The sequence below is a fragment of the Hominenteromicrobium sp. genome (assembly GCF_046974225.1).
GTDB classification, from domain to species: domain Bacteria; phylum Bacillota; class Clostridia; order Oscillospirales; family Acutalibacteraceae; genus Hominenteromicrobium; species Hominenteromicrobium mulieris.
On the sequence record NZ_JBKWAE010000001.1, the window covers coordinates 1 to 57,671 of the forward strand.

Genomic DNA, 57,671 nt, shown 5'->3' on the forward strand with positions numbered 1-57,671 from the left:
GAATCCGCTGCCGGACGGCACCGTGCTCACCTTTGCGCTGGCGGGCAACCAGAACTGCGGCAAGACGACGCTGTTCAACCAGCTCACCGGCTCCAACCAGCACGTCGGAAATTTCCCGGGCGTGACGGTCGACCGCAAGGACGGTATGATCCGCGGCCGCAAGAACACGCTCGTGACCGACCTTCCGGGCATTTATTCCATGTCCCCATACTCCAGCGAGGAGATCGTGACACGGAACTTCGTATTAAATGAGCACCCGAAGGGCATTATCAATATCGTCGATGCGACGAATATTGAGCGAAACCTGTATCTGACGATGCAGCTGATGGAGCTCGATGTGCCGATGGTGCTCGCCCTGAACATGATGGATGAGGTGCGCGACAATGGCGGCTCCGTGCTTGTCAATGAGATGGAGAAGCTGCTCGGCATCCCGGTCATCCCGATTTCCGCAGCGAAAAATGAGGGTATCGGAGAGCTGATCGAGCATGCATTGCATGTGGCAAAGTATCAGGAAAAGCCGGGACGGCAGGACTTCTGTGACGCGGAGGATCATGGCGGAGCGGTACACCGCTGCCTGCACGGAATCATGCACCTGATCGAGGACCATGCAGAAAAGGCAGGGATCCCGGTGCGGTTCGCGGCGGCGAAGCTCGCGGAGGGCGACCACCTCATACTGGATCAGCTCGGGCTGGATGAAAATGAAAAGGAGACGCTGGAGCATATCATCGTACAGATGGAAGCAGAGCGCGGGCTCGACCGTGCCGCAGCCATTGCGGATATGCGGTTTACCTTTATCGAAAAGATCTGTTCTGAGACGGTCGTGAAGCCGCACGAGAGCAAAGAGCATCTGCGCAGCGTGCGCATGGACCGGATTCTCACCGGAAAGTACACGGCGATCCCGTGCTTCATCGCGATCATGGCGGCTGTCTTTTTCCTGACGTTCAACGTGATCGGAGCAGCGCTGCAGACACTTCTGGAGCTGGGCATCGGCTATCTGACGGACGTGGTGGATCACCTCTTTACCGTATGGAACGTCAATGAGACGCTCCATTCCCTTGTGATTGACGCCGTATTCAACGGTGTTGGCAGTGTCCTGAGCTTCCTGCCGGTCATCGTGACCCTGTTTTTCTTCCTCTCTTTGCTGGAGGACAGCGGATACATGGCGCGCGTGGCGTTTGTGATGGATAAGTTATTGCGCAAAATCGGACTTTCCGGCCGCAGTGTGGTGCCGATGCTCATCGGCTTCGGCTGCACCGTTCCGGGTGTGATGGCGAGCCGCACGCTGCCTTCCGAGCGCGACCGTAAAATGACGATTCTGCTCACGCCGTTTATGAGTTGCTCCGCAAAGCTGCCGATTTACAGCTTTTTTGCGGCGGCGTTTTTCCCGGGCAAGGGTGCACTTGTGATGGTCATTTTGTATTTCACCGGCATTTTGGTCGGTATTTTGATGGCTTTGCTCATGCGCGGCACGATGTTTAAGGGTGAGGCCGTACCGTTTGTGATGGAGCTGCCGAACTACCGCGTGCCGGGCGCGAAAAACGTGGCACAGCTTTTGTGGGAAAAGGCGAAGGACTTTTTACAGCGCGCTTTTACGGTCATTTTTGTTGCGACCATCATCATTTGGTTCCTGCAAACGTTTGACCTGCGCTTTAACATCGTTTCCGATTCCAAAGACAGCATTTTGGCGGTCGTCGCCGGGTGGATTGCACCGATTTTTGCGCCGCTCGGCTTTGGCGACTGGCGCGTCTCTACGGCGCTCATCACGGGCTTTATGGCAAAGGAAAGCGTGGTGTCTACCTTGACGGTGCTGTTCGGTTCCTCCACGGCGCTTACAACGCTGCTGACGCCGCTTTCCGCCGTAAGCCTGCTTGTGTTCTGCCTGCTGTACACGCCGTGTGTGGCGGCCATTGCGTCCGTAAAGCGCGAGCTTGGCGGCAAATGGGCGGCAGGTGTCGTCATCGGTCAGTGCGTCATCGCGTGGCTGATGGCGGGGCTTGTGTACGGCATGGGGTCGCTGTTTATATGATGGATAAGCTGAACATAGGCACGGTTCTTGTGTTCCTTTTGCTCGTCATAGCGGTGTTTTTTGCTGTGCGGGCAATTCAAAAAGGAAAGACCGGCGGCTGCGGCGGGGACTGCACCCACTGCGCCGGCTCTTGCGCAAAGCCGGAACAGAAAAACAAAGCATAAAAAGAACAGAGCATAAAAAAATCTCCTGCTTCCCGAAAGAGGCAGGAGATTTCGTTATCTTAACTTATTCGTCTTCTTCGGAGACGCCGTGCTCGTGTGCTTCGTCGGCATCCTTGATCTCGCCCACGATGGGGGTGGGGTCGATGCCGCGGCGGCGGTAGTAATCGGAGACCGCAGCCTTAATGGCCTGCTCGGCCAGAACGGAGCAGTGAATCTTGATGGCCGGAAGACCGTCCAGCGCTTCCATGACTGCCTTGTTCGTCAGTTTCAGAGCTTCCGGGATCGTCTTGCCTTTTACAAGATCGGTCGCCATGCTGCTTGTCGCGATGGCCGCGCCGCAGCCGAAGGTCATGAACTTTACGTCTGTGATGACGTCGTTATCGACCTTGATGTACATGCGCATGATGTCGCCGCACTTCGGGTTGCCGACTTCACCGACACCGTCTGCATCTTTGATTTCGCCAACGTTGTGCGGGTTGGAGAAGTGTTCCATTACTTTTGCACTGTATGCCATATCGTTTCATTTCCTTTCGTACATTCGTACCGGATTATTTTAAAATTAAGAGATTGTGCGGCCGTGGATGATCGCATCCCACAGCGGACTCATGGCGCGCAGACGGTCGATGATCTTCGGGAGCACCTCGATGATGTAATCGGCGTCGCTCTCGTCGTTCACGTCGCTGAAGCTGAGACGCAGGGAACCGTGGGCAACCTCGTGCTTAAGGCCGATGGCAAGCAGCACATGGCTCGGGTCGAGAGAACCGCTGGTGCAGGCGCTGCCGGAAGAAGCGCAGACACCCTTAAGGTCGAGCATCAGCAGCATGGATTCGCCCTCAACGCCTTCGAAGGAGAAGTTCACGTTGCCCGGCAGACGGTGGTAGCGGTCGCCGTTTAAATGACTGCGGTCAATCTTTGAAAGCTCCGTGATGAGCTTATCCTGCATGCGGCGCAGCTTTGCGTTCTTTTCGTCCATCGTATTGATGGCGTTCTCGAGCGCAACGCTGAGGCCGACAATGCTTGCAACGTTTTCGGTGCCGGCGCGGCGGCCGCGCTCCTGTGCACCGCCATCGATGAGGTTCGGCAGGATGATGCCCTTCTTGATATACAGCACGCCGACGCCCTTCGGGCCGTGGAACTTGTGGCCGCTGAGGGACAGCATGTCAATGTTCTGCTCTTTTACGTTGATCGGCACATTGCCGACAGCCTGTACGGCGTCGGTATGGAACCAAACGCCATGCTTTTTGCAGATTTCACCAATCTCCGGGATGGGCTGGATGGTGCCGATCTCGTTATTGGCATACATGATGGTGACAAGGCCGGTCTTATCGGTGATGGCGGCCTCGAGCTCTTCCGGGACGACGATGCCGTTTTCATGCACGTCGAGGTACGTGACCTCAAAGCCCTCTTTTTCGAGCGCTGCGCAGGTGTGCAGCACCGCGTGGTGCTCAAACTTGCTTGTGATGATGTGGTTTTTGCCCTTTTTCAGCATCTTGTGCGCTGCGCCCTTAATGGCCCAGTTGTCACTTTCGCTGCCGCAGCTTGTGAAGTAGATCTCATTCGGCTCTGCACCGAGACATTTTGCTACTTTTGCACGTGCTTCCTCAAGCGGCTTTTTTGCAGCCGTGCCGAGCGCATACAGGCTTGACGGGTTGCCGTAGCATTCGGTGTAGTACGGCAGCATAGCCTCAAGCACCGCAGGGGAGACGGCAGTGGTAGCGGCGTTGTCCGCATAGATGATCTTCTTGCCGTTGTTTTCCATAGCTTTATCAGTACCTTTCGGATAGTGTTTTTTGTGAGGGAACAGAAAACGCATTTGGGGTCGATCGGTCGGGATACGCATATTCTTTCCTCAGCGAGATAAATATACACCAAATTGGTATACTTTTCAATAGGGAAATTCCAGAAAGTCAAAATTTTTCTGAAAAAGCAGGAAATAAAGGCCCCGAACGAGAGTTTTCCGTACAAAATGGAAGAAAACGGCGGCCGTTTTTTGAAAACCGGCGTACAGAACACAAAAAATCGGGAGAATATGGGAATAGAACCTCTGCGGTGTGCCCAAACTCCGTACAGAGCGAAACGGCACGCGGCTTGACAGCACGGGGAGAATAGCGTAAAATAGAATTATCTTTTTGTGTGCGGGTATTTTTCGCATGCGTGAACGGCTGACACTTTGCACGTAAACGGTACGTGTAACGGATAATGAAAAAAACGCTGCGGTGTTTTGATTTACATGTGTTGAACGGAAAAAACAGAAGAAAGAAAAGCAGAAGGCGGCGCGGACTTGCGTGCGTTTTATTCTGCTCATGCCGAAAGGCGACACTGCGTAGAGCATCGGTTGGTGCTTTTGTATACCTTATTCTTGCGTGAATTGCGACAGTGCGCCTGTGTTATTTGAAAGGAAGGTCAATTTGGCAGAAAAAAGAATCAGAAAAATGACGAAATTAACGTCGCTCGGCGACGCGCCTGCAAAGCAGCAGGACCAGCCCCTCAGCGGTGCAGGGGAAAGCTTCATCGGCAAGATTTCCGGCCCCATCGAAAAGCCGGTGAGACGCCAGAAAACGCGCAGAACGGAAAACGCGCAGGTAAAAGAAGAAGCGGCACAGCAAACCGTGAGCGAAACAAAAGAGACGAAGCCGAAGCGCACGCGTACCGCGCAAAACACGGACGCACACAAAAAGACGACGAAAACGGTAAAATCGGCCCCAAACGGTGAAAAAGCACCCGCTAAGACAACAAAAAGTACGCAGACGAAAAATAACAAGGGCAGGGGCAGGCGCACAAAGCAGAAGCCCTCTGTGCGCGCGTATTTCCTCGGCGGCTTAAATGAGATCGGCAAGAACGTCACGCGGATTGAGTGCGACCACGACATGGTTATCGTGGACTGCGGCCTTGCCTTCCCGGACGAAGAAATGCCCGGCATCGACGCGGTTATTCCGGATTTCACATTTGTAGAGAAAAACAAGGACCGCATCCGCGGTATTGTCATCACGCACGGTCATGAGGACCACATCGGTTCCCTGCCGTATTTGCTCAAAAAGATCAATGTGCCGGTGTATGGCACGGCGCTGACGGTGGCGCTGATTGCGAATAAGCTCAAGGAGCACAACCTCGGCTATGTGAAGCTGAACGTCACAACGGCGGGCTCGCACATTCAGCTCGGCTGCTTCGACGTGGAGCTTATCCACGTAAACCACTCCATTTCCGACGCTGTGGGTCTTGCGCTGCACACCCCTGCGGGCGTCATTGTCCACACGGGCGACTTTAAGATCGATTTCACCCCCACGCAGGGCGGCATGATCGACCTTGCGCGCTTTGCGCAGCTCGGTCAGGAGGGCGTTTTGCTGCTGATGGCGGACTCTACGAACGCAGAGCGCCCCGGCTACACACAGACGGAGCAGAAGGTGAACGCGACGTTTGACGCGCTCTTTGCCCGCGCGGAAGCGAATAAAAAGCGGCTCATCATCGCGACGTTTGCGTCGAACATCAGCCGCGTGCAGCAGATTATCAACTGCGCGGAAAAGTACGGCAGAAAAGTGGCACTTTCCGGCAGAAGCATGGTGAACGTCATGTCCATTGCGAGCGAGCTCGGTTATCTCAAAGTACCGGACGGTCTGCTCATCGACCTCAACATGATCTCCCGTTACACGAAGGAGCAGATTGTGCTCATCACGACGGGCAGCCAAGGCGAGCCGATGTCTGCGCTTACCCGCATGGCGTTTGCCGACCACCGTCAGGTCGCGGTCGGTGAGGACGACATGATCATCATTTCCGCGCGCCCCATTCCGGGCAACGAAAAGATGGTCGGCACCGTTGTAGATGAGCTTTTGAAGCGCGGCTGCGATGTGGTGTACGAATCCATGTACGAGGTGCACGTTTCCGGCCACGCGTGTCAGGAAGAGCTGAAGCTTATTCAGGCGCTGACGAAGCCGAAGTACTTCATCCCGGTGCACGGCGAGCAGAAGCACCTGCGCAAGCATGCGGGCGTGGCCGTCAGCATGGGCATGCCGCCGGAGAACATTTTCATCGGCGATGTCGGCAGCGTGGTGGAGATTCATGAAGACTACATGAAACAGCTGCCCGATGTACAGGCGGGCGCGGTTATGGTGGACGGCCTCGGCGTGGGCGACGTCGGCAGCATTGTGCTGCGCGATAGAAAGCACCTTGCGGAGGACGGTCTCATCATTGCGGTGTGCACGATTGAGGCAGGCTCCGGCAGAGTTGTTTCCGGTCCGGATATCGTATCCCGTGGATTTGTGTATGTGCGCGAGAGCGAGGCGCTGATGGACGAGGCGAGACGGCTTGTCAACAGCACGATTGAGCAGTGCGCGGACGAAAACGTGCGCGAGTGGAGCGCCATTAAGCTGCGCGTGCGCGACAATCTTTCCAGACTGTTATATAACCGCACAAAGCGCAGCCCGATGATCCTGCCGATCATCATGGAAGTTTAAATTCAGTTTAAGTTAGATTAGTTTCTTGGGGGTTCCCCTCAGAAGGAGAGACGGGAAATGAACAAGCGACGCATCTGGGCGACCTCGCCGGTCTATTATGTTATGGCAGCGGTCATGTTCATTATGGCGTGCTTCAGCTATACGCAGAATAAAATTCTGTTTGCGGTGGAGATCACGGTTTCCGGCCTGTGTTTGGCAGCGGTTATCATGACCGACCTGCATTACCGCGTGCATGTGTACACGGCGCTCAGAGCTGCGAGAAAGGTGCTTTCCGCCGACGAACAGCGCAACCTCGGGCAGTTTGCGCTGCCCCTTGCGGTGCTGGGCTCGGCGGGCGACATCGTCTGGACGAACGAGCGCTTTCAGGATTTATTCACCGAGAACGGCGAAGGCTGCGGCGATAACATTGCGGCGTACATTTACCCGAAGACTTTGCGTCAGATTTTATCCGAAAACGGAACCTCCGTTTCCTACGGCGACCGCGAGTTTACGGCCTACGGCCTGCGCACCGAAAGCGGCAGTGTGCTTTACTTTGTGGACGACACGTATTATAAGCGGATTCAGCGCGATTATCACGAAAAGCGCACGGTCATTGCGGTTATCTCGTTTGATAACCGCGAGGAGCTGACGCGCGATGCCTCCGGCAGTGAGGATTCCCGCATCACGTCCGAGGTGGAATCCGTCCTGCGCAGCTGGGCGATCGACACCATGGAGGGCTTTCTGCGCCGCATGACGAACGGGCGTTATATGCTCATCACGGACGACCAGCACATTGAAGAAGCCAAAACGAAGCGCTTTGCCGTTTTGGACAGCGTGCGCGCCGTGAAGGGTGAGAATAACATGTCTGCCACGATCTCCATCGGCATCGGCCGCGCGGGCGTAACGGCGACGGAAAGCGAACTGCATGCCCGTCAGGCACTGGAAATGGCGCTCGGCCGCGGCGGCGACCAGGTGGCCATCTACCAGCAGGACGGTACATACGAGTTCTTCGGCGGCCTCTCCAAGGGTGTTGAAAAGCGCGACAAGGTGCGCACGCGCGTTATTGCCGCGACGCTTTCCGACCACATTAAATCGAGCGACCATATTTTCATCATGGGGCACACGAACTCCGACCTTGACGCCGTGGGCGCGGCGGTCGGCATGTGGGCGGCTGTGACGAAAGGCCTTGACCGCCGTGCGAGCATTGTGATCGACAAGGGCCGCTCTATGGCGACGACGCTTATCAACGCGTTTGAGCACCAGCCGGAGTATGAAAACATGTTCATCACCCCGCAGGAGGCGCTCGACCGCTGCACGCAGCGCTCGCTTCTCATTGTGGTGGACACACATTCCACCTCGTTTGTGGAGAGCCAAGAAGTTTTAAAGGCCATTCCGCGTGTGGTCGTCATCGACCACCACCGCATGATGGTGACGCACATTGAAAACGCGATCATCTTTTACCATGAGCCGTACGCCAGCTCGGCTTCCGAAATGGTGGCGGAGCTCGTGCAGTATATCAACAGCTCCGCGCTCAATAAAAAAGAAGCGACGGCGCTGCTTTCCGGCATTATGCTGGACACAAAAAACTTCGTTTTGAAGACGGGCGTGCGCACATTTGAAGCTTCCGCCTACTTAAAGCGCCGCGGCGCCGACACGGTGGAAGTGAAGAAGATGTTTGCAAATTCGCTCGATACCTATAAAGAGCGCTCTCAGCTTGTGGCAGGTGCAGAGGTTTACAAGGGTTGCGCCATTGCGTGCTCCAACTGGGAATTCCCGAATGTGCGCATTGCGGCGGCGCAGGCGGCGGACGAGCTGCTGTCCATTCAGGGCGTGCGCGCGTCGTTCGTCATTTTCCGCGTGGGCAATGAGATTGCCATTTCGGCACGAAGCCTCGGCGACGTGAACGTGCAGATTTTGCTGGAGGAATTCGGCGGCGGCGGTCACCTCAACATGGCGGGCGCGCAGATTAAAAACAGCACCACGAACGATGTGCGCAAGGCACTCATCCGCGTGCTGGACGAAAAGCTTTCCGAAGCGACGAAAAAGAATAACTAATGCGGCAAAGCGGCGCGAAGCCGTTTGACTGCTTTAGCGATAGATTTAAACGATAGGAGATACGACCATGAAAGTTGTACTTTTAGCAGATGTAAAAGGTGTAGGCAAAAAAGGCGAGCTCATCAATGCAGCAGAAGGCTACGCACGCAATTTCCTGCTGCCGCGCAAGCTTGCAAAGGAAGCGAACGCACAGGTGATGAACGAGCTGAAAAACGCCGAGGCCTCCAAGGCATATAAAGTGAAAACCGAGACCGAAGAAGCGCAGCGTATTGCGGAAGCTTTGAAGGACAAGACCGTCCGTATCACCGCAAAGGCGGGCCAGGGCGGCAGACTGTTCGGCTCCGTCACCGCAAAGGAGATTGCGCAGGAGATTAAAAAGCAGTACGGCTTCGACATCGACAAGCGCAAGATCCACCTCGACACCGACATCAAGGCGTTCGGCGGCTATCACATTGAGGTGAAGCTCTATAACGGCATCACCGCGAAGCTGGCGGTATCGGTGACCGAAGCACAGTAAAAGCCTGATGCACTTAATGCGCAGCATTAAATTTTGCAATGACTAAAAGTCGTTTACGATCAGAAAATCGTTTTCACTTTGAAGTAATTTCACTCAAAAAAGGGTGGTAAAAATGCCGGAAGATAATTTTCAACTGAATACGCCGGCACTGCCCGGAACGGTGATGCCGTTCAGCGCAGAGGCCGAGCAGGCGGTGCTGGGCGCGGTGTTGCTGGAGCCCGACTGTCTCTCGACCGTGGCGGAAATGCTGCCGCGCGCGGACTATTTTTATCAGGTCAATAACCGCACGATTTACAGCGCGATGCTCGATATGTTCACGGCAGGCCAGCCGGTGGACCTCGTCACGCTGTTGGAGCACCTGCGCGAAGAGGAAAACTTCGATGAGGGCAGCGGAAAGGTGTATCTGATGCAGCTTGCGCAGCTTGTGCCGAGCGTCTCGAATGTGGAGCGTTACTGCACCATTGTGCGTGACCGTTACGATTTGCGTATGCTCATTCAGGCGGCGCGCGGCATTTTGGATGACGCCATGGAGGACACCGGCGAAACCTCGCTCCTCTTGGATTCCGCCGAGCAGCGCATTTTTGACATCCGCCAGGGCAAGGCGTTAAAGGGGCTTGAGCGCCTGAACGAAGTGCTGTTTGAGACGTTTGAACGCCTTGACCGCTTGAATTCGCCGGATAAAGACCTGTACCGCGGCATCCCTACGGGTATCCGCGAGCTGGATAACACGATCACGGGCCTGAACCGCTCCGACCTTGTCATCATCGGCGCACGACCCGGCATGGGCAAAACGAGCTTTGCGCTGAACATTGCGCGCCATGCCGCCATCACGGCGGGCAAGCGCGTGGCGTTTTTCTCGCTGGAAATGAGCAAGGAGCAGCTCGCTTCCCGTATCATTTCCACGGAGGCACTCGTCGGCGGCACAAAGCTGCGCACGGGTGACTTGACGGAGGGCGAATGGACGCGCCTTGTGGAGGCGGGCGATATTCTCTCTAAGGCTGATTTGTACCTCGATGATTCCCCGGGCATTACGGTGCCGGAGATGAAAGCAAAGGTACGTCGTTTAAAAAATGTTGATCTTGTCATCATCGACTACTTACAGCTGATGAACAGTGCAAAGCGCATTGATAACCGCGTGCAGGAAATTTCCGAGATCACGCGAAGCCTCAAGATCATGGCGAAAGAGCTGAATATCCCGGTTGTGACATTGGCGCAGCTTGCCCGTGCGGGTGAAAAACGGCAGGAGCACCGTCCTGTACTTTCTGACCTGCGAGATTCCGGCTCCATCGAGCAGGATGCCGACATCGTGCTGTTCCTATACCGAGACGCATACTACGCGAACGAAAAGGCTTCGCCCGAAGACGTGGACAAAAACAGCGCCGAGGTCATCGTGGCAAAAAACCGTCACGGCGATCTGCGCAGCGTGCCGCTGCACTGGCAGGGTGAGTTCATGCGCTTTACATCGCAGGAAGTTGTGCGTCATGAAAACTGAGGACATTCTCGCCCGCGTGCGGTATGATCTGCCGGAGACGGGAAAAATTGTCGTGGGGCTTTCCGGCGGGGCGGATTCCGTGCTGCTGACGTATTTGCTTGCACAAAAGTACGGCGCGGAGCGTTTGCTTGCGGTGCATGTGCACCATGGTATTCGGGGGGCGGAAGCCGACCGCGACGCGGAATTTGTGCAGGACTACTGTAAAGCACTTGAACTTCACTGCAAGGTGATTTATAAGGATATTCCCGCGCTTGCGGCCGTAAGCGGCGAGGGCGTGGAGGAATGCGCGCGGCGCGTGCGCTACGCGTGCTTTGCGGAGGAAGCAAGGGAAAGCGGGTGCATCGCCACGGCGCACAACGCCGACGATAATGCCGAAACGCTGCTTTTGAACCTGACGCGCGGCATGGGGCCGCACGGTGCAGGGGGCATTCCGCCGCGGCGCGGCAGAATTTATCGCCCGATTTTGAACATTTCCCGCGCAGAGGTGGAACATCTTTGTAAAGTATATCGACTTGACTATGTGACAGATTCCACGAATTTGACGGTGGACTACACGCGCAATAAGCTGCGCCACAGCGTGCTGCCGGTGCTGAAGAATGTAAACCCGCAGATGACGCAGGCGACGTCTCGCTTTGCGGAGAGCATGCGGTTGCAGAATGAATTTGTGTTTTCGTGCGCGAATGAATTGCTCTGTAAAGCGAAAACGCCTTACGGGTATGACTTGAAAGCTTTGCGGACCGCACACGAGGCGGTGCTGCGCGCGGCGCTGGAACTGCTGTTATCGTCTTACGGGCGGCTCTCTTATGAGCACATTTGCAGGGCGGCGGGCTGCGTTTTCATGGGCGGCAGCCTCTCTTTGCCGGGGGACATCGTGCTGGAGGCGAAGCAGGACACGCTCACGGTGCGAAAAAACCGGGAGCTAATAGACCGGAATGTGTTTTCTGTTCCGCTGAGAGCGGGCGAAAACGTGCTTCCGAACGGGAAAACGCTGTTTGTGGAGAAAAAAATTCCCGAAAAAGAAGAAATCAACCGGAAAGTTCATAATTTGTTATTCCAAAACTTTTCGGATTGTGATAAAATTACGAATGTTCCGAGAGTACGGACGCGGCGCGCGGGCGATGTTTTCAGACCCGCAGGGCGCGGCGTGACGAAATCGGTCAAAAAAATCCTGAATGAACTGCGCATTCCGGCGGCGGCGCGCGACCGTTTGCTGCTGCTTGAAAAAGACGGTGAGATCATCTGGATCGAAGCGGTCGGCGCGGCGGAGGGCTATGCGGCAAAGCCGAATTTCCCGGCACTGGAGCTTACGGTGACGGACACGGCAGGCATAACCCGCATATAAAGCGGAAAGAATTTTGAGGAAAGGGTCATCCGAATGGAAAACACAATGTTAAACGATATCAAGGAAGTTTTGTACAGCGAAGCGTACATCGACAGCATGGTCAAGCGCGTGGGCGCGGAAATTTCCCACGATTACGCCGATAAAAACCTGCTGCTTGTCAGCGTTTTGAAGGGTTCTGTCGTCTTTATGGCAGACCTTATGCGCGCCATTACGATTCCGGCCCGCATCGATTTCATGTGCGTTTCGAGCTACGGCTCCGGCACGAAGACCTCCGGCGTTGTCAAGATCATCAAGGACCTCGACATCAACCTGAAGGGCTATGATATCGTGATTGTTGAGGATATTCTCGACAGTGGCAAGACGCTGCACTACCTTGTAAACCTTTTGAAAAGCCGCGAGCCGAACAGCATTGAGATCTGCACGCTGTTCGATAAGCCGGAGCGCCGCGAGGTGGAGGTCTACGCAAAATACAAGGGCTGCGATATTCCCGATGCGTTCATCGTGGGCTACGGTCTCGATTTTGATGAGAAGTACAGAAACCTGCCGTTTGTCGGCGTTTTGAAACCTGAAGTCTACGGTGAAGTCTAAGCTTCCGTTTTGATAAAAAAGTTTCTGTTTCTATTTAAGGATACACTTTGTATCCAATTTGATTTCCGGGAGGTCGGAACTTGAACAGCAACAACAAAAAAATCATTCGCAATCTTTTGATCTACCTCGGCATTCCGATTTTGCTCGTCGTGCTGCTTTTGCTTCTGTTTGACCGCGGGGCAGACCAGACGGGGCTGAAATACTCCGATGTACTGTCTTACTTTGAAGACGGCAAGGTGAGCGCATACTCGCTGAACCTGGGCACGGGCGAGATGAAGCTGACCGTGACAGAGGACAGCAGCAAAAAGGAATCCGTTGTGCGCTACACGGTGCCGAACGTGAACCTGTTCTACAACGACGTTTCGGACTACATCAAGTCGTATAACGAGGAACATCCGAATAACCGCATGACGCAGGATGTCATCCGCCCGGCGGAGACGAGCTGGCTTGTCAGCCTCATTCCGACGTTACTGATGATCGCGCTGCTTGTGGCGTTCTGGGTATTCATGATGAAGCGCATGGGCGGCGGCGGAGCCGGAAACCAGATGAATTTCGGCAAAGCGAAAGTCAAGCAAATAAACGACGAAAAGCGCCGCACGACGTTTGCGGACGTGGCGGGCGCGGACGAAGAAAAGGAAGAGCTGCGCGAAATTGTGGAGTTCTTAAAACGTCCGAATAAGTATAACGAGCTCGGTGCGCGCATCCCGAAGGGCGTGCTGCTCGTTGGCCCTCCGGGCACCGGTAAAACGCTTTTGGCGCGCGCCGTTGCAGGCGAGGCCGGCGTGCCGTTCTTCTCCATTTCGGGTTCCGACTTCGTGGAGATGTTCGTCGGCGTCGGTGCATCGCGTGTGCGTGATCTGTTCGACAAAGCCAAGAAAAACCACCCGTGCATCATCTTCATTGATGAGATCGATGCCGTGGGCCGCCAGCGCGGTGCGGGTCTCGGCGGCGGCCACGACGAACGTGAGCAGACGCTGAACCAGCTGCTCGTTGAGATGGACGGCTTCGGCGCGAACGAGGGTGTCATCATGATTGCGGCAACGAACCGCCCGGATATTCTGGACCCGGCTTTGATGCGTCCCGGCCGTTTCGACCGCCAGGTGATGGTGGGCTACCCGGATGTGCGCGGCAGAGAGGATATTCTGCGCGTACATGCAAAGGGCAAGCCGCTTGCACCGGATGTTGACCTTTCTACCATTGCAAAATCCACCGCCGGCTTTACCGGTGCAGACCTTGAGAACCTCTTAAACGAAGCGGCGCTGCTTGCGGCCCGCAAGGACCACAAGTCCATCACGATGGAGGAAATCGAGGAAGCGACGATCAAGGTCGTTGTCGGCACCGAAAAGAAGAGCCGCGTGATGACAAACAAAGAGAAGAAGCTGACCGCGTACCACGAGGCAGGACACGCCATTGCGACGTACTTCTGCGATTCGCAGGACCCGGTGCACCAGATTTCCATCATCCCGCGCGGCATGGCAGGCGGCTACACGATGCACCTGCCGACGGAGGATAAGTCCTACCAGAGCCGCAACGAGATGCGCGAGGAGCTCATCGTGCTGCTGGGCGGCCGTGTGGCGGAAGCCTTGGTGCTTGACGATATTTCCACGGGCGCATCGAACGACATTGAGCGTGCCACGAAGATCGTCCGCGCGATGGTCACAAAGTACGGCATGAGCGACCGTCTTGGTCCGATCACGTACGGTGCGGACAGCAGCAATCCGTTCCTCGGCAAGGAGATGGGTCATGTCTCGAACTATTCCGAGGAGACCGCCGCGGAGATTGACGAGGAGATTAAGTCCATCATCTGCGACGCGTACGATAAGACGAAGAAGGTGCTCTCCGAACACATTGACCTGCTGCACCGTTTGGCGGGTGTGCTGTTTGAGCGCGAAAAGCTGGACGCCGACGAGTTCCTTGACGTGATGAACGGCAAGCTGCTGCCGAGCGCACAGACTGCCGCTGCGGGCATCATCCCGGCAGAAGCGGCAGCGCCGGAAACGACAGAGCTGCCGACCGAAGCGCAAACGGAACCGGAAGCGAACACGAACGAATAAATTTTTAACGAAAGGGAATGTGCTCATTTGCATTCCCTTTACGTTTGTTTATGGGCAATCCCGTGCGGGTGTTATTTTGCCCGCTTGAGGAAAGGAACATGGTGAATGGCTAAAAAGCAAACCTACGGCAACGACAGCATCAAAAGTCTGAAGGGCGCGGACCGTGTACGTCTGCGTCCGGCGGTCATATTCGGCTCAGACGGTCTCGACGGCTGCGAGCACGCGATTTTCGAGATCCTCTCGAACTCCATTGATGAGGCGCGCCAGGGCTACGGCAAGGAGATCACCGTTACGCGCTATGCCGACCATTCCGTTGAGGTGGAAGACCACGGCCGCGGCATCCCGGTGGATTACAACAAGCGCGAAGAGCGCTACAACTGGGAGCTTGTGTTCTGCGAGATGTATGCGGGCGGCAAGTATAACAACAATGACGGCGGCAACTACGATTACGCGCTGGGCCTGAATGGTCTCGGTCTATGCGCTACGCAGTATGCCTCCGAATACATGGACGCGGATATTCGCTACGACGGCTTCCGCTACACGCTGCACTTTGAGCACGGTGAGAACATAGGCGGACTCAATAAGGAGCCTTACGGCAAGAAGGTCACGGGCTCGCGCATTCGCTGGAAGCCGGATATCAAGGTGTTTACGGACATTGACGTGCCGGCGGACTATTACACGGATATCATCAAGCGGCAGGCCATCGTCAACGCGGGCGTGAAGTTTATTTTAAAAAATGAAGTTTCGCCGCGCAAATTCGAGACGACGGAATTCTGCTACGAAAACGGCATTTTAGATCATGTGCGCGAGCTGGTGGGCGAAGATGCGCTGACCTCCGTGCAGTTCTGGCAGTCCGAAAAGCGCGTGCGCGACCGCGAAGACCTGCCGCTTTACAATGTGAAGATCAACGCTGCGGTGGCATTTTCCAACCGCGTGCATTTGACGGAATACTACCACAACTCGAGCTGGCTGGAATACGGCGGCGCACCGGACAAGGCCGTGCAGAACGCGTTCGTGTACCAGATCGACGCGTATTTGAAGCAGAACGGCAAGTATAATAAATCCGAAAGCAAAATTAAATTTCAGGACGTGGAGGATTGCCTTGTTATCGTCATGTCCTCGTTCTCCACGATGACCTCCTATGAGAACCAGACAAAGAAGGCCATCAACAACAAGGGTATTCAGGAAGCGATGGTGGAGATGCTCCGCCATAATCTCGAAATTTATTTCATCGAAAACCCCATTGAGGCGGAGAAAATCGGCGCACAGGTGCTTATCAACAAGCGCTCCCGCGAGGACGCCGAAAAAACGCGCCTCAACTTAAAGGGCAAGCTGACGGCCAAAATGGATATCACGGGGCGCGTGGCGAAGTTTGTGGACTGCCGCAGCAAGGATGTTTCCGAGCGTGAGATTTTTATCGTGGAGGGCGATTCCGCTCTCGGTGCGGTCAAACAGGCGCGCGACCCGAACTATCAGGCCGTGATGCCGATCCGCGGTAAAATTCTGAACTGCCTGAAAGCGGATTACGACAAGATTTTCAAAAGTGAGATCATCACCGATCTCATTAAGATGCTCGGCTGCGGCGTGCAGGTAAAGTCGAAGGCGAACAAGTCCATTGCGTCGTTCGACATCAACGCGCTGCGCTGGAGCAAGATCATCCTGTGCACCGATGCCGACGTGGACGGCTTCCAGATCCGCACGCTGCTGTTGACGATGCTGTACCGTTTGACGCCGCAGCTCATCGAAGAGCACAAGGTGTTCATTGCGGAATCGCCGCTTTATGAAATTACGGCGAAGGACAAGACGTATTTTGCGTATAACGAGCGCGAAAAGGACGAGTTTTTGACGCAGCTTGAGGGCCAGAAGTTTACGATTCAGCGCTCGAAAGGTCTGGGTGAAAACGACCCGGACATGATGAACCTGACGACGATGAACCCGAAAACGCGCAGGTTGATTCAGGTGAAGCCCGGCGATGCCGAAAGGACGGCGCAGATGTTTGATATCTTGCTGGGCGATAATCTTACGGGCCGTAAGGACTACATTGCGACCCACGGCAGCGAGTACCTCGATGACCTCGATATTTCTTAAAGCTCTGACGAAAGGAAGCGTAAAGCATGGCAAGAAAAAAACAGCCGAAAAGAGAAAATACGCCGAAGATGCAGGGCTTTATTGCGGGCGCGGGTGAAATTCAGGCGCAGGACATCAACGACACGCTGCGGCAGAACTACATGCCGTATGCGATGAGCGTTATTATGTCCCGTGCCATCCCGGAGATTGACGGCTTTAAGCCCTCGCACAGAAAGCTTCTCTATACGATGTACAAAATGAACCTGCTCGGCTCGGCGCGCACGAAAAGCGCGAACATCGTCGGTCAGACGATGAAGCTGAACCCGCATGGCGACAGTGCGATTTACGACACGATGGTGCGTCTTTCCCGCGGCTACGAGGCGCTTTTGCACCCCTATGTAGACTCTAAGGGCAACTTCGGTAAGTTTTATTCCCGTGACATGGCGTGGGCGGCTTCCCGTTACACGGAAGCGCGCCTTGACCCCATCTGCCGCGAGCTGTTCCGCGATATCGACAAGGACACCGTGGATTTTGTCGACAATTACGACAGTACGATGAAAGAGCCAACGCTGCTGCCGGCGGCGTTCCCCTCGGTGCTCGTCAACGCAAACACGGGCATTGCGGTTGGCATGGCGTCGTCCATTTGCCCGTTTAATCTCGCCGAAGTGTGCACCACGGCGGCGGAGCTCATCCGTGACCCGAAGCACGACATTTTTACGACGATGCAGGCGCCGGACTTCCCGGGCGGCGGGCAGATTATTTTCGACCGCGCGGCGATGGAGCAAATCTACAAAACAGGCCGCGGCAGCATCAAGGTGCGCTCGCGCTACACGTATGATAAATCCGCAAACTGCATCGATATTACCCAGATTCCACCGACAACGACCATTGAAGCCATTGTGGAAAAGATCATCGACCTTGTGAAGCAGGGCAAGGTGAAAGAAATCACCGACATTCGAGACGAGACGGGTCTGGACGGACTCAAGATCACGATCGACTTGAAGCGCGGCGCAGACCCCGATAAGCTGATGCAGCGGTTGTTCCGCATGACGACGCTGGAGGACAGCTTCTCTTGCAATTTTAACGTGCTCATCGCGGGTATTCCGCGTGTGCTGGGTGTGCGTGAGCTCTTTGAGGAGTGGACGGCGTTCAGAATGGAATGTGTCCGCCGCAGAACGCACTACGACCTCACGAAGAAGAAAGAGAAGCTGCATCTGCTCTACGGCCTCAAGGCAATCTTACTCGACATCGATAAAGCCGTGCGCATTGTGCGTGAGACCGAGGAAGAAAGCGAAGTTGTGCCGAACCTCATGATCGGCTTTGGCATCGACGAAATTCAGGCCGAATATGTAGCGGAAATCCGTTTGCGCCATTTAAACCGCGAGTTCATCTTAAAGCGCACCGAAGAGGTGAACAGCTTAGAGGAAGAAATTCGTGACCTTGAGGCAATTTTGGCTTCAAAAACGCGCATTAAGACGATTATTGTGCGCGAGCTGAATGAAATCGCGCAGAAGTACGGCCAGCCGCGCCGCAGCCATATTTTGTACGCGGAGGAAATTGCCGAAGAAGAGCCCGTGGAGACTGTGCCGGATTACCCGGTGAACCTGTTTTTCACGAAAGAAGGCTACTTTAAGAAGATCACCCCGCTTTCCCTGCGCATGGGCGGCGACCAAAAGCTGAAAGAGGGCGACGAGATCGCCCAACAGATGGAATCGACAAACGCGGCAGAGCTTTTGTTCTTCTCCGACAAAGCGCAGGTCTATAAACTGAAAGCGGCGGATTTTGCCGACACCAAAGCGAGCGTGATGGGCGAATATGTGCCTGCGCGCGTGCAGATGGACGAGGGCGAAAGCGCTGCGTACATGGCTGTAACGACCGACTTTAAGGGCTATATGCTGTTTGTTTTTGATAACGGCAAGGTCGCCAAGGTGGAGCTTTCCGCGTACTACACGAAGACGAACCGCAGAAAGCTCATTAACGCGTATTCCGACAAGGCCCCGCTTGCGGCGGCGCTGCAAATCTTGGAAGACTGCGATGTGCTGCTGACGTCCTCAAGCGGCAGACGACTGCTCATGAACACGGCGCTCATCGCCCCGAAGACGACAAAGAGCACGCAGGGCGTGGCGGTGATGAACCTGAAAAAAGGCCAACGCATTACGGACGCGCATATCTACCAAGAAGACGAGCTGCAGAACCCGTCGCGGTACAGAAAGAAGATTCCGGCGCTCGGCGCACTGCCGAACGGAGAGGAGGGCGGCGAGCAGATCTCGCTGTAAAAAATCAGCCCTCCGGCAAGACCGTTTGGCGTTCCGTTTGTGCAGGCGTGTGGCCTGCGCGGCGGAGCGTTCAGTCCTACTGAAGGGCGGGCAGCATACAGTCCGCACCATGGACTGCGCCGCCCGCCCGGGAAAGACCCCGCTCGTGTGACGCGAAAGTGCGGTTTTGCCGCACGGTCCGTTTTGGCGCGCACAAACGCCTGACTGTGACTGCCTTGGTATCAGTATGGACGTAGGACGGCGGAATATGCAGGAAAAAAGCAAAAAATCCTGTTGCAAAATCCCGCTTTGTATGGTATCATAATTAAGCTACGAATAAAATTAGCGTTAAGTCTCTTGAAGAGGAGGTAAAATATATGGGTGCTGTTGAAATTATTTTCGGTATCGTTCTGCTTCTTTTCGCACTGGCGATCATCATTGTCGTACTGTTGCAGGAAGGCCATCAGCAGAGCCTCGGCGCGATTACCGGCGGCGCGGATACGTTCCTTTCCAAGAATAAGGCGCGTTCCATGGATGCGTTCCTTGCTCGTTGGACAAAGTTCATTGCGATCGGCTTCTTTGTGCTGGTCCTTGTGATCAACATCATTATGTATTTCACAAAGTAAGTCAATACTTGCGGAAATGCGCCTCGCTTTTCGATGGGTCTCCATTCGGAATGCGGGGCTTTTGTTTTTATAAATCAGGTTTTAGGAGGGAATATCATGTTTGAAGAGATTGAACGCCTCACCCGCGCGCTGTGCGCAGAGCACGGCACATCCGGCTGTGAGGGCGACGTGTTCAAAGTTGCGAAAAAGGAGCTCGGCTTCTGCAAAGAGGTGTGTGAGAACGAGCTTGGCGGCGTTGTGGGCATTTTCGGCGATTTGAGTTCTAAGCGCCGCATTTTGCTGGACGCGCACATTGACCAGATCGGTATGATCGTGACGGACATTGACGAAAACGGCTTTCTGCATGTGACGAATGTGGGCGGTGTGGACCGCCGCACGCTGCCGGGCAGCCCTGTTACCGTGTTCGGCACGGAGACCGTCACGGGCATCGGCTGCACGCTGCCGCCGCACCTTGCAAAGGGCGATGATAAGATAAAGCCCGTTGCGGAGCAGTGCATTGACTTAGGGCTTCCGAAAGAGGAAGTGGAGAAGCTCGTCGCTGTCGGCGACCGCGCCGCACTGACGCGCCCGCTGAAAAAGCTTATGGGCAACCGCATCACGGGCACGGCGCTCGACGACCGTGCGGGCTGCGCGTGCGTCATCCGCGCCGCACAGCTTGCAAATGAACAGAACCCCGATTGCTGCGTTATGGTGCTGTGCTCCACAAAGGAGGAGGTCGGCGGGCAGGGCGCGCAGGTCTCTGCGTATGCACTTGAGCCCACCGAGGCCATTGCCGTGGACGTTTCGTTCGCAAAGCAGCCGGACGCGGAGAGCATGCTTACCGCGGAGCTCGGCAAAGGGCCGATGATCGGCTTCTCCGCGGCGCTGGACAGAAAAATCAGCAAAAAGCTTGTCGAGCTCGCAAAGCGCGAAAATATCCCGTATCAGCTGGAAGCCATGGGCGGCAGAACGGGTACGAACTGCGACGAGATCAGCACCACCCGCGGCGGCGTGCGCGCGGGGCTCATCTCCGTGCCGCAGCGCAACATGCACACCCCGGCGGAGGTCTGCGATTTTGAGGATATGGAGAACATCGCAAAGCTCATCGCGGCGTATATCACGGATAAGGAGGCGCAGCCGAATGCTTAACTATGAAATTCTGGAAAAGCTTACCCGCACCATCGGTGTTTCCGGCGAGGAAGACGATGTGCGCAGCGTGATCTTAAGTGAAATTGAGCCGTATGCGGACGAGATTCACATTTCGCCGCTCGGCAACATTCTGGCGTTTAAAAAGGGCGAAAAGCGTCCCGAGAAGAAGCTGATGCTCTGCGCTCACATGGACGAAGTGGGCTTTGTCATCACAAACATCACGGAAAACGGTCTTTTGAAGTTCACGACGGTCGGCAATATCCGTCCGGAGGTGCTCTCCGGCCGTGATGTGCTGGTGGGCGGCAAAACGCCGGGTGTCATCTGCGCAAAGCCGGTGCATTTGCTCAAGGGCGATGAATTTGAAAAGCCCGTGCCCGTGAACGAACTCGCCATCGACATCGGCGCAGATACACGTGAGCAAGCCGAGACATTGGTGCAGATTGGCGACAACGCGTGCTTTGTGCCGTTCTTTGAGCACGTGCACGGTACGGTGAAGGCGAAGGCGCTCGATGACCGCGTGGGCTGCTTTGCGCTCATCACGCTGATGCAGCGCCCGCTCGAATACGACACGTATTTCGTCTTCTCCACGCAGGAGGAGATTGGCCTGCGCGGCGCGGGCACGGCGGCGTATATTCTGGAGCCCGATGCGGCGCTTGTGCTGGAGGGTACGACGGCGGGCGATATTCCCGGCGTGAGCCCGACGGACGCAGCGTGCAAAATGGGCGGCGGCGCAGTCATTTCCCTTACGGATATGCGCACCGTTTACCCGAAGGATTATTTCCGCCGCGCGATGGCGCTCGGTAAAGAAAACAATATTCCGGTGCAGCCGAAGACCGTGCGCGCCGGCGGCACAGACGCGGGCACCATTCACGTTTCCCGCGGCGGCGTGAAGACGCTGACGATCTCGCACCCGTGCCGCTATATCCACAGCGCGATCGCGATGACGACCGAAAAGGACATAGAGGCGGTTGTTGACTTGACGGCGCTGATGATGGCGGAAATTTCCGGCGGCAAGCTGTAATGATCCGTCTTGCGGAAAATTTAGAAGCGCTCTCTATGCCGTGCGGAAGTTCTCCGTTTGGCTGCCAGATCCGGTCTAAAGCGCAGGCGTATGGCTTTCATCAGTCGTTCGCGCAGTTTTGGACGGACGGGGAAGCCGCCTACGGAAAAACGGACGGCTCCGTCTGCATTGCGGGGGAGATCACCGACGCGGACGAGGCGCGTGCGTTTTTGCGTGCGGTGGGCACAAATGAAGTCGTGTACAGCGCGGAGAATGCCGAAAAGCTGGGGCTAAACATCACCGAAAGCGGCGCAATTTTGCAAAAATCGCTGCGAAATGAGACTGTGCATCCTGCGGAGGAAATTTCTCCGAGAGAGATTTATGCTGTGCTGAAAGCAAACGGCATGGTGGGGGAGTTCGAGCCGTTTTACCTCGATTTATCTCACCGCATGCGGCACGGCACGGTGCGCTGCGCGGGTGTTTCGGCAGATGGGAAGACCGTCGCAGTGGCTGCAGCAGTGCTCGGCGAAAGCGCGAGCCTCATTTCTGCTGTGGCGGTGCTGCCGAAATTTCACCGCAGGGGGCTTGGCACGGCGGTTGTCCGAAAAATGGAGCGAATGCTGCCGAGCGGCACGGTGTATATCCTGCGCGAAGAAAGTAAAAACGAGGCGTTTTATGACGCTTTGGGCTATAAACCGTGCGGCGCATGGGCGCAGGGAAAATTATGCAATTAAAATAATTCAGATAAAGGAAGGCTTTTGCGTTTGCGAAAGCGGGTTTACTATGTACGAGTTTTTTAAAATGGATGACCGCGTGCTGAAGGCGGCGGAGGAAGCGGAGCAAAAGGCTGCGCCGTACCTTGCGAAAATTTCCGAAACACAGCGGTATAATCAGGAGAAGATGCAGGCTGCGTTCATGCAGGCAGGTGTCAGCGAGAGCCACTTTGTGGCAACGACAGGCTACGGCTATGGCGACCGCGGCCGCGACGTGCTGGACGAAGTGTACGCGCGTGCCCTCGGTGCGGAGGACGCGCTGTGCCGCTATAATTTTGTCAGCGGCACGCATACGCTTACCGTAGCGCTTTTTGGCGTTCTGCGCCCGGGCGACACGATGCTGAGCGTTACCGGCATGCCGTATGATACGCTGCGCGGCGTGATCGGCATTACGGGCGACGGTAACGGCTCATTAAAGGAGTTTGGCATAAACTACGAGCAGCTTGACCTGCTGCCGGACGGCACGCCTGACTATGACGGCATGGAGACGGCCATCACACCGAAGCACCGCATGGTGTACATTCAGCGCTCCCGCGGGTACAGCCTGCGCCCGTCCCTGACGGTGGAGGAGATCGAGCGCATTGTAAAGATTGCAAAGCGCCGTGCGCCGGACTGCATTGTCATGGTGGATAACTGCTACGGCGAGTATGTGCAGAAAATGGAGCCGACGGCTGTGGGTGCAGACCTTATGGCGGGTTCGCTCATCAAAAATCCGGGCGGCGGCATTGCGCCGACGGGCGGCTACATTGCGGGCCGCCGCGACCTTATTGAAAGCTGCGCGTATCGCCTGACGACCCCGGGTACGGGTCGCGAGATCGGCTGCACGCTCGGCAACAACCGCGAGCTTTTCATGGGCACGTTCCACGCGCCGAACGTCACGGGTGAAGCCTTAAAGACCGCTGTGTTCACGGCGGCGCTGTTTGAGGGCTTCGGCTTTGACGTGACCCCGCGCTACGATGAGCCGCGCGCGGATATTATTCAGGCGGTGCAGCTGCGCGAGCGCGAGGCGCTGTGCGCATTTATCCGCGGCATTCAGCAGGGCGCGCCGGTCGATTCCTTCGTTGTGCCGGAGCCGAGCCCCATGCCGGGCTACGACTGCGACGTCATCATGGCGTCCGGCTCGTTCACGTTTGGCTCGTCCAGTGAGCTTTCTGCGGACGCACCGCTGCGTGAGCCGTTTGCGGCATGGATGCAGGGCGGTGTGAACTTCAACAGCGGCCGCCTCGGTGCGATTTTGGCGGCACAGTCCATGCTGAACGCGGGCTTTTTGAATCTCTAAATTATAAATTTTCGGCGGCAGGCTTCGGTTTGCCGCTTTTTTTGTTGTCGATTTATCCGGAAGATAAAACTTTTATCTTTCTTTTTGAATAAAACCGTGCTATACTTTTTTTAACAACTTTTTAGGGGTGTTACCATGAGAGACAGAAAAAAGGCGCAGGCTTTGGCGCACGAGCTTGTTTCCAAAATGACGATAGAGGAACGCGCTTCACAGCTGAAATTTGATGCGCCGCCCATTGAACGGCTGGGCGTTCCGGCGTACAACTGGTGGAACGAAGCGCTGCACGGCGTGGCGCGCGCCGGCACGGCGACGATGTTTCCGCAGCCCGTTGCCATGGCGAGCATGTTTGACCCGGAGATGATCCGAAAAATCGGCGATGTCGTTGCGACGGAGGCCCGTGCGAAGTATAACGAAGCTTCTAAGCACGGCGACCGCGATATTTATAAGGGCCTCACGTTCTGGTCGCCGAATATCAACCTGTTCCGCGACCCGCGCTGGGGCAGAGGGCAGGAAACGTACAGCGAAGACCCGTACCTCACGGCGCGGCTCGGCGTGGCGTACATCAAGGGCTTGCAGGGTGACGGGAAATATTTGAAGGTCGCGGCGTGCGCGAAGCACTATGCTGTGCACAGCGGCCCGGAGGCCATTCGCCACGAATTTGACGCCGAGGTGAGCCGGAAGGATTTGTGGGAGACGTATTTGCCCGCGTTTGAAGCCGCTGTGAAAGAGGGCGAAGTGGAGGCCGTGATGGGCGCATACAACCGCACGCTCGGCGAGCCGTGCTGCGGCAGTGACCTGCTCATCCGCAAAATTCTGCGCGGCAAGTGGGGCTTTCAGGGACACTTTGTCTCCGACTGCTGGGCAATTTCCGATTTTCACCTGCACCACCACATCACGACCACCGCGCCGGAATCCGCTGCGCTCGCCATTAAGATGGGCTGTGACGTAAACTGCGGCAACACATATCTGCATTTGCTGCGCGCGCTCGAGGATGGGCTCATTACCGAGGACGACATCACGACGGCGGCGGAGCGGCTCTTTACCACGCGTTTTATGCTCGGCGAGTTTGACGAGAACTGCGAATACAACTCCATTCCCTATGAGGTCGTGGAGTGCCCGGAGCATTTGGCGCTCAGCGAGGAAGCCGCGCGCAGAAGCGTTGTGCTGCTGAAAAACGACGGCATTTTGCCGCTTGATAAAGCGAAAATCAAGACGATCGGCGTCATCGGCCCGAATGCGAACGACCGCATGGCGCTCATCGGCAACTACCACGGCACGGCGTCAAGATATATCACGGTGCTAGAGGGCATTCAGGACTATGTAGGCGACGACGTGCGCGTGCTGTACGCCGAGGGTTGCCACCTCTACAAAGACCGCGTGGAGGGGTTGGGCCTGCCCGGCGACCGCCTTTCCGAAGCCGAGACCGTGGCGGAGCACAGCGACGTTGTGGTGCTGGTGACGGGCCTCAATGAAAATCTTGAGGGCGAGGAGATGGACCAGAGTAATTCTGTCGGCTCCGGCGACAAGGCGAATTTGCTGCTGCCCGCGCCGCAGAGAAAGCTGATGGAGATTGTCGCGAAGACCGGCAAGCCCGTCATTCTCATCAATATGACCGGCAGCGCCATGGATTTGCGCTTTGCGGAGGAAAGCTTCTCCGCCGTAGTGCAGGGCTGGTATCCGGGTGCACGCGGCGGCAAGGCGATTGCGGAGCTTTTGTTCGGCAAGTATTCCTTCAGCGGCAAGCTGCCCGTGACGTTTTATAACGACTCCGACGAGCTGCCCGCGTTTACGGATTACGCGATGGAAAACCGCACGTACCGCTACTTTACGGGCGGCGTGCTGTATCCGTTCGGCTATGGCCTCACTTACGGTAAAACGGAAGTGACGAAAGCCGAAATGCGTGATGACGGCGAGCACTATACGATTACGGCGACGGTCAAAAATGAGGGCTGTGCCGTGCATGAGATTTTGCAGGTCTATGTGCGTGACAATGAATCAGAATTTGCGGTGCGCAACCACAGCCTTTGTGCGTTTAAGGCGGTTTCACTCGGTGCAAATGAGACGTGTGACGTCGAGATCACCGTGCCGAAGGCCGCGCTTGAAATTGTGGACGACACCGGCACGCGCCGCGTAGACAGCCGCAGCTTCACGTTCTTCGTCGGCACCTCGCAGCCGGATGACCGCAGCGCGGAGCTGCTTGGTACCCGCCCGGTTGCGGTAGAACTCAAGCTGTAATAAAGTAAATGCAAACGACCCTTTCGCGGCAATTTGCCCACCGAAGGGGTCGTTTTGTCTGTGACTTTTTAAGGCTTTCCATTTACAAAATTTGCCGAAAGTTGTATACTGATACTGCTATTTTTTAATTCGGAAAGGCAAAAGTATGGCTGCAGATATAAAGAAAAACGATGATTTTTCAAAGGGACCGATTTCCAAAACGATCCTGCGCCTTGCGGTGCCGATGGTGCTGGCGCAGTTTGTGAACGTCTTATATAATATCGTAGACCGCATGTATATCGGGCATATTTCCGATACATCGGTGGATGCGCTGACGGGCGTCGGCGTGACGTTTCCGATTTTACTGATGGTGACGGCGTTTGCGAATTTATTCGGCTCGGGCGGTACGCCGTTGTTTTCTATGGCGCGCGGTGCGGCACAGCAGGGCGGCGAAGAGGGCGAAAAGCAGCGTGAGCGCGCCGCAGACGTGATGAACAACACGTTCTCGATGCTCGTCATTACGGGCGTAATTTTGTGCATTGTGGTGCTGCTCCTCAAAAAGCCGGTGCTGTATCTCTTCGGCGCGAGCGACGCGACGTACCCTTATGCGGACAGCTATCTTTCGGTTTACATGCTCGGCAGCGTATTCATGATGGTTTCGCTTGGCATGAACGGGTTCATCAATGCGCAAGGCTTTGCGAACCGCGGCATGCTGACGGTCGTTATCGGCGCAGTGGTGAACATCGCGCTTGACCCGCTGTTTATTTTTGTGTTCGACATGGGTGTGCAGGGCGCGGCGCTTGCAACGGTGCTTTCGCAGCTCGTTTCCGCCGTGTGGGTGGTGCGCTTCCTGCTCGGTAAGCGTACGCTGTTTCGTTTGGAGTTAAAGCGCATGCGCCCGCAGGCAAAGCTCATCGGTAAGATCACCTCGCTTGGCATTTCGGGCTTTATCATGGGCTTTACGTCGAGCGCTGTGCAGGTGGCGTGCAACGCGATGCTCTCGCAACACGGAGGCGACCTGTTCGTCGCGGTCATGACGGTCATCAACTCCATTCGCGAAGTGACATATACGCCGGTAACCGGTGTGACATCTGCCGCGGCGCCGGTGGTCAGCTTCAACTACGGCGCACAGAAATATAAGCGCGTGCGCGGCGTGATTGTGTTCACGACGGTCGTTTCATTCAGCTATATGGTGCTTGTATGGCTCGTGCTAAGGCTGTTCCCACACGTGTTTATTCAGCTTTTTAACGGCGACCCGCAGTTACTCGAAACATGCACGCACGCCATGCACATTTATTTCTTCGGGTGCTTTATGATGGCGCTGCAAATGTCGGCGCAGTCTGTTGTGCAGGCGATGGGTCGCGCAAAGCAGGCGATTTTCTTTTCACTGCTCCGCAAGGTCATCATCGTCATTCCGTTGACGTTTTTGCTGCCGCAGATCCCCGCTGTCGGTGTGGACGGTGTGTTCTGGGCGGAGGCTATCTCGAACTTTGTGGGCGGCGGCGCGTGCTACATTACGATGCTGTGCACCGTCTGGCGCGAATTAAAACACAAAGAAATGGGCGAGCTTGCACAGGCGAAAAAGTAAAAAGAACGGAGCCGCGCATGGGTGATAAACCTGTGCGGCTCCGTTTTTTGTATGCGGCTTATTCTGCGGTGTCGGGTGAGGGAGCGGTGCTTTCTGTGCCGCTTGCATCGCTTTCGGAAGCGGTCGGCTCTGCGGCGGGGTAATCGACGCGCCCAGCACATCGCCGGTCGTTTCGTCTTTTACGGTGAAGTGCACCGTGAAGCTTTCTGCATCCTCGCCCGTAAACGCTGCGTAGAGCAGCGCGGGAATGTACACGGCCTGCGCAGCGGCGTTGTCGCGCTCCGGTTTATACAGGTCTTTGGTGCTCAGAATTTCGGCGCTGCGGCCGTCTTCGGAAAGCGTGACGCTTTTTATAAACGGCCACGTGCCGTCCTCCGGCAAAGCGATGATCTGCTCGTGCAGACTTTCCTTCAGCGCGGCGCAGACGGCATCGCGCTCGTCTTTTGTCATTTCTACCGTGCAGGAGCCGTCATCATTTGTGGTGACGTTTGTAAGCCCCAGCCGGTGCGCCGCGGCGGTGATGTCGAGCCCTGTGCGGCGCAGGGTGTCCTTGGAGATCTGCACGGTGTAATCCCGCTGCGGTTCGGAAGACGCGGCGGCAGGCGCTTCGCTTGCCGTTTCGGTCTGCCCGCCGCACGATGCCGAGGAAAAGATGAGTGCCGCAGCGAGCAGAAGCGCCGCCAAAAGCCGTTTTGCGTTTCTCATTTTGAACACCTCTTTATGAGCTTATCTTAAACTATATCATACCGTATTCGGCGAAAAAAGTCAAAAGAATCAAAAAGCTGTTCAAAGTCGGAACTTTTTCACAAAAATATGTGGAAACAGAAGAAAAAACATGGTATACTGAAACCGATCATGCAGGGAATGGAGGGATCCGATTGACCGGTGCGATTTTAGGAGACATTGCCGGCTCGCGGTTTGAGTTCAGCAAACCGAGCGGGTTCAACTATAAAAAGGTGGAGCTTTTTGGAAACAACTGCTTTTTCACGGACGATACGGTGCTGACCATCGCGACGAAATACGCGCTTTTAAATGACGTCAGCTATGCAAAGGCTTATGGCAAATTCGGGCGTATGTACAGAGACGTGGGGTACGGCACGATGTTTCAGCGCTGGCTGGACGGACATGCCGAAACGGGCTACGGCAGCTTTGGCAACGGCGCGGCCATGCGCGTCAGTTACATCGCTTACCACTTTGATACGCTGGAAAAGGTGGAGGAAGAAGCGAAAAACAGCGCCATGTGCACACACAACCACATAGAGGGCCTGAAAGCCGCCGTTGCGACCGCGGGGCTCATTTACCTTGCGCTGCACGGCGAGCGCAAAAAGGACCTGAAAAAATACTTTAACAAAGAGTTTGAATACCCCGTGCATAAGCCGCTGTGGGCGTACCGGCCGAAGGCGAAGTTTGATGCTACGGCGGAGGGGACCATGCCGCTTGCGTTCCGCTGCTTTATGGAAAGCGAGGATTGGGAAAGCTGCATCCGCAATGTGTTCAGCGTGAAGTGCGACACCGACACCGTGGCGTGCATTGCGGGCGGCATTGCGGGCGCATACTATAAGCGGACGGTGGAAAACGAAAAGGATCTTTTAAAACGCTACCTTATCAAGCCCGATAAGCGCAAGGTCGGCGAGTTTGACCGCTTTTTATACGATTGGGCTACAAAGTAACATTTCCGCATATATTTGAATTTCGGTATTGAAAAACCGCCTGTGTTTTTTTGAAACGGGCGGAGCGACGCAGGGATCGCCGCGATTTTTAAGGGAAAGGGTTTATCAGAACATGATTATTGACACATATCAGTCCGGCGCCGTGATGCGTATTTTGCAAAGCGGCAAGATTTACCGCGCAAGCCCCAGTATTTCGTTTAAGAAGGAGTACGCCGCGCTCATCGATATGCTCGACCTGCACTGCGAATGCCCCATATTCGGCGTGGTGCGCGGCAGAAAGCAGAATACCGGCGGACGCGTTTCGGGTGCGGTGCGCATCCGTCTCAATGTCCCGCGCGAATACGTGAAGCTGACCGAGTACACCGACTGGGCGGATTTTCTCGACAACTTCAAATACACGAACCCGAACGATTATTCCACCATCATCGTCGGCAGCTTGGATGTGAAATCTTCGGACCATCTCCGTGTGGTGGAGAGCCTTAAGCACCAGCGGCATCTGTTCCAGTACAAAATGCCGCAGGCGATTTTGGAGTATATTGACCCGAAATGGGTGGTACGGTATAAAGTCATCACAAACACAAGAGAGCAGGAGGACCGCAAGGAGCACCGGCTCAATTTCTTCCGTTGGTAAGGAGGGCTTGAACTTGAAAATCGGTCAATACATTTTATCGCTTGACCAGGGCACGACCAGTTCGCGCGCCGTGTTGTTTGACGCTTTGGGCGGCATTGCGGGCATGGGACAGCGCGAATTTACGCAGATTTACCCGCAGCCCGGCTATGTGGAGCACGATGCCGTGGAGATCTTGCAGACGCAGCTTTACGCCATGCGGCAGGCGGTGCATGAGGCGGAGATCACCGCGGAGGACATCGCTGCCATCAGCATCACGAATCAAAGAGAGACCACCGTGGCGTGGGACAGCGAGACGGGTATCCCGATCTGCAACGCCATTGTGTGGCAGTGCCGCCGCACCGCGCCGGAATGCGAGCGGTTAACAGCCGAGGGACTTGAGGAGTACATTCATAAAACGACGGGACTCATCATCGACCCGTATTTTTCCGGCACCAAAATGAAGTGGATTTTGGATAACGTGCCGAAGGCCAAAGTGCTCGCGAAGGAGCATCGCCTACGCTTCGGTACCATTGATACGTGGCTCATTTATTCGCTCACAGAGGGCGAAAGCTATGTGACGGACGTGACGAACGCTTCGCGCACCATGCTGTTTGACATTCAAAAGCTTGATTGGGACGAGAAAATGCTGAACGTGTTCGGTATCCCGCGTGACGCGCTGCCGAAAGTCGTGGACTCCTCCGGCGTTGTGGGCATGTGCTCTGAAACGATACTCGGCAGGAAAATTCCGATTGCGGGCATTGCGGGCGACCAGCACGCCGCGCTGTTCGGACAGTGCTGCTTTGATAAGGGCATGGCGAAAAATACATACGGCACGGGCTGCTTTGTGCTGATGAACACGGGTGATAAGCCGGTTTTCTCCGACCGGGGGCTTATTACGACGATCGGTTGGTGCGTGAATGGCGAGACGACCTATGCGCTTGAGGGCAGTGCGTTTAACGCGGGCTCGGCTATTAAATGGCTGCGCGATGAGTTGAAGCTTATCGCGAACCCGCAGGAAGCGGACCTTCTTGCGGAGACCGTGGAGGACGCAGGCGGCGCGGTGTTTGTGCCGGCGTTTACAGGGCTTGGCGCACCGTACTGGGATATGTATGCGCGGGGCGCACTGCTCGGCGTGACGCGCGGTACGTCTAAGGCGCACATCTGCCGCGCCGTGCTGGAAAGCATTGCGTATGAAAGCTATGACCTCGTGAAAGCCATGGAAGCGGGCAGCGGCACGGAAATTTCCGAGCTGCGCGTGGACGGCGGCGCATCGAGAAGCCGTTTTTTGATGCAGTATCAGGCAGATTTATTGCACTGCGCCGTGAGACAGCCGAAGTGCCTGGAGACCACCGCACTCGGCTCTGCCATGCTGGCGGGGTTGGCTGTCGGTGTGTGGGAATCGCTGGATGAGCTTAGGACTGTGTGGAAGCTTAAAAATGCGTATGACCCGCAAACGGCAGCAGGCAGCGAAGCAAAAGCGCTGAAACGCTGGCATAAGGCCGTGGAAAGATCCATGGGCTGGGCGGACGGTTTGGATTAAGCCAAAGTCAAGCACAGCGAAGCGACGTAAAAGTTTTCGCCAGCCTTTTTCAAAAGGCTGTGGAATCCAAGGGTGAAACCCTTGGTCGAGCTCCGCAGAGCTCGAAATCCTTTTGCCTGCCATAAAATCAGGACAGGAGAGGGAACAGTCCACTGGACTGTTCCCTCGTGGGAGACCCAATTAGGGGGTCTCCCAAAAGGCGTCCGCAAAGACGCCTTTAAAATACCAAACAAGCTAGCATAGAAGCACGCAGACCAGTTTTTCTGCGTGCTTTCTTTTTGCCCAAAATCGAAGAAAGCCGTTTTGACAGCGGGAAGCGAAAAATCCTGTTGACGGATAAAGCAATATGTGATACTATATTATCACGCTAAATCAAAGTAATAGGGAGGCGACGGGATGATCGCAATTATAGATTACGGCGCGGGCAATATCCGCAGCGTGGAAAAAGCGCTTATGCATATCGGCTGCGAGGTCGAAGTCACACAGGACCCGAGCGTTCTTGCGAAAGCCGACGGCGCCGTGCTGCCGGGCGTCGGCTCGTTTGGCGACGCCATGCACGAGCTGCGTGGGAGAGAACTGGAAGCGCCGATTAAAGCGTTCGTCGCCTCCGGCAAGCCGTTTTTGGGCATTTGTTTAGGGCTGCAAATTCTGTTTGAGAGCAGCGAGGAATCCCCGGGCGTCTCCGGCCTGTCGCTTTTAAAAGGTAAGGTGCTGCGTATTCCTGCTGCGCCGGGGCTGAAAATTCCGCATATCGGGTGGAATTCGCTTGAAATCAAAAAGGACGGCGGGTTGTTCCGAAGCATTACGGGCGAGCCGTATGTGTACTTTGTGCACTCGTATTATTTAAAGGCCGAAGAGGATGTTGTGACCGCTACGGCGCAGTACGGTGTGGAAATTCATGCGGCGGTGCAGAAAAATAACCTCATGGCATGTCAATTTCACCCGGAAAAAAGCGGAGCGTTGGGACTGAAGCTGCTCGAAAACTTCGCCGCCATGACGCAGGGAAAGGGGGGCGTGTAATGTACGCCAAACGCATTATCCCGTGTCTTGACCTTAAAAACGGCAGGGTCGTTAAGGGCACAAATTTCGTGAATTTACGCGATGCGGGCGACCCTGTAGAGGCCGCCATCGAATACGACCGGCAGGGCGCGGACGAGCTTGTTTTGCTCGACATCACCGCGTCCTCCGATGCGCGCGGTATCATGCTGGATATCGTTTCCCGTGTGGCGAACAGCATATTTATCCCGTTTACGGTGGGCGGCGGCATCCGTACGGTAGAGGACTTCACGGCGCTGCTGCGCGCGGGCGCGGATAAGGTTTCGGTAAACTCCGCCGCGCTGAAAAACCCACAACTCATTGCGGACGCGGCGTATAAATTCGGCAGCCAGTGCGTTGTGATGGCGATGGACGCGAAGCGCCGCCCGAACGGCGCGGGCTGGACGCTGTATTTAAACGGCGGTCGCGTGGACACGGGTATTGACGCCGTAGAATGGGCAAAGCGCGCGGAGAAACTCGGCGCGGGTGAAATTCTGCTGACGAGCATGGATTGCGACGGCACGAAGGCCGGGTATGACCTGGAGCTGACCCGCGCGGTTTCCGAAAGCGTGGGCATTCCGGTCATTGCGTCCGGCGGTGCGGGCAAGATGGAGCACTTTAAGGACGCGTTTACAAAGGGTAAGGCGGACGCGGTTTTGGCGGCGTCACTTTTCCACTTCCGCGAGATCGGCATACCGGAGCTCAAGGATTACCTTGCGGAAAACGGCATCCCGGTGCGCCGATGAAATTTAATAGAATGATTGAAGGACACTCCCGCATATCTTTTGGTGCGGGGGTGTTTACTTATGAAAAGACATTTTCTTGGCTTCTGTTTGGCTGCTGTATTGCTGATCGGTGTGTTCTGTCCGCTTGCGCGTGCCGAGACGCCGGATTTCCCCGCGCAGGCTTTGATGCTGATGGAAGCCTCCACGGGTCAGGTGTTATACGAAAAGTCTGCCCATGTGCAGCGACCTTGTGCGTCCATCACGAAGGTGATGACGCTTTTGCTCGTATTTGAGGCAATCGACGCAGGCACGCTGCATCTGGACGATGTGCTCACGGCCTCGGCGCACGCGGCGGGCATGGGCGGCTCGGACATTTGGCTCAAGGAGGGCGAGCAGATGACCGTAGACGACCTCATCAAAGCGTGCGTGGTGATGAGCGCGAACGACGCGGCGGTCGTTTTGGCGGAGGCAGTCGCGGGCAGCGAGGACGCATTTGTGGAGCGCATGAACGCCCGCGCGGCGGAGTTAGGCATGAACGATACCGTTTTTAAAAACTGCAACGGTCTTGACGAAGACGGGCACATTACGAGCGCCTATGATGTGGCGGTGATGAGCCGCGCGTTGATGCAGCACGAGAAAATATTTGATTACACGCTCATCTGGATTGATTATGTGCGTGACGGGCAGACGCAGCTTGTGAACACAAATAAGCTCGTGCGCACGTATGACGGCATTTTGGGGCTGAAAACCGGCACGACAAGTGCGGCGGGCAGCTGCATTTCGGCTGCGGCAGAGCGAAACGGTATGCGGCTCATTGCGGTAGTGCTCGGTGCGGAAAATACGAAAGACCGCTTTTCGGCCGCGTCTTCGCTGCTCGACTATGGTTTTGCAAACTGGAAGCTGACGACACCGGAGCTCCCGGAACTGCCCGAGCTGCCCGTTACGGGCGGCATGGTGAGCGCCGTTTCGCTTGCGTGTGAAGCCCCACGCGGCGTTTTAACAGCCTCGGGCGGCGCGGAGATCGGGATAAAGCTCGTTTTGCCGGAAAACGTTCCTGCGCCGGTAGAACCGGGGGATGTGCTCGGTACGGCGGAGGTCGCGCTGAACGGCGACACGGTGCAGTCGCTCAAAATCACGGCGAAAACCGAAGCGCCCGCCATCACATTTTCTTCCGCATTGCAATATTTTTTGGCTTGTTTTTTCGCAGCAGAAGCGGCGTGAAATCTGATTTGCAAAAAAACCTTCGTTAACTTTTCATGAAATCCGCGTTGTGCACTTGCAAAATGCGTCAAATTATTGTATGATGAAAGCACATAGATTTGACTTGTGGTGTACCTTGCATAAAGTGGGGCTGTGAAAACGGTTTCACACGTGCAAAAGCATCATCATGCAAATAGGAGGCAATAGAAATGGCATTGAAATTGGAATGCGGATACTTGAAGGGCTTTATCGGCGAGCACGAATACGCTGCAATGGCTTCTCAGGTTGAGAGTGCACATGCGCTTCTGGCATCCGGCAAGGGTCCGGGAAATGATTTCCTCGGCTGGGTGGACCTGCCCACCAATTACGATAAAGAGGAATTTGCACGCATCAAGGCGGCTGCGGAGCGCATCAAGAAGAACACGGATGTGTTTATCGTCATCGGCATCGGCGGCTCCTACCTCGGTGCACGCGCAGCAATTGAGTTCCTCAAGAGCGAGCACTACAATGCACTGAAGAAAGATACGCCGGACATCTATTTCACCGGCAACAGTATTTCTTCCACCGCGCTGGCGGAGCTGGTTGAGATCTGCGAGGGCAAGGATATTTCCATCAACATGATTTCCAAGTCCGGCACCACCACAGAGCCGGCTATCGCGTTCCGTGTTTTCCGCGAGATCCTCGAGAAGAAGTACGGCAAGGAAGAAGCAAAGAAGCGTATTTTCTGCACGACCGATAAGGCGCGCGGCACGTTGAAGCACCTTGCGGACGAAGAAGGCTACGAGACCTTCGTTGTACCGGATGATGTCGGCGGCCGTTACTCCGTTCTCACCGCTGTGGGTCTGCTGCCCATCGCTGTGGCCGGTGCGGATATCGACGCACTCATGGCGGGCGCACAGAAGGCACAGGCTGCCTACAACAACCCGAACATGGAAGAAAACGATTGCTACAAGTATGCTGCCATTCGCAACATTCTTTACAATAAGGGCAAGACGACCGAAGTGATGGTCAGCTACGAGCCGTGCTACACGCTCATGAACGAGTGGTGGAAGCAGCTGTACGGCGAGAGCGAGGGCAAGGACGGCAAGGGCCTGTTCCCGGCATCCGTTGTCTTCTCCACAGACCTGCACTCCATGGGTCAGTACATTCAGGACGGCAGACGCAGCCTCTTTGAGACCGTGATGCTGTTTGAGAAGCCGAAGCGCGAAGTTGTCATCGGCAACGACCCGGCAAACGTAGACGGCCTCAATTTCCTCGAGGGCAAGAGCATGGCGTATATCAACCGCAAGGCGTTTGAGGGCACCGTGCTGGCACACAACGACGGCGGCGTGCCGAACGTTGTGATCTCCGCTCCCGATTTCTCCGAGGATACCCTCGGCCAGATCATCTACTTCTTCGAGAAGGCCTGCGCCATCTCCGGCTATCTCCTCGGCGTGAACCCGTTCAACCAGCCGGGCGTTGAAAGCTATAAGAAGAACATGTTTGCTCTGCTCGGCAAGCCGGGTTACGAAGGCGAAAAAGAAGCACTGGAAGCAAGACTTTCCAAATAAAAAGGCGTAAATCCGCACCTGCGGAAAAAATACACAGGAGGACTTCACTATGATCACTCTTTTAATCGGCAAAAAAGGCTCCGGCAAAACCAAGAAGCTCATCGAGCTTGCAAACGAAGCGGTTCAGAACTCCAACGGCAACGTTGTTGTTATCGAAAAGGGCCTTAAGCTTACTTACGATATTTCCCACAAGGCACGTCTTGTTGACTCCGACGCTTACGGCATTGAGGGTCTGGACGCACTTGTAGGCTTTGTCAGCGGCATCTGCGCTGCAAACTACGATGTGACGGACGTTTTCGTTGACTCCACCCTGAAGATCACCGGCAAGGGCGTTGAGGAAGTTGAGCCGCTTACCGCGAAGCTCAAGACGCTCAGCGAATCTTCCAACGTGAACATCTGCCTGCTCATTTCTGCTGACGCAGAGGAACTGCCGGCTTCCGTTCGGGAATTTGTCGCGAAGTAATTTCGGCCTCAAAAAGCCTTTGCACCGCCCGAAACAGTAACGAAAAGCCGTGCAAAAACGAAAAAAGCAACAGTGTTTCGGCGGAAACGACCCGCCGAACACTTTTTTTCGCGGCATAATGCCGAATTTTCAAATTTTTCTTGACAAAACCGCGCGTGGTATTTATAATATATCAAGTACGGTATGAGGAAAAACTATGCTTATCGATTTGAAAAAATATTTCTCGGGAGAGGATATTTCACAGGCAATCGATTATACGGTCGATTTGTCGGAGGTGGAGATTGACGGCTGTAAGCCGTTTGTCACGCCGGTTCAGGTCAAGGGCAGCATCCGTTCGTTCGCTTCCAGTGCGGAGCTGAACGTGGAGGTGCGCTATGCGTATTCGATGCCGTGCAACAGGTGCTTGACGTTGACGCGTAAAGAGTTTTGTCACAACATTTCTCACGTGATTGTGAACAAGCTGAATGATGAAGAGGATTTTGAAGATTATATCGTGATTGAAGGCGATGAGCTGGATTTGGACGAGCTGATTTATTCCGATATCATCCTTTTGACGCCGACGAAATTCCTTTGTAAGGAAGACTGCAAAGGGCTTTGCCCCACTTGCGGCAAAAACCTGAACGAAGGCGACTGCGCCTGTGCAAAGCAGCAGACAGATCCCCGTCTGGAGGCTCTGCGGCAGCTGCTACAATAATTCCAGATAACCAAAGTTTTAGTTTAATATAAGGAGGTGCTGACGATGGCGGTACCCAAGAGAAAAGTGTCCAGTGCCAGACAGAATAAGAGACGTTCTAACGTGTGGAAGCTTAGCGCTCCTGCCCTTATGAAATGCCCGCAGTGCGGAGAGTATAAGACACCTCACAGGGTTTGCGGTAACTGCGGTTACTACAACGGCAGAGAAGTTGTTAAGAAGGAAGCATAATTTTGCCTGAAACAATAATTGTGCCAGATAGAGAAGGGGCATTTGCGTGCTCCTTCTCTATTGTTTTGTCGGCATTTTTTGGTGCCGAGCCGTAAAACAGCGGCAAATTTCGCGCATACTACCTCAAAACGGAAGGGAGAAAAGCTGTGGCAGTTGAAATTTTCGGCGTGGATAAAAACAGCCTTGCCGAGCGGGCGGGCATAAAGCCGCACGATAAGCTTATTTCAATTAATGGGCATGACATCACGGATATTCTCGATTTCCGTTTTTACGAGACGAACACCCATCTGCATGTGGTATACGAAACGGCGGAGGGCGAGCGGCGCGAAGAGAAATTCGTAAAGCCGCAGTACGGTGCACTGGGCCTTGCGTTTGAAACGTATCTTATGGACAGGCAGCGCTCCTGCCGCAACAAGTGCGTGTTCTGCTTCATAGACCAGCTGCCGCCCGGTATGCGCGAAACGCTCTATTTTAAGGATGATGATGACCGCCTTTCGTTTTTGTTCGGCAACTACATCACGCTGACGAACATTGATGAGCGTGAGATCGACCGTATCATTGAAATGCGCATCAGCCCCATTAACATTTCCGTGCATACGATGAACCCCACGCTGCGCTGCAAGATGATGCACAACCGCTTTGCGGGCGACGCGCTGCGCTTTGTGCGCAAGCTGGCGGAGCACAACATCAAACTGAATTGTCAGATTGTGCTGTGCCCGGGGCTGAATGACGGCGAGGAGCTGGAATTTACGCTTTCCGAAATGTACGCGCTCGGCGAGAGCTTACAGAGCGTCGCCTGCGTACCGGTCGGCGTGACGCGCTACCGCGAGGGGCTGTATCCGCTGGAGACGTTTAACAAGGATACGGCGCGCGCGGCGATCAAGATTTTGGAGCGGTGGGGAGATAAATTCAAGGCAGAGCGCGGCTCGAGAACCGTGTTCCCGAGCGATGAGTTCTACCTCATTGCAAAGCGCGAGCTGCCGCCGTATGAATTTTACGAGGACTTCCCGCAGATTGAAAACGGCGTGGGTATGCTGCGCGACTTAGAAGAAGAATTTTCCTGGGCGGTTGAAGACGAGCCGGAGCGCGACATAAAGCGCCGCGTGACGATCCCGACGGGCGAAGGCGTGTATGCGTTTATGGAACATGTGATGGACTTTGCGCGCGAAAAATTCCCGGGGCTCGAGATCAACCTTGTGCCTGTGCACAACGATTTCTTTGGCGGTACGGTCAACGTGACCGGGCTGCTCACGGGGCGTGACCTTGTGAACCGCTTGAGCCGCGAAAACCTTGGCGACGCAATTTTGCTTGCACCGTCCATGCTTATGGCGGACGAAGATATTTTCTTAGACGATATGACCGTGCAGCAGCTCAGCGAAAAGCTGGGTGTGCCGGCTTACAGAATGCATAAAGACGCCGCAGGCGAGCTCAAGGACATTTTGGGCACTGCGGAGTAAGGAAAAAAGAAGGAGGAAAACCGTATGTCAAGACCTATTGTAGCCATCGTGGGCCGACCGAACGTCGGTAAATCCACGCTGTTCAACAAGCTGATCGGGCAGCGCCTTTCCATCGTGGAGGACACGCCGGGCGTGACGCGTGACCGCATTTTCGGCGAGTGTGAATGGAAAAACAGAAAGTTTTCACTGGTAGATACGGGCGGCATCGAGCCGGAATCGAAGGATATTATTTTGTCCCAGATGCGCACACAGGCGCAGATTGCCATTGATTCTGCGGACTGCATCATTTTCGTGACCGATGTGCGCACCGGCATGGTCGCAACGGACCTCAACATCGCACAGATGCTCCAGCGCAGCAATGTGCCGGTCATCGTGTGCGTCAATAAGTGCGATACGCTGGGCGACCCGCCGGCGGATTTTTATGAGTTTTATAACCTCGGCCTCGGCGACCCCATTCAGGTGTCTTCCGTGCACGGACACGGCACGGGCGACCTGTTGGATGCCGTCCTCGAGCATCTGCCGGAGGAAAAGGAAGAGGAGGACGAGGGCGAGATCATTAAGGTCGCCGTCATCGGCAAGCCGAACGTCGGCAAATCTTCCCTTGTGAACCGCGTTTCCGGCGAAAACCGCTGCATCGTTTCCAACATTGCGGGTACGACGCGCGACGCGGTGGATACCACCATCGAAAACAAGTACGGCGTATTTACGTTCATCGATACTGCCGGCTTGCGCCGCAAGAGCAAGGTGGAGGATTCCATTGAGCATTACAGCAACCTGCGCGCCGAAATGGCGGTGGACAGGGCAGACGTGTGTGTCATCCTCATCGATGCTACGGTCGGTTTTACGGAGCAGGACTCCAAGGTTGCCGGCATCGCGCACGAAGCGGGCAAGGGCTGCATCATTGCGGTCAACAAGTGGGACGCCGTTGAAAAAGACGACAAAACCATGCAGGAATACAAGACGAAGCTTGAAAAGGACTTTTCCTTTATGTCTTACGCGCCGATCATCTTCATCTCCGCGCAGACCGGCCAGCGACTTGACCGCTTGTTTGAACTCATCCACAAGGTTGCTTCCAGCAACGCGATGCGCATTACGACCGGCACCTTGAACGACATTCTGGCACAGGCAACGGCACGCGTACAGCCGCCGACCGATAAGGGCAAGCGCCTGAAGATCTACTACATGACGCAGGCTTCCACCAGACCGCCTACGTTCATTTGCTTTGTCAATTCCAAAGAGCTTTTCCACTTCTCGTACCAGCGCTATCTGGAGAACCGCATCCGCGAGATCTTCAGCTTAGAGGGCACGCCGGTGCGCATGATCGTGCGCGAGCGCGGCGATAAGGCAGACTGACGGGGAAGGACTTGATCTACATGGAAAATTTCGGTTCTTTAATTTTGCCGCTGCTGCTTTCGGCGCTTGTGGGGTATCTGCTTGGCAGTATCAGCTTTGCCATTTTGCTGACCAAAGCGTTTGCGCACGAAGATGTGCGCGCGCACGGCAGCGGTAACGCGGGTGCAACGAACGTGCTGCGCGTGGCGGGCAAAAAAGCCTCTGCGCTGACGTTTCTGTTCGATTTCTGCAAGTGTGTTGCGAGCGTTTTGGTCGGCTATTTTCTTGTAAAGCACGCGTGCGTTGCAAACGGCGTGGACCCCGAAATGGCGCGCCTTGGCATGTATGCGGCGGGCTTTTGCTGCATGATCGGCCACATGTACCCGTTGTACTTTGGTTTCCGCGGTGGCAAGGGCGTTGTGACCACGGCTGCGATGATGCTTTTGCTCGACTGGCGCGTGTTCCTCATTTGCTTTGCGGTGTTCCTTTTGGTGTTCCTGAAAAAGCGCATGGTCTCGCTTTCGTCTATTACGGCGGCGGCGATCTATCCCGTTGTGACGTTCTGCATGACGTATTTTGTGGACTGCTGCGTGGGCGGGCTGCCGGTGCTTTACGTTGTAATGGCAACACTTGTGGCGGCACTGATCGGCGCTACCGTTATCATCAAGCACCGCGCGAATATTAAGCGCATCCGAAACGGCACGGAATCTACGATCTCCTTTAAGAAAAAGTGAGTGTAAAGCGCGGTACCTATACAGAAAAAGGCGCGCAAACGGCCGGGTTTGCCACTTTTCGTTTACATAATCTTGGAAAAACCTTCCAAATAGCCTGTGGCTTCTTGACAATTTTTCCATTGTGTATTATTATGTTTACTGGTCATACTATATTTTGCGATCACTTTTTCTTTAAATAGATGCGGCAGTGTATGTTTTGTTTTAGACTGCCTTAGTTTTTTGCGCACGGCATTGGGCTTTTTTCGTACCCGCGCTGTGTAGCTGCCCAATCGGCGGCAGCCCGTTTCAGGAATAAATCAGTCGGTCACGGACCGGCGGGCATAACGAAAGATCCTACTTCGTGCAGCGCGTTGCGGCGCTGTGTGGCGGCAGGCAGTGTGCCTTTGACTGCCGAGGATATGCCGCGCCCGCAGAAAGGAAAATTACAGTGGATAAATTTATCATCAAGGGCGGAAAGCGCCTGCACGGTGAGGTTGTCATCAGCGGCGCGAAAAACGCGGCTGTGGCGATCATTCCGGCCGTAGCCATGGCGGAATCTCCCTGCCGTATAGAGAACGTACCGAACATTTCCGATGTGAAGCTCAGTGCACGTATCCTGACCGAGATGGGCGCGACTGTGCGCTGGCTCGGCAAGAATACCGTGGAGATCGACCCGACCACCATCCACACGAACGTGGTGCCGAGCGAGTTGGGCCGCAAAATGCGCGGCTCTTACTACAATATCGGCGCTTTGCTCGGTCGCTGCTCCAAGGCCATTGTGCCGCTTCCCGGCGGCTGCGATTTCGGCGTGCGCCCCATTGACCAGCACATCAAGGGCTTTAAGGCGCTGGGCTGCACGTACAGCCTCAACGACGGCATGATCGAGGTCTCCGCAAAGGAACTGCGCGGTGCGCACATTTATCTTGACATGGTCACCGTCGGTGCAACGATGAATATTATCCTTGCAGCCGTAAAGGCAAAGGGCCTTACGGTTATTGAGAATGCCGCGCGCGAACCGCACGTGGTTGATCTTGCTAACTTCTTAAACTCCATGGGTGCGAACATCAGCGGCGCCGGTACGGACGTCATCAAGATTCGCGGCGTGGAACATTTGAAGGGCATTACGTATTCGATTATTCCGGATCAGATTGAAGCCGGCACGTACATGGCGGCTGCGGCTGCAACGCGCGGCGATGTACTTGTGAAAAACGTGACGCCGAAGCACCTGGAATCCATCACGGCGAAGCTGATGGAGATGGGTGTGACGGTCGTGGAATATGACGACGCGGTGCGCGTGCGCTGCGACGGCCCGCTGAGTAAGTGCAACGTGAAAACGATGCCGCACCCGGGCTTCCCGACGGACATGCAGCCGCAGATCGCGGCGTTGCTCTCCATTGCGCAGGGCACGAGTATTTTAAACGAGAGCGTGTGGGAAAACCGTTTCCGCTATGTGGAAGAGTTGAAGCGCATGGGCGCACAGATCACCGTAGAGGGCAAGAGTGCCATTATTGAGGGCGTGGAATACCTGAAGGGTGCACCGGTGCGTGCGACTGACCTGCGTGCGGGCGCGGCGATGATCATTGCCGGTCTTGCTGCGCATGGCGTGACGAAGATTGAGGACATTGAGCACATTCAGCGCGGCTATGAGGACATTGTGGAGAAGTTCGTCGGCCTTGGCGCGGACATGTATTTGATGCTCGATCCCACAAACAGCGATACCGCAAAGATCGGTTAAAACCGTATACAGACCGTTTCGCCCCGACAAAACCTTGTCAGGGCGTTTTTTATGAAAACAGGGAGGGTGCAAATGGCAGAGCTTTGCCCGCTGTTCAGCGGCAGCACGGGAAACAGTTATTATATCGGTTCAAAATCTTCGGGCATTTTGGTGGATATCGGACGCAGCTGCAAGCAAGTGACGACTGTCATGCAGCGCTGCGGTATAGACCCGCTTTCCGTGCAGGGCATCCTCATTACGCACGAGCACAGCGACCATATCAGCGGTCTGCGTGTGTTCGCTTCCAAATACCATATTCCCGTGTTTGCCTCTAAGGGCACGCTGGGGGCCTTGGAATCGATGGGGATTTTAAGCGACAAATATCCCGCCTACACGATTGAAGACACGTTAGAGCTCGCCGGAATGCACGTAAACGCGTTCCGCACGCCGCATGACTGCGCGGAGAGCTTCGGCTACCGCATAGAAGCCGAAGACGGACACACCGTCACGGTCGCGACGGACATTGGACACATCACGCCGGAGGTGGAAGAGAATCTGCACGGCACAGATCTTGCGGTCATTGAATCGAACCACGATATCGGTATGCTGCGCACGGGGCCGTACCCGTACAGCTTAAAGCGGCGCATTTTATCGGACTTCGGGCATCTCTCAAACACCGCGTGCGCCGACCTGCTGCCGGAGCTTTTTGAAGACGGCACAAAGCACTTTTTGCTGGCGCATTTGAGCCGCGAGAACAACACGCCGGACATTGCGCGGCAGACCGCCGTCTGCGGTATGCAGATGGCGGGCGTGGAGAACGCGGAGGACTACATATTGCAGGTCGCGCCGATCGAAAACCTGACCGGCGGCACCATCACATTTTAACATAGGGAGACAATATGCTGGAGGTAAAGCTGATTTGCATCGGTAAGCTCAAAGAAAAATATTGGCGCGACGCCGTGCAGGAATACGCAAAGCGACTTTCCGCATTCTGCCGGTTCCAAATCATCGAACTGAACGAAGCGCGCCTGCCGCAGGATCCGAATGCGGCGGAGATTGCAAAGGCGCTCGGCGAGGAATCGAAGGCGATTTTGGCGGCGGCGGGGCGCAGCGCGCTTTACACGCTGTGCATTGAGGGCAAGCTTGTCTCCTCCACGCAGCTCGCGCAGCAGATCGACGCGGCGGCCGTAAACGGGGAGAGCAGCTTAGCGTTTGTTATCGGTTCGTCACACGGGCTGGACGACAGCGTGAAGCAGGGCTCGAAGCGCATTTCCATGTCGCCGATGACGTTTCCGCACCAGCTGGCACGCGTTATGCTGTGCGAGCAGCTGTACCGCGCGTTTTCTATCAACGCGGGCACGAAGTACCACAAATAATTTGAATACGAAAGGTTGAACGACATGATTAAGATCGAACGTACAAGCGTCATGAACTTTGAAAACGCTATCAGAGGCGCACGCAACCCCATGAACAGCTGGGGCCGTATGGACAGCCACACCGAGCCGGACGGCACGTTCGTTTTCGGCGAAAACGACCTGAGCCTTGCAAAACGTCTGTGCAAGGCGGGCACGGATCACCGCAAATTTATCCGACAGATCTTCGTTTCGGTCGACCTCACCGCGCCGATCTACTGGTGGAAGGAATTCGACACGTATAAGGTGGGCACCGTGGCGAACTCCACGAGCACGATGCACAAAATTCAGGCGAAGACGTTTGAAGAAGCGGACTTCAGCTGTGACCGTATGGTGCCCGCGGCAAAGGAGAGCCTGATGCAAACCATTGGCGTGCTGGAAAAGCTGCGCGTGGAATTTGTGGAGACGAAGGACAAAGACCTTTGGTACAGCCTCATTCAGCTTTTGCCTTCGAGCTACAACCAGATGCGCACCTGTACCATGAACTACGAGAACATTGCGAACATGTATTTTGCGCGCCGCCACCACAAGTTGGACGAGTGGCACGTGTTCTGCGCATGGGCAGAGGAACTGCCGTATTTTAAGACGCTGTTTATTGAAAACGACGCGTAAAAAGGCGTAAAATACAGAAGATCGGTAGGTAAAATGCGCTGCCGGTCTTCTTTTTATTTCTAAAATGTGAATTTTTTGAAAAAACTGCCTCATCAGAAGTTTTTTTATTCCAAATCCCTTGACAAATTGCAAAAATAAAAATATACTGATATTACTTTCGACAGAATTAGTTGAAACAATATGGAATATGAAAATTGTCAGGAGGATATAGCATGAAAAGAAAAAAGCCATATATCCGTTTAACGAATTCCGAATTTGCGATGATGCAGCTCCTTTGGGAGGCCGGCCGTCCGTTGAACCGCGCAGAGATCATGGAGATTGCGCTGCGTGACCCGGAGAATCCGCTGTTTGCGAAGAATTCCTTCCACGTTATCATCAACAATCTGATCGGTTACCAGTTCATTGCAGCTTTCATCAACGACGGCCCCGGCAGAAAGAATGCCCGCCGCTTTGCGCCTTTGCTGACCCGCAATGAATATGCCGGTTTGCAGATTGCTACGACTGAGCACTACAAGGCTTCCGATATTCCGGAGATTGTTGCCGCTATCTTTAAGTACACGAAGGACGCGAATAAGGAAGAGCTTCTCCCGAAGATTGAAGAAGCTGTGCGCCGCTGCAAGTAAACGGAAAACAACATGCGCTATGAAGACGGCAGGGGTTGCTCTGTCGTTTTTCTTTTTTACAAGAATTCGACCGGAAAGCGCCTGAATATACAGAATTATATAATTGTATGCAAATTTGATATAATGAGAAGCGAAATTGACGGAACGGATTTTTAAAAAGGGCAATAGTTGTTGCCACAAAAGTACAATCAGTGAGTTTTTATATTACTTTTTCCTGTTATTGCCATAAAGAAAGAAGCGGAGATGCCCTTAAAAACCGGGGCGTCTCCGCTTTTCGCATGCAAGTAGAGTTTAAAGTGTCAGTTTCATGCCGTCGTAGGAGATTTCGATGTCGTGCGGCGCGGCAAGCTCCACGAGCTCGTCATACAGAAGATGACCGTTGTGCGAGAAGTGGTTCATCACGCAGTGCGTGTGTTTGTCAACAATACCGAGCGCTTCGAGCTCCTCCTTGAGGCGGATGACCTCCGGTGCGCCCATGTGCGTGCTTTTAAAGCCGCAGTCTTCATAGCCGAGCGTAGTGTCGAAGCTGAAAAGATCGGCGGGCTTTTTCTGCGCCTTGAGGTAATCCCACACCTCTGGAAAATAGTAGCCGCTGTCGTGCATATAAAAGACAGATTTATCCTCGCGTGTATCGACAATGTGGTACACGAACGGCTGGTGCGAGGGGTTCATGTGGTTTGCGGGCAGCGGCGTTACACGGTAGGGACCGGCTTCCACGGTCTTAAACGGCTTTAAGATGTGCCAGTGCATGGCGCTGTCGCTTTTTTCGTCAATTTCCCAATCGGCACAGCGGCGGAAATAATCGTAGGTCTCCTGTGCGCAGTAGATTTCAAGCTCGGGGCTGATCATCTCAAGGCTGTAAACGGAGCCGCGCACGGTGAGCTCCTGCGGGTAGAAATGATCCATGTGAAAGTGTGTGACGAACAGATACTTCACACGGCTGAGATCGAGATGATTCATGAGCTTGTGCATGTAGGTATCCGGCGGCAGGTCGAGCAGAAGATCGTCGTTGACGATAGCCTGTGAGCGTGTGCGGATGTTTTTGCCGCCGAGGCGCTGCGCCTCTAAGCAATATTTGCAGCGGCAGAATACGGCAGGCCAGCCCTCTGCGGCGGCGGTGCCAAGATATTGAAACTGCATTTTGTACCTCCCAAATCGAGAATAGACTTTTCTATTTGATTATACGGGCGAAAGAACGGAAAAACAAGGGTAATTCCGTACAAGAAAAACGTCGTGCAGTACCGCACATAGCACAATGAAAAACGCCTAAAGCGTTTCAGCCTTAGGCGTTTGCCGGAAAACGGAGATTTTTATGCGTCGATCTTCATGTCGCCGTCCTTGACCCAGCCGATCTTGCGGAAGATGAGATCAAAGACAAAAGAAAGCACAGCCGGGAGCACGAAGCAGATGAGCACAAGGCCCATCCAGTCCATAGCAGTGACGGCTGTTTTGGCACCGGCAGCGATGTCGTTCAGCCAGCCGGTATAAACGCCGATCTGCCCCACAAGGCCGCAGGTACCCATGCCGCTGGAGATCGGTGCGCCGTTCATCTGCATGCCGAAAATGCATGTCGCGATGGGGCCCGTCACAGCGGAAGCAAGCGTAGGCGCAAGCCAGATGCGCGGGTTCTTGATGATGTTCGGCACCTGCAGCATGGAAGTGCCGATGCCCTGCGCAAAGAAGCCGCCCCAGCCGTTATCGCGGAAGCTGATGACCGCAAAGCCGATCATCTGCGCACAGCAGCCTGCAACGGCCGCGCCGCCCGCAAGGCCCGTTAAACCGAGCGCCGCGCAGATGGCCGCGCTGGAGATTGGCAGCGTCAATGCAACGCCGACGATGACGGAAACGAGAATGCCCATGAGGAACGGCTGCTGGGTGGTTGCCCACATGATAAGGTTGCCCACGCTGGAAGCCGCCGTGCCGATGTACGGCGCGAATAAGTACGCAAGGCCGCAGCCTGAAAAAATGGTGACGAGCGGCGTGACGATGATGTCTACCTTCGTCTTTTTGCTGACGAGCTTACCGAACTCTGCCGCGATGATGGCGAGCACGAGCACCGCGAGAGGACCGCCTGCGCCGCCGAGCGCGTTTGCCGCGCCGCCGACTGCGACGAGCGAGAACAGTACGAGCGGGGGCGCCTGCAGCGCGTAGCCGATGGCGACCGCCATAGCGGGACCGGCTGCGGACTTTGCATACCCGCCAATCTCATCGAGCAGCGGAATGTTAAGCTGTGTGCCGAGCGTGGAAATGATGGTGCCGATGAGCAGGGAAGCAAAAAGCCCCTGTGCCATGGCGCTCATGGCATCGATAAAGTAGCGGTGCAGATACACCTTGACTTTGCTTTCTTTTTTGGAAGAAGTTCCCTCCATTTTTGTTCAATCCTTTCTTTTTACGGAGCGCGAAAGGTTCTCCGGCGCTCCTGGGTTTTACGCAAACATGCGCTGCGCAGAATACGCGAGAAAGAATCTATATTGACTATGTTGCCGTCTGCCTCTGTCCGTTTTCGGAAGAACGCTGCGCCGCCGGGGGGTTCCCGGGCTATTTGGTCACAGCGGCCGCGTAATGGCGGTACATCGGCAGGCGGCCGTTTGGGTTATACGTTAAAGAATACCACAAAATTCCCCTGTTTGCAAGGCGGCTGCAAAAAGACGGAGTTTTCCATAGTTTCCTTTGCAATCGGAGGCGAAATATGGTATACTATATTACTGAGCGGATTACGGTTTAGACCGAAAGGAAATTTATACAGATGCGTATTAAACGCGTGGGAAACCGCGCGCGGAGAGGAGTTATAAGATGGAAAACAAAAAGTATGTCATCGGCGCTGACATCGGCGGCACGACGGTGAAGCTTGGTTTATTTGAGGAAGACGGCACTTTGCTTGAAAAGTGGGAGATTCCGACCGTGATTGAGGGCGACGGCACGGCGGTGCTGCGTGATATTGCGGCGGAAATTCAAAAGTGCAGAGAAAAGCACAACATTCCCGCAGACGGCATTTTGGGCGTGGGCGCGGGCATCCCCGGGCCGGTGACGGCGGACGGTGTGGTGCACCGCTGCGTGAACCTCGGCTGGGGCGTATTTGATGTGCGCACGGCGCTGGAAGAGACCGTAGGGCTGCCGGTTGTGGTCGTGAACGACGCGAATGCTGCGGCGATGGGTGAAGCCTGGAAAGGCGGCGGCCGTGGCAGCGAGAACGTGGTATTCATCACGCTCGGCACGGGTGTCGGCGGCGCGGTCATTTCGGATGGACGCATGGTGGCAGGCGCAAACGGCGCGGCGGGTGAGTTCGGCCACATGACGATCAACCCCGCGGAGACGGAGACGTGCGCGTGCGGCCGCCGCGGCTGCGTGCAGCAGTACGTTTCGGCTTCGGGCATTGCGAGACTGGCACGAAAATACCTTGCCGAACACGAGGGAGAAAGCGCTTTGCGGAGTGTCGAGAAGCTCACAACAAAAGACGTGTTCGATGCCGCTAAAAACGGAGACAGCGCTGCAAACGCAATCTTAGAGAATGTGTACGATGCGTTCGGCTACACCATCTCTGCCGTGTGCACGGTGGCAGATCCCGAGGTCGTCGTCATCGGCGGCGGTGTCTCGAAAGCGGGCGAGATGCTCGTAGAAGGCGTGAAGAAAGGCTTCTTGAAATACGTATTTTACCCGAACACCGACGTTCGGTTCAACTTGGCCGTGCTCGGCAACGACGCCGGCATTTACGGCTGCTGCAAGCTGCTTTTGGACAGCCTTGCGTGATAAGAACGGAAAGGATAGGGAGAAATGGATAATTCCAAAACGGAGCTGTTTGAATCGATGCCGATCCCGAAGGCGGTCGTAACGCTTTCGGTGCCGTCGGTCATCAGCTCGCTTGTGATGGTCATTTACAGCCTTGCCGATACGTTCTTTGTCGGTATGATGAACGACCCGGTGCAGAACGCCGCTGTTACGCTGGCGGCACCGCTTCTGTTGGCGTTCAATGCCGTCAACAACCTGTTCGGCATCGGCAGCTCCAGCATGATGAGCCGCGCACTCGGACGTAAAGACTACGATACCGTGTACCGCAGCTCGGCGTTCGGATTTTACGCGTCTTTGATTTGCAGCCTGCTGTTTTCTTTGCTGTACGGCGTATTGCAGTCGCCGATCTTGGTGATGCTCGGCGCGAATGCCGAAACGATACAGGCAACGGCGGATTATTTGTTCTGGACTGTGCTGCTCGGCTCCGCGCCGTCCATTTTGAACGTCGTGCTGGCGTACCTTGTGCGCGCGGAGGGCTCTTCGCTGCACGCGAGCATCGGCACCATGTGCGGCTGCCTGCTGAACATTGTGCTGGACCCGATTTTCATTCTGCCGTGGGGCCTGAACCTCGGCGCAGCGGGCGCGGGCTGCGCGACCTGCCTTTCCAACACGGTTGCATGCCTCTACTTCTTCGTGCTGCTGTTCGTGAAGCGCGGCAAGACATACGTGTGCATCAAGCCCTCCATGTTCCGCCCATCGAAACAGATTGTCAAGGGCGTGTGCGGCGTGGGCATCCCGGCTTCCATCCAGAACCTTTTGAATGTGACCGGCATGACCATTCTTAACAACTTTACGTCCGCGTATGGCTCTGACCCGGTGGCGGCTATGGGCATCGCGCAGCGCGTCAACATGGTGCCGTTCCAGATTGCAATGGGCTTTTCGCAGGGCATTATGCCGCTGATCAGTTATAACTACGCGAGCGGCAATATCAAGCGCATGAAAAAAACGTTTACATTTACGGCGAAAATTTCGCTTGGCTTTATTCTGGCCGTGATGCTGACGTTCGTGGTTGCGGCGGAGCCGATCATCTCTATGTTCATGAAGAACGAGAGCATCGTCGCGTACGGCGCGGCGTTCCTGCGTGGCTTCTGCTTTGCGCTGCCATTCTTGTGCATCGATTTCCTCGCGCTGGGCGTGTTCCAGTCGTGCGGTATGGGTATGAAATCGTTCATATTCGCTGTTGTGCGTAAGATCGTGCTGGAGATTCCCGCGTTGTTTGTGCTGAATTGGCTGTTCCCGCTGTACGGCCTTGCGTATGCGCAGTTCGTCGCAGAGCTGATCCTCGGTACCATCGCCGTTGTCGTGCTTGTGCGAATGTTCCGCAGGCTCGAAAGAGAACATGCCGCACCGTATGTGAGCGATTCGGAAAGCGTGAAATAAGATTTGAAAAAGGAACGGTTTGTACACCGTTCCTTTTTGCATACACCGAAAATAACGCTTGACTTTTTGCTTTCTATCCGTTATTATGAAAATAGTAATTATTATTATTATTTTGATAGGAGGAGCAAAATGAATAACAAAGCGTTTTATAATTTGACATACGGCGTGTTTTTGTTGGCGACAAAAGCGGGGGAAAAGGCGAACGCCTGCATTGTGAATACCGGCGTGCAGGTCGCGGGGAGCCCTGTGCGCGTGGCGGTTTCTGTGCTGAATACGAATTACACCTGCGCGCTTATTAAGGAAAGCGGGCGGTTTACGTTGAGCGCGTTGGATGACAGCTGTTCGTTTGAGACCATTAAGCACTTCGGTATGCAGAGCGGTCGCGACGTCGATAAGCTGGACAGCCTGCCGATGCCGACAGACGAAAGTGGCGTACCGTATCTGAACTGGAGCACCTGCGCGCGGTTCAGCGGCAAGGTGACGCACAGTGTTGACCTCGGCACGCATACGCTGTTCATTGCAGAGGTGACGGAAGCCGAGGTGTGCAGCGACCGCGCTCCGCTGACCTATGCGGATTACCAGAATAAGCTGAAGCCGAAGTCGGAGAAGGTCGAGCGAGAGCAGAAGATCGTCGGCTGGCGGTGCAAAATTTGCGGGTATGTGTATGAGGGCAGCGCACTGCCGGAGGACTACGCATGTCCGTTGTGCGGGCACGGAACGGATGATTTTGAGCCGGTTTATGAAGAGTAAAGGAAAAAGGAACGGTTTGTACGCCGTTCCTTTTTGCATGTCCTATTAAGATTTACAGCGATATTTCACGGGTGTGAAGAGCGAACGGTGTAAAGCCCGGTGTTTCCTTACCGAATGGCTTTTTGCTTATCTGCAATGCGCAGGAAGAGGAAGCCGAGCGCAAAGAACACTGCGAGACATGCCACCGCCACGTTGATGGTGCCGCCTGCAAGCTTTACGGCTGCGATGACCGCAGAGCCGAGGAAGGACGCGCCTTTTGAGAAAATATCGTAGATACCGAAGTATTCGCCGGAGTTTTCCGCCGGGATGATCTTGGAGTAATACGAGCGCGAGAGCGACTGGATGGAGCCCTGGAAGCAGCCGATGAAGAACGCCAGAATCGCGAAGTGCAGGAGACTGCTGAGCATGAGCGCGTACAGCGCGATGCCGAAATAGCCCGCAATACAAACGAGAATGAGCGTGACGGTGTTGTATTTTTTCGAGAGCTTTGCGAAGACGAGCGAGCCTCCAAACGCAACGACCTGCGTTGCGAGCAGGAAGACGACCTGACCGACCGTGTTGAGGTTCAGGTCTGTGCCGATATTGATGGCGTTATCGATGATGGTGCCCACGCCGTCTATGTACAGGAAGAATGCGATGAGGAAGAACAGCACCTTTTTGTCGTGCGTCGCGATGTTTTTGAGGGTGTGGAAGATTTCCGCGAACGCCTTGCGGATATCATGCCCCTCGGTTTCCACATAGTTGCGCTGCTTAAAGCCGCGAATGAGAGGAATGGTGACGAGCAGCCACCACACGGCAGTCACCGTGAAGCCGATGCCTTTAGAGAGCATATCCGGCAGCACGCCGACCATATCGGGCCCAAGCACATAGGCGATGAGCGCGATGAGAAACGGGATGCACGAGCCGATGTATCCCCATGCAAAGCCGTAGGACGAAACCTCGTCCATGCGTTCTTCGCTGGTGATGTCGTTCAGCATGGAATCATAGATGGTCAGCGACGCACTGTAACAAATCTTCGTGAACACAAAAAGGATGAGGAACAGCAGCCAGCCGGTGATGAAGCCGTTTAAAATGCAGCCGAAAATGCCGAGCGCTGCCGCGGTGGTGAACAGCACCTTTTTCTTATCTTTGTGGTCGGCGAGCACGCCGAAGATCGGCCCTAAAAGCGCCACGACAACGGTGACGACCGCCACGGCGATGGAATAATACGCCGTTGCCTGATGCGAGTTGATCTGTCCCGGCGCAGTGCCGATGGCGAGACTCTTGAACCAGATAGGGATGAGCGAGCAGGAGAGCATGGTGAACGCGGAGTTGCCCACGTCGTAGAGCACCCATGCGAATTCCTGTTCCGTCAGCCCGCGGAAGACCTTGAGCCGGTTGAGTGCGTGAAAAATTGATTTCATGTGAAGACCTTACTTTCTTTTTAAAATCAGGTGCGTGCTTTCGGTCTTACATTGTAGCGCCGCCCTGTTAAATCCGTGATGTCGGTTTGTAAAGGGGAGGAAAATTATGCACTCCTCTTTGTCCGTTGTGCCTCTTTAAGCTTTACAAAAATTATCACTGTGTCTATTTTATCATAGATACGAACAAAATGCTATAAAATTATTTTTGCATCGATAGAAATTCGGGCAGAATATAATACAATATATACAAAAAGAGCGGGGGGAACCTCGCTCTTTTCGAATTTATATGTATGGTTTATGTATCGAGGCGCTCTAAATCGGCGCAGATGCGGTCGATGATCTCGTTCTGCATCATGTCGGGCGTGAGGGTCTGCTCGTTTAATGCGGGGGCGTAGTCCTTTTCGTTCCACCATCTGCGCATTTCCTTTTCGCCGAACTCCGTGCGCTTGTCCTTCGTTTGGTGGCGGCGGAGCGTCTCCTCAAACGGGAGGTCAAAATAGTACGCGCAGATGTTTTCGCCGTAGAGCGCTTTTGCGGCATCGAAAAGCGGGGTGTACCATCGGCTGTTCAAAATGCCTTCTAAAATGACGAGCTCGTTGTGCGCGTGGCCGTACTCAAGCAGCATGATGAGCACGTCGTTTGCGCGGGTGCCCGCACCGTCGTTCGTCTTTAAGATGTCGCGGCGGATGACATCTTGGGACAGCAGCATGGTGTTTTTGCCGAACTTTTCCTGTAAAGCTCTTGCGATGGTCGTTTTGCCGCTGCCGCTGTTGCCGCGCAGGGTGATGAGTTTTTTCATGGGGTGCTCCTTTTAAATTGCTTTATGATTATGACAGCTTGCGCCTTTACGACCCCGTAGAGCGGTAATGGCGCACGCCGAATTTCCAAAAGAGATAGCACGGGATAATAAACACGCAGGCGATGACGGGCAAAAGCATCGCGCGGGCGTCGTTGTGGCGGCCGATGAGGTACATCAGCGGGTAATACTGCACGAGCGCATAGGGCACGATGTAGGTGCAAAACGTCAGTACGCCTTTGCCGTAGATGGAAAGCGGGTAGCGCCCGTGCTCGCGCATACCGTTTGTTAAAATATTGATGAACTCGAGTCCCTCTAATGTGAAAAAGCATAGCCCGGCGAAGATCAAATACACGCCTGCAAAAAGCACGATGCCGCCTAAAATCATGAAAATGAGCGTCATAACGCGCGCGGCGCACTAATCGATTGGGCAGTTTTGAAGCGCCCAGATCAGCAGGAAAATCGCCATAATGCCCTTGCCGAAGCGCTCTAAATCCATGCGGCTGCACAGGACGAGGAAAACCTCGTTGCGCGGGCGCACCAGAACGCGGTCGAACTCGCCGTCCCCGATCATGCGGTCAAACGTATCAAACCCACGGAAGAACAGCTCCGCGAGCGAGAAGGATAACAGCACGATGGCGTAGCAGAGCGAAACCTCGGTGTACGTGAAGCCGTCCACCTGCTTAAATCGCATGAACATGAACTGCACGCCCCAAAAGCATGTGAGCGGTATAAATAGCTGCGCCAGTACGGAAAGCAAGAACGAAGCCTTGTACTGCATTGCTTTCTTGATGTGGATAGACAGAAATTCAAAGTATAGTTTCATAGATGACCCCTTTCTTTGTATACTGTAAAACACGAACGATTTGCCGGGCAGCGGAACGACTTGTCGTTCCGTTTATCCTCCCTGAATCACTACCCGCTTCAGCGCATTTTTCATGAGGGTGTGACCGCCGAGCACCAGGACGAGCAGCCAGAAGATTTGTAAGCCTACGGCGAAAGCGGCGTTCGTGCCGGCAATATCGCCGCTGTACACGCGGTACGGCACGTTGCTTGTGGCAGCGAAGGGGGTCAGCTCGCAGATTCTGCGCAGCGTAGGCGGGAAGAACGGCAGCGGCACTACGCCGCCGCAGAGAAAATCTGCCAGTGTGAGCAGCAGGGAGCGCAACCCGGTGGAAGAAAGGGTGTACATGGTGAGGACATAGATGAGCAGCGTGAACGCCGTGCTGTTCAATGCGCCCAGCACCATGGTGAGCAAAAATAGAAAGAATGTGGGTAAATCTGTGGGCGCGGTCAAGTTATAGCCTACGGGCAGAAGCGCCGCAACGACTAAGATTGGCATGGCGCGCAATGCAACCTTGGAAATACGACCGGAGAGAGATTTCGTGTACCACATGGCGTAGAGGTCGACGGGGCGGCACAGCGAATACGAGATGCTGCCGGAGGTGATTTCCTCCAAAATGTCGCCGTCCAAGACCCATGAGGCGAACATAGCTAAAAACGCCTGCTGTATCCATGTGTAGTTGACGGCCGCCTGCAAGGTCATCGGAAAAGCGGTGGGGTCGCTGCGGTAAAACGCGTGGTAGGCGAAGATGATCAAAAAGCCCCACGCAAATTGCGTGGAGATGCCTGCCAATGCCGCTGCGCGGTACTGCAAGCCCGTCACACAGCGCAGGCGGAAAAACGAAATGTATTTTTTAAGTTTCACGGCGCACCTCAAATATCAAACTGTTTGTAGAGCGCCGCGAGCGTTTCGTCAATCTGCCCGCTGCCGCCGCGCCGAATGTCGTCGAGTGTGCCGTCTAATAAAATGCGCCCTTTGCCGATGAGCAGGACGCGCTGCGCCAAGGCTTCCACGTCCTGCATGTCGTGCGTCGTTAAAATGACCGTGGTGCCGCGGCGCTTGTTCATATCAAGCACGAATTCGCGCACGGCGATCTTCGATACCGCGTCGAGCCCGATGGTAGGTTCATCCAAAAACAAGATGCGCGGGTCGTGCAGCAGGGAGGCGGCGATCTCGCACCGCATACGCTGCCCGAGCGACAGGCTGCGCGCCGGGGTCTTTAAGAGCTCCGATAAATTCAGAAGGTCGGTTAAATCCCGTAAATTTCGCTTGTAAACATCTTCGGTCACGGCGTAAATGTCGCGGATAAGCTCGAATGAATCAATGACGGGCACGTCCCACCATAATTGACTGCGCTGCCCGAACACAACGCCGATCTGCGAAACATGCGCGCGGCGGTCTTTCCACGGCACGCGCCCGTCGATGACGCAGGTGCCGCTGTCCGGCGTTAAAATGCCGGAGAGAATTTTGATGGTGCTGCTTTTTCCGGCACCGTTTGGGCCAATATAGCCCACGGCCTCGCCGTCTTCAATACGGAAGGAAACATCGTTTAGGGCGTGAATTTCTTCGTACTCGCGGCTGAAAAATGCTTTTGCGGCGTTTTTAAAGCCTGCGTTTCGTTTTCGCACGCGGAAGGTCTTTTGTAAATGCTCTGCCTGAATCATAGTTTACTCCTCTTTTCCGTTAACGGTACGGACTTTCGGGCTAATGCGAACACAGAAACTGAAACACGGGCTATCAGTTTAATATAATTTTCATAAAATGTCAATAATTTGCACAAAAAATCCTAAAATCCTATTACAAAAAGTGAAGTTATGGCGAAGACACTTTTTTCGGTATCTTTACATATAAACAGGAATTTGGCACTGTGGAGCCGGAAATGCTAAAAGAAGCTTCAAAACGGATGCCGACCGGGAAGAATTCGCACATTCACAAAGTATTTACAAATTTTGGTGTTGACATTTCCTGACCTTTGCAGTATAGTATAGACAAGGGTTAGCACTCGGGAACATAGAGTGCTAAAACCTGAGAGGTGCAAGTATGGAACTGACAAAACGCAAACAAAATATACTTGCCTCGATCGTAGACGGATACATTCGCACGGGCGAGCCGGTGGGCTCCAAGTCCATTGCGGAAAAAGCAGGTGTTTCTTCCGCAACGGTGCGCAACGAGATGGCAGAGCTTACGGAGCTGGGGCTTTTGGAACAGCCGCACACCTCCGCGGGGCGTGTGCCTTCACAGGAGGGCTACCGCGAGTTCGTAGATGCGCTGATGCAGCCGGAAACGTTAACGGAAGCCGAAAAGCTTACGATAGACGCGATGCTTGCAAAGAGCGCGTTTGACCCGGAACGATTATTGCGTGGCGCGGCGAAAACGCTGGCGGCTTCTACACGGTACCTTGCGTTGAGCACCACGCCGAGCGGCGCGGATGCAAAGATTAAGGCGGTGCAGTTCGTGCAGACGAGCCGCCGCACCGCAATGCTCATTATGATGAGCAGCGCAGGTACCATGAAAAACAAGGTGTTTCACTGCGACTTTGATCTTTCAAACGAGATTATGCGCATTTTCTTCCGCGTGCTCAACGAGCGCGTGACAGGGCGCGACGTGGCGGAGATCAACCGGGCATTTGTGCAAAACCTTGCGATCTCGCTGGGTGATATGGCAATTTTGATGTCGCCGGCGCTGGCGGCGCTTTTGGAAGTGGCGCTTGAAACGATGCAGACGGAAATTTCCGTAAGCGGTCAGATGAACCTGCTGTTCTACCCGGAATACAAGCTTGGCGGTGCACGCCGGGTGATGGATATTCTGGAAAGACGGGAGCTTTTGACAGAACTTCTCGCAGGCAAGCAGAACCGCACACAGATCAAGATCGGCACAGAGACCGGGCAGAACGCCTTGGCGGAATCGTCGGTCATTTGCTCACGGTACAGCGTGAACGGCAGAGATGCCGGCGCGGTCGCCGTGATCGGCCCGATGCGGATGCAGTACGCACACGTCGCGGCACAAACAGCATATGTCGCAGATCGTGTAGGCGAAATGCTTACGCGCATCATGCGGGAAGAATAGAGAAAGGAGCGTTGCCAGATGGCAGAGGAAAAGAAGCCTGTTCAGGAACCCGAGCAGGAAGCGAATACCGAGCCGGCAGAGGAATCTGCAAAGGCTGCGGAAAAGGAGAAAAAGAAAAAGAAGAGCGAGAAGATTCCGAAAGAGGATTACGACCGCTTGCAGGCGGAGTTCGACAGCCACAAGCAGCAGCACCTGCGCGTGCTTGCCGAGTACGATAACTTCCGCAAGCGTTCCGCAAACGAAAAGAACGCCGTTTACAATAACGCCGTTTCCGATACAATCAACGCGATTTTGCCGGTGGCCGATAATATCGACCGTGCACTGGCACAGGAAAATGTCTCCGCAGAGGATATGAAAAAAGGCGTTGAGATGATTGCAAACCAATTTAAGGCGAGCTTTGAAAAGCTTGGCATCCGAGAAGTCGGTCAGGTTGGCGAGCCGTTTGACCCGGCGCTGCACAACGCGGTGGCGCA

General features: G+C 54.9%; 50 protein-coding genes and 1 pseudogene (1 of these 51 running past the window's edge). 41 read left to right on the forward strand and 10 right to left on the reverse strand.

The features are described from left to right. Both feoB and ACLTX1_RS00010 read left to right on the forward strand, forming a co-directional pair. On the forward strand, positions 1–2,026 hold a 2,026-nt coding region (gene feoB / locus ACLTX1_RS00005), incomplete at its 5' end, for a ferrous iron transport protein B (protein WP_412330291.1). Next, on the forward strand, positions 2,023–2,190 hold the full coding sequence (locus ACLTX1_RS00010; RefSeq protein ID WP_395590400.1) for a FeoB-associated Cys-rich membrane protein: 168 nt from the start codon (positions 2,023–2,025) through the stop codon (positions 2,188–2,190). The genes feoB and ACLTX1_RS00010, both read left to right, overlap by 4 nt. A 64-nt stretch (positions 2,191–2,254) precedes the next feature. Here the strand turns inward: ACLTX1_RS00010 and nifU are convergent, their stop codons facing one another. Together nifU and nifS are read right to left on the reverse strand one after the other, a co-directional pair. Beyond that, the gene (nifU, locus tag ACLTX1_RS00015) at positions 2,255–2,704 is read right to left on the reverse strand and encodes a Fe-S cluster assembly scaffold protein NifU (RefSeq protein WP_176821436.1); all 450 of its coding nucleotides are present in this window, start codon (positions 2,702–2,704) and stop codon (positions 2,255–2,257) included. Positions 2,705–2,749: 45 nt separating this feature from the next. Beyond that, complete coding sequence (gene nifS, locus ACLTX1_RS00020; RefSeq protein WP_176821437.1) at positions 2,750–3,949, reverse strand: cysteine desulfurase NifS; 1,200 nt, start codon at positions 3,947–3,949, stop codon at positions 2,750–2,752. A gap of 649 nt (positions 3,950–4,598) precedes the next feature. Between nifS and ACLTX1_RS00025 the strand changes: the two genes are divergently transcribed. The 16 genes from ACLTX1_RS00025 to ACLTX1_RS00100 all read left to right on the forward strand — a co-directional run bounded on the left by ACLTX1_RS00025 (position 4,599) and on the right by ACLTX1_RS00100 (position 27,595). Further along, positions 4,599–6,638 (forward strand): ribonuclease J, encoded by a 2,040-nt coding sequence (locus tag ACLTX1_RS00025; protein WP_412330292.1) that lies wholly within the window; start codon positions 4,599–4,601, stop codon positions 6,636–6,638. Between the two features lie 57 nt (positions 6,639–6,695). Then, positions 6,696–8,672 carry a DHH family phosphoesterase gene (locus ACLTX1_RS00030; protein WP_412330293.1) on the forward strand — a complete coding sequence of 659 codons (1,977 nt, stop codon included), beginning with the start codon at positions 6,696–6,698 and terminating at the stop codon, positions 8,670–8,672. Positions 8,673–8,739: 67 nt separating this feature from the next. Further along, positions 8,740–9,189 (forward strand): 50S ribosomal protein L9, encoded by a 450-nt coding sequence (rplI, locus tag ACLTX1_RS00035; protein WP_176821439.1) that lies wholly within the window; start codon positions 8,740–8,742, stop codon positions 9,187–9,189. Between the two features lie 112 nt (positions 9,190–9,301). Then, on the forward strand, positions 9,302–10,681 hold the full coding sequence (gene dnaB, locus ACLTX1_RS00040) for a replicative DNA helicase (protein ID WP_308448777.1): 1,380 nt from the start codon (positions 9,302–9,304) through the stop codon (positions 10,679–10,681). After that, positions 10,671–12,023, forward strand: a complete 1,353-nt coding sequence (gene tilS / locus ACLTX1_RS00045) for a tRNA lysidine(34) synthetase TilS (RefSeq protein ID WP_412330294.1) — start codon at positions 10,671–10,673, stop codon at positions 12,021–12,023. The genes dnaB and tilS overlap by 11 nt, the downstream gene beginning before the upstream one ends. A gap of 45 nt (positions 12,024–12,068) precedes the next feature. Then, positions 12,069–12,611, forward strand: a complete 543-nt coding sequence (gene hpt, locus ACLTX1_RS00050) for a hypoxanthine phosphoribosyltransferase (RefSeq protein WP_308448860.1) — start codon at positions 12,069–12,071, stop codon at positions 12,609–12,611. An 80-nt stretch (positions 12,612–12,691) separates the two neighbouring features. Then, positions 12,692–14,665: an ATP-dependent zinc metalloprotease FtsH gene (gene ftsH, locus ACLTX1_RS00055; protein ID WP_395507118.1), complete on the forward strand. Its 1,974-nt coding sequence runs from the start codon at positions 12,692–12,694 to the stop codon at positions 14,663–14,665. A 105-nt stretch (positions 14,666–14,770) separates the two neighbouring features. Further along, positions 14,771–16,753, forward strand: coding sequence for a type IIA DNA topoisomerase subunit B (locus ACLTX1_RS00060; protein ID WP_395507117.1), 1,983 nt, complete (start codon positions 14,771–14,773; stop codon positions 16,751–16,753). 26 nt (positions 16,754–16,779) lie between these two features. Next, a complete protein-coding gene (locus tag ACLTX1_RS00065; protein ID WP_412330295.1) occupies positions 16,780–19,008 on the forward strand; it encodes a DNA gyrase subunit A in 2,229 nt (742 codons plus the stop codon). A 356-nt stretch (positions 19,009–19,364) separates the two neighbouring features. Further along, positions 19,365–19,613, forward strand: a complete 249-nt coding sequence (gene secG, locus ACLTX1_RS00070; RefSeq protein WP_176821445.1) for a preprotein translocase subunit SecG — start codon at positions 19,365–19,367, stop codon at positions 19,611–19,613. Between the two features lie 96 nt (positions 19,614–19,709). After that, a complete protein-coding gene (locus tag ACLTX1_RS00075) occupies positions 19,710–20,741 on the forward strand; it encodes a M20/M25/M40 family metallo-hydrolase (RefSeq protein ID WP_412330296.1) in 1,032 nt (343 codons plus the stop codon). Beyond that, positions 20,734–21,762, forward strand: a complete 1,029-nt coding sequence (locus tag ACLTX1_RS00080) for a M42 family metallopeptidase (protein WP_412330297.1) — start codon at positions 20,734–20,736, stop codon at positions 21,760–21,762. Before ACLTX1_RS00075 ends, ACLTX1_RS00080 begins: the two co-directional genes overlap by 8 nt. Then, entirely contained in the window at positions 21,762–22,475 is a 714-nt protein-coding gene (locus ACLTX1_RS00085) for a GNAT family N-acetyltransferase (RefSeq protein ID WP_412330298.1), read from the forward strand. Before ACLTX1_RS00080 ends, ACLTX1_RS00085 begins: the two co-directional genes overlap by 1 nt. Before the next feature lie 49 nt (positions 22,476–22,524). Then, complete coding sequence (locus tag ACLTX1_RS00090; protein ID WP_412330299.1) at positions 22,525–23,793, forward strand: aminotransferase class I/II-fold pyridoxal phosphate-dependent enzyme; 1,269 nt, start codon at positions 22,525–22,527, stop codon at positions 23,791–23,793. Between the two features lie 135 nt (positions 23,794–23,928). Continuing rightward, entirely contained in the window at positions 23,929–26,028 is a 2,100-nt protein-coding gene (locus ACLTX1_RS00095) for a glycoside hydrolase family 3 C-terminal domain-containing protein (protein WP_412330300.1), read from the forward strand. 145 nt (positions 26,029–26,173) lie between these two features. Next, positions 26,174–27,595: an MATE family efflux transporter gene (locus ACLTX1_RS00100; RefSeq protein ID WP_412330301.1), complete on the forward strand. Its 1,422-nt coding sequence runs from the start codon at positions 26,174–26,176 to the stop codon at positions 27,593–27,595. On the opposite strand, the gene ACLTX1_RS00105 is transcribed toward ACLTX1_RS00100, so the two are convergent. Continuing rightward, entirely contained in the window at positions 27,551–28,300 is a 750-nt protein-coding gene (locus ACLTX1_RS00105; protein ID WP_412330302.1) for a hypothetical protein, read from the reverse strand. The genes ACLTX1_RS00100 and ACLTX1_RS00105 overlap by 45 nt on opposite strands. A gap of 173 nt (positions 28,301–28,473) precedes the next feature. On the opposite strand from ACLTX1_RS00105, the gene ACLTX1_RS00110 reads away from it, so the two are divergent. The 18 genes from ACLTX1_RS00110 to ACLTX1_RS00195 all read left to right on the forward strand — a co-directional run bounded on the left by ACLTX1_RS00110 (position 28,474) and on the right by ACLTX1_RS00195 (position 45,173). Continuing rightward, positions 28,474–29,265, forward strand: a complete 792-nt coding sequence (locus ACLTX1_RS00110) for an ADP-ribosylglycohydrolase family protein (RefSeq protein WP_308448765.1) — start codon at positions 28,474–28,476, stop codon at positions 29,263–29,265. A gap of 112 nt (positions 29,266–29,377) precedes the next feature. Next, complete coding sequence (locus tag ACLTX1_RS00115) at positions 29,378–29,896, forward strand: hypothetical protein (RefSeq protein ID WP_176821453.1); 519 nt, start codon at positions 29,378–29,380, stop codon at positions 29,894–29,896. 13 nt (positions 29,897–29,909) lie between these two features. Then, a complete protein-coding gene (gene glpK, locus ACLTX1_RS00120; protein ID WP_316523193.1) occupies positions 29,910–31,415 on the forward strand; it encodes a glycerol kinase GlpK in 1,506 nt (501 codons plus the stop codon). 396 nt (positions 31,416–31,811) lie between these two features. Beyond that, positions 31,812–32,435, forward strand: coding sequence for an imidazole glycerol phosphate synthase subunit HisH (gene hisH, locus ACLTX1_RS00125; protein ID WP_412330303.1), 624 nt, complete (start codon positions 31,812–31,814; stop codon positions 32,433–32,435). Continuing rightward, on the forward strand, positions 32,435–33,196 hold the full coding sequence (gene hisF, locus ACLTX1_RS00130) for an imidazole glycerol phosphate synthase subunit HisF (protein WP_412330304.1): 762 nt from the start codon (positions 32,435–32,437) through the stop codon (positions 33,194–33,196). Before hisH ends, hisF begins: the two co-directional genes overlap by 1 nt. Positions 33,197–33,256: 60 nt before the next feature. Next, entirely contained in the window at positions 33,257–34,396 is a 1,140-nt protein-coding gene (locus tag ACLTX1_RS00135) for a D-alanyl-D-alanine carboxypeptidase family protein (protein WP_412330305.1), read from the forward strand. Between the two features lie 188 nt (positions 34,397–34,584). Further along, positions 34,585–35,925, forward strand: coding sequence for a glucose-6-phosphate isomerase (locus tag ACLTX1_RS00140; RefSeq protein ID WP_395507107.1), 1,341 nt, complete (start codon positions 34,585–34,587; stop codon positions 35,923–35,925). 49 nt (positions 35,926–35,974) lie between these two features. Next, positions 35,975–36,388 (forward strand): hypothetical protein, encoded by a 414-nt coding sequence (locus ACLTX1_RS00145; protein WP_176821458.1) that lies wholly within the window; start codon positions 35,975–35,977, stop codon positions 36,386–36,388. A gap of 196 nt (positions 36,389–36,584) precedes the next feature. After that, positions 36,585–37,082 (forward strand): YceD family protein, encoded by a 498-nt coding sequence (locus ACLTX1_RS00150; protein ID WP_176821459.1) that lies wholly within the window; start codon positions 36,585–36,587, stop codon positions 37,080–37,082. Between the two features lie 45 nt (positions 37,083–37,127). Further along, positions 37,128–37,310 (forward strand): 50S ribosomal protein L32, encoded by a 183-nt coding sequence (gene rpmF / locus ACLTX1_RS00155; protein WP_176821460.1) that lies wholly within the window; start codon positions 37,128–37,130, stop codon positions 37,308–37,310. A 146-nt stretch (positions 37,311–37,456) separates the two neighbouring features. Next, positions 37,457–38,767, forward strand: a complete 1,311-nt coding sequence (locus ACLTX1_RS00160; RefSeq protein WP_412330306.1) for a DUF512 domain-containing protein — start codon at positions 37,457–37,459, stop codon at positions 38,765–38,767. Between the two features lie 24 nt (positions 38,768–38,791). Then, positions 38,792–40,120 carry a ribosome biogenesis GTPase Der gene (der, locus tag ACLTX1_RS00165; protein ID WP_176821462.1) on the forward strand — a complete coding sequence of 443 codons (1,329 nt, stop codon included), beginning with the start codon at positions 38,792–38,794 and terminating at the stop codon, positions 40,118–40,120. A gap of 20 nt (positions 40,121–40,140) precedes the next feature. Further along, on the forward strand, positions 40,141–40,833 hold the full coding sequence (plsY, locus tag ACLTX1_RS00170) for a glycerol-3-phosphate 1-O-acyltransferase PlsY (RefSeq protein ID WP_412330307.1): 693 nt from the start codon (positions 40,141–40,143) through the stop codon (positions 40,831–40,833). Positions 40,834–41,260: 427 nt separating this feature from the next. After that, positions 41,261–42,547 carry a UDP-N-acetylglucosamine 1-carboxyvinyltransferase gene (locus tag ACLTX1_RS00175; protein ID WP_176821464.1) on the forward strand — a complete coding sequence of 429 codons (1,287 nt, stop codon included), beginning with the start codon at positions 41,261–41,263 and terminating at the stop codon, positions 42,545–42,547. Positions 42,548–42,619: 72 nt separating this feature from the next. After that, the gene (locus ACLTX1_RS00180) at positions 42,620–43,411 is read left to right on the forward strand and encodes an MBL fold metallo-hydrolase (protein ID WP_412330308.1); all 792 of its coding nucleotides are present in this window, start codon (positions 42,620–42,622) and stop codon (positions 43,409–43,411) included. 14 nt (positions 43,412–43,425) lie between these two features. Beyond that, complete coding sequence (gene rlmH, locus ACLTX1_RS00185) at positions 43,426–43,902, forward strand: 23S rRNA (pseudouridine(1915)-N(3))-methyltransferase RlmH (protein WP_176821466.1); 477 nt, start codon at positions 43,426–43,428, stop codon at positions 43,900–43,902. Between the two features lie 24 nt (positions 43,903–43,926). Further along, positions 43,927–44,550 carry a hypothetical protein gene (locus tag ACLTX1_RS00190; protein ID WP_176821467.1) on the forward strand — a complete coding sequence of 208 codons (624 nt, stop codon included), beginning with the start codon at positions 43,927–43,929 and terminating at the stop codon, positions 44,548–44,550. A 212-nt stretch (positions 44,551–44,762) separates the two neighbouring features. After that, complete coding sequence (locus ACLTX1_RS00195; RefSeq protein WP_308448753.1) at positions 44,763–45,173, forward strand: helix-turn-helix domain-containing protein; 411 nt, start codon at positions 44,763–44,765, stop codon at positions 45,171–45,173. A gap of 291 nt (positions 45,174–45,464) precedes the next feature. Here ACLTX1_RS00195 and ACLTX1_RS00200 read toward each other — a convergent pair whose 3' ends face one another. After that, positions 45,465–46,313, reverse strand: coding sequence for an MBL fold metallo-hydrolase (locus ACLTX1_RS00200; RefSeq protein ID WP_412330309.1), 849 nt, complete (start codon positions 46,311–46,313; stop codon positions 45,465–45,467). Between the two features lie 170 nt (positions 46,314–46,483). Then, positions 46,484–47,542: a PTS transporter subunit IIC gene (locus ACLTX1_RS00205; protein ID WP_412330310.1), complete on the reverse strand. Its 1,059-nt coding sequence runs from the start codon at positions 47,540–47,542 to the stop codon at positions 46,484–46,486. A 424-nt stretch (positions 47,543–47,966) separates the two neighbouring features. Between ACLTX1_RS00205 and ACLTX1_RS00210 the strand changes: the two genes are divergently transcribed. From ACLTX1_RS00210 to ACLTX1_RS00220, 3 genes are all read left to right on the forward strand, one after another. Next, positions 47,967–48,920 (forward strand): ROK family glucokinase, encoded by a 954-nt coding sequence (locus tag ACLTX1_RS00210; protein ID WP_308448750.1) that lies wholly within the window; start codon positions 47,967–47,969, stop codon positions 48,918–48,920. Between the two features lie 24 nt (positions 48,921–48,944). Next, positions 48,945–50,339, forward strand: a complete 1,395-nt coding sequence (locus ACLTX1_RS00215; RefSeq protein ID WP_308448749.1) for an MATE family efflux transporter — start codon at positions 48,945–48,947, stop codon at positions 50,337–50,339. 129 nt (positions 50,340–50,468) lie between these two features. Beyond that, the gene (locus ACLTX1_RS00220) at positions 50,469–51,089 is read left to right on the forward strand and encodes a flavin reductase (RefSeq protein ID WP_308448748.1); all 621 of its coding nucleotides are present in this window, start codon (positions 50,469–50,471) and stop codon (positions 51,087–51,089) included. Positions 51,090–51,196: 107 nt separating this feature from the next. Here the strand turns inward: ACLTX1_RS00220 and ACLTX1_RS00225 are convergent, their stop codons facing one another. The 5 genes and pseudogenes from ACLTX1_RS00225 to ACLTX1_RS00245 form a co-directional block, all read right to left on the reverse strand. Next, positions 51,197–52,492, reverse strand: a complete 1,296-nt coding sequence (locus tag ACLTX1_RS00225) for an MFS transporter (protein WP_308448747.1) — start codon at positions 52,490–52,492, stop codon at positions 51,197–51,199. A 295-nt stretch (positions 52,493–52,787) separates the two neighbouring features. Next, complete coding sequence (locus ACLTX1_RS00230; RefSeq protein ID WP_412330311.1) at positions 52,788–53,291, reverse strand: kinase; 504 nt, start codon at positions 53,289–53,291, stop codon at positions 52,788–52,790. A gap of 46 nt (positions 53,292–53,337) precedes the next feature. Beyond that, positions 53,338–54,114: pseudogene (locus ACLTX1_RS00235) on the reverse strand (ABC transporter permease). A 72-nt stretch (positions 54,115–54,186) separates the two neighbouring features. After that, positions 54,187–54,996, reverse strand: a complete 810-nt coding sequence (locus ACLTX1_RS00240) for an ABC transporter permease (RefSeq protein WP_412330312.1) — start codon at positions 54,994–54,996, stop codon at positions 54,187–54,189. Between the two features lie 8 nt (positions 54,997–55,004). After that, positions 55,005–55,796 (reverse strand): ATP-binding cassette domain-containing protein, encoded by a 792-nt coding sequence (locus ACLTX1_RS00245; protein ID WP_176820114.1) that lies wholly within the window; start codon positions 55,794–55,796, stop codon positions 55,005–55,007. 376 nt (positions 55,797–56,172) lie between these two features. Here ACLTX1_RS00245 and hrcA point away from each other — a divergent pair, with 376 nt between their 5' ends. Both hrcA and grpE read left to right on the forward strand, forming a co-directional pair. Beyond that, a complete protein-coding gene (gene hrcA / locus ACLTX1_RS00250) occupies positions 56,173–57,198 on the forward strand; it encodes a heat-inducible transcriptional repressor HrcA (RefSeq protein ID WP_395591632.1) in 1,026 nt (341 codons plus the stop codon). Positions 57,199–57,216: 18 nt separating this feature from the next. After that, positions 57,217–57,671, forward strand: the 5' portion of a protein-coding gene (gene grpE, locus ACLTX1_RS00255) for a nucleotide exchange factor GrpE (protein ID WP_176820116.1). Its footprint extends 109 nt past the window's final position; only the first 455 of its 564 coding nucleotides appear in the window; it begins with the start codon at positions 57,217–57,219; its stop codon lies off the right edge, out of view.

What these genes read in the sequence shown, in the direction of transcription:
- ACLTX1_RS00100 (WP_412330301.1), top strand. Translation starts at nt 26,174, where the DNA reads ATGGCTGCAGATATAAAGAAAAACGATGATTTTTCAAAGGGACCGATT.
- ACLTX1_RS00065 (WP_412330295.1), top strand. Translation starts at nt 16,780, where the DNA reads ATGGCAAGAAAAAAACAGCCGAAAAGAGAAAATACGCCGAAGATGCAG.
- ACLTX1_RS00010 (WP_395590400.1), top strand. Translation starts at nt 2,023, where the DNA reads ATGATGGATAAGCTGAACATAGGCACGGTTCTTGTGTTCCTTTTGCTC.
- ACLTX1_RS00195 (WP_308448753.1), top strand. Translation starts at nt 44,763, where the DNA reads ATGAAAAGAAAAAAGCCATATATCCGTTTAACGAATTCCGAATTTGCG.
- ACLTX1_RS00135 (WP_412330305.1), top strand. Translation starts at nt 33,257, where the DNA reads ATGAAAAGACATTTTCTTGGCTTCTGTTTGGCTGCTGTATTGCTGATC.
- ACLTX1_RS00080 (WP_412330297.1), top strand. Translation starts at nt 20,734, where the DNA reads ATGCTTAACTATGAAATTCTGGAAAAGCTTACCCGCACCATCGGTGTT.
- nifU (WP_176821436.1), bottom strand. Translation starts at nt 2,704, where the DNA reads ATGGCATACAGTGCAAAAGTAATGGAACACTTCTCCAACCCGCACAAC.
- nifS (WP_176821437.1), bottom strand. Translation starts at nt 3,949, where the DNA reads ATGGAAAACAACGGCAAGAAGATCATCTATGCGGACAACGCCGCTACC.
- rlmH (WP_176821466.1), top strand. Translation starts at nt 43,426, where the DNA reads ATGCTGGAGGTAAAGCTGATTTGCATCGGTAAGCTCAAAGAAAAATAT.
- rpmF (WP_176821460.1), top strand. Translation starts at nt 37,128, where the DNA reads ATGGCGGTACCCAAGAGAAAAGTGTCCAGTGCCAGACAGAATAAGAGA.
- hpt (WP_308448860.1), top strand. Translation starts at nt 12,069, where the DNA reads ATGTTAAACGATATCAAGGAAGTTTTGTACAGCGAAGCGTACATCGAC.
- ACLTX1_RS00145 (WP_176821458.1), top strand. Translation starts at nt 35,975, where the DNA reads ATGATCACTCTTTTAATCGGCAAAAAAGGCTCCGGCAAAACCAAGAAG.
- tilS (WP_412330294.1), top strand. Translation starts at nt 10,671, where the DNA reads ATGAAAACTGAGGACATTCTCGCCCGCGTGCGGTATGATCTGCCGGAG.
- ACLTX1_RS00245 (WP_176820114.1), bottom strand. Translation starts at nt 55,796, where the DNA reads ATGATTCAGGCAGAGCATTTACAAAAGACCTTCCGCGTGCGAAAACGA.
- ACLTX1_RS00030 (WP_412330293.1), top strand. Translation starts at nt 6,696, where the DNA reads ATGAACAAGCGACGCATCTGGGCGACCTCGCCGGTCTATTATGTTATG.
- ACLTX1_RS00215 (WP_308448749.1), top strand. Translation starts at nt 48,945, where the DNA reads ATGGATAATTCCAAAACGGAGCTGTTTGAATCGATGCCGATCCCGAAG.
- ACLTX1_RS00225 (WP_308448747.1), bottom strand. Translation starts at nt 52,492, where the DNA reads ATGAAATCAATTTTTCACGCACTCAACCGGCTCAAGGTCTTCCGCGGG.
- secG (WP_176821445.1), top strand. Translation starts at nt 19,365, where the DNA reads ATGGGTGCTGTTGAAATTATTTTCGGTATCGTTCTGCTTCTTTTCGCA.
- ACLTX1_RS00115 (WP_176821453.1), top strand. Translation starts at nt 29,378, where the DNA reads ATGATTATTGACACATATCAGTCCGGCGCCGTGATGCGTATTTTGCAA.
- dnaB (WP_308448777.1), top strand. Translation starts at nt 9,302, where the DNA reads ATGCCGGAAGATAATTTTCAACTGAATACGCCGGCACTGCCCGGAACG.
- ACLTX1_RS00085 (WP_412330298.1), top strand. Translation starts at nt 21,762, where the DNA reads ATGATCCGTCTTGCGGAAAATTTAGAAGCGCTCTCTATGCCGTGCGGA.
- ACLTX1_RS00200 (WP_412330309.1), bottom strand. Translation starts at nt 46,313, where the DNA reads ATGCAGTTTCAATATCTTGGCACCGCCGCCGCAGAGGGCTGGCCTGCC.
- ACLTX1_RS00140 (WP_395507107.1), top strand. Translation starts at nt 34,585, where the DNA reads ATGGCATTGAAATTGGAATGCGGATACTTGAAGGGCTTTATCGGCGAG.
- ACLTX1_RS00190 (WP_176821467.1), top strand. Translation starts at nt 43,927, where the DNA reads ATGATTAAGATCGAACGTACAAGCGTCATGAACTTTGAAAACGCTATC.
- plsY (WP_412330307.1), top strand. Translation starts at nt 40,141, where the DNA reads ATGGAAAATTTCGGTTCTTTAATTTTGCCGCTGCTGCTTTCGGCGCTT.
- ACLTX1_RS00230 (WP_412330311.1), bottom strand. Translation starts at nt 53,291, where the DNA reads ATGAAAAAACTCATCACCCTGCGCGGCAACAGCGGCAGCGGCAAAACG.
- ACLTX1_RS00220 (WP_308448748.1), top strand. Translation starts at nt 50,469, where the DNA reads ATGAATAACAAAGCGTTTTATAATTTGACATACGGCGTGTTTTTGTTG.
- ACLTX1_RS00095 (WP_412330300.1), top strand. Translation starts at nt 23,929, where the DNA reads ATGAGAGACAGAAAAAAGGCGCAGGCTTTGGCGCACGAGCTTGTTTCC.
- hisH (WP_412330303.1), top strand. Translation starts at nt 31,812, where the DNA reads ATGATCGCAATTATAGATTACGGCGCGGGCAATATCCGCAGCGTGGAA.
- ACLTX1_RS00090 (WP_412330299.1), top strand. Translation starts at nt 22,525, where the DNA reads ATGTACGAGTTTTTTAAAATGGATGACCGCGTGCTGAAGGCGGCGGAG.
- hrcA (WP_395591632.1), top strand. Translation starts at nt 56,173, where the DNA reads ATGGAACTGACAAAACGCAAACAAAATATACTTGCCTCGATCGTAGAC.
- ACLTX1_RS00180 (WP_412330308.1), top strand. Translation starts at nt 42,620, where the DNA reads ATGGCAGAGCTTTGCCCGCTGTTCAGCGGCAGCACGGGAAACAGTTAT.
- ACLTX1_RS00060 (WP_395507117.1), top strand. Translation starts at nt 14,771, where the DNA reads ATGGCTAAAAAGCAAACCTACGGCAACGACAGCATCAAAAGTCTGAAG.
- ACLTX1_RS00075 (WP_412330296.1), top strand. Translation starts at nt 19,710, where the DNA reads ATGTTTGAAGAGATTGAACGCCTCACCCGCGCGCTGTGCGCAGAGCAC.
- hisF (WP_412330304.1), top strand. Translation starts at nt 32,435, where the DNA reads ATGTACGCCAAACGCATTATCCCGTGTCTTGACCTTAAAAACGGCAGG.
- ACLTX1_RS00105 (WP_412330302.1), bottom strand. Translation starts at nt 28,300, where the DNA reads ATGAGAAACGCAAAACGGCTTTTGGCGGCGCTTCTGCTCGCTGCGGCA.
- ACLTX1_RS00210 (WP_308448750.1), top strand. Translation starts at nt 47,967, where the DNA reads ATGGAAAACAAAAAGTATGTCATCGGCGCTGACATCGGCGGCACGACG.
- rplI (WP_176821439.1), top strand. Translation starts at nt 8,740, where the DNA reads ATGAAAGTTGTACTTTTAGCAGATGTAAAAGGTGTAGGCAAAAAAGGC.
- ACLTX1_RS00150 (WP_176821459.1), top strand. Translation starts at nt 36,585, where the DNA reads ATGCTTATCGATTTGAAAAAATATTTCTCGGGAGAGGATATTTCACAG.
- ACLTX1_RS00205 (WP_412330310.1), bottom strand. Translation starts at nt 47,542, where the DNA reads ATGGAGGGAACTTCTTCCAAAAAAGAAAGCAAAGTCAAGGTGTATCTG.
- der (WP_176821462.1), top strand. Translation starts at nt 38,792, where the DNA reads ATGTCAAGACCTATTGTAGCCATCGTGGGCCGACCGAACGTCGGTAAA.